The organism is Sorangium sp. So ce119 (assembly GCF_051524405.1).
Classification (GTDB): Bacteria; Myxococcota_A; Polyangia; order Polyangiales; family Polyangiaceae; genus Sorangium; species Sorangium cellulosum_G.
Genome location: NZ_CP150310.1, coordinates 1915687 through 1973357, shown reverse-complemented (window position 1 = coordinate 1973357; position 57671 = coordinate 1915687). Strand labels below are relative to the sequence as shown.

The following is a 57671-nucleotide window of genomic DNA, read 5'->3' as shown; positions in this document are numbered from 1 at the left end:
CGGTCTATCGCAGCAACGGCACGCCGGACGTCCTCTCCGGGCCGGAGCGCTTCGATGAATGGTTCCGTGACGTGCCGGGGGTCAACGTCCCGATCCCGTACGCCGCCCCCGTCCAGGTGACGGAGCGCGGGATCGGCGTCCTCAGCGACGAGACGTTCTTCCCCATCGACGGCGAAGGCTGGGACGCGGCGTCGCGCGACGACGCGCGCCACAACTACGGCTTCACGTACGAGCTCCACCTGACGTTCGAGTACCAGGCGGGAGATTTCCTCGTCTTCGCGAGCGACGACGATCTGTGGGTGTTCATCAACGACCGCCTGGTGGTCGACCTCGGCGGGGTCCACGAGCCCACCGGGACCACCCTCATGCTCGACGACCTGGCCAGGAAGCTGGAGCTCGAGATCGGGCAGCAGTACCCGCTCGACGTGTTTCACGCGGAGCGCCGCAGCCCCGTGTCGGCGCTGTCGTTCGCCACGCTGCTCTCGTTCACCAACTGCGATCCTATCGTGATTCCCGGCTGACGCCGCGCCGCCCGGGCTCGTCCCTCGCTCCGTGATGGGAAAGAAGTGAAACCCGATCGAGACCCAGAGGACACACGGCACCTTCGTTCTCTCCGCTGGTGACTCTGTGGTTCCCTCTCTCATGGAGCCGGGGACGAACCCGGGCGGCGCGGCGCGGCGCCGCGGGCGCGCGAGGCGCTTTCGCGCGATTCGCGCGCACGACGCCCCCAGCGCGCGAATCGCGCAAAACGTGCTGGCCGGCGCGCCGCGGGGCGAACCATGAATAGAAAAGTCCAGAGCGCTTGATTTGATCGCAAACCAGACTACCATCGCTGCTCGTGATCGCGCCCGGGGCGTCGCCGAAGAGAACGGCGCGCGGAGAGGCGCTCACCGGATCGTCCATGCCATGAATCGATGAGGCCACGCTGCCACGGCGGCGTGGCCAGCGGCGATGCACGCCCGGATCGGGCGCGCGCGCCTCCTCGCTCCTGGAGCAGGGGCGCGCTCGCGCGCTCGCCGCCATGGACGCCGCTCCTTCGTCGCGCGCGCCGCGCAGCGCGGCTGCGCTCTCATCGTGGTCATTCTCAGGAGGTCTCATGTTCTCCAGGTCGTCGCGTTCGAGCAGTTCAGTGCGCACTCACTCCGATGATGCCTCCGCCGGCGCGTGGCGGAGGTCGCGGCACGCCGCGCTGATCGCGCTCGCGCTCTTGCCCGTCGCGTGCTCGGACGCCGGGCCGGCGGACGGCGGGTCGGCGGATGTCCTGGAGGGCGACACCACCGAGGCCGCCCAGGCGCTCGCGCTGCAGTTCGACATCGATCCGCGGAAGTCGCTCCTCGTCACGGAGACCGACGTCGTGGGCGCGTTCACGCTGGAGGAGGTGCTCCAGCAGCTCATCGATCAGGCGGGCGCGAGCGTCACCACGACGCCGCTCACGCTGTTCCGGCAGCTCATGAACAACCAGCGGCCGGGATCGAGCGACCCGAACAACATCGGCCCGAACTGCGATGATGAGCCGCCGAACGCCGGCGATCTGGAGCCCGTGGACGATCCTCCTGTCGGCTTGCCCCCCCTCGCGCCCGAGGAGAAGACCCAGACCGGCTCGATCAACGGCTGGCCCGTGTTCTGCCCCCGGACCGCGGACGACATCGACAGCGATCCGTTCGCCGATCCGGGCAGCGACAGCGCCTACATGGCCACGACCCTGGCGAACCGCTTCGACCTCGCGCCGCCGGACGGCGCCCATTGCGGCGAGTATCGCATCGTGTTCGCGAAGCGGTCGGGCATCACCAACGGCCTGAACCGCAACTTCATCATCTTCGAGGCCCAGCTCCCCAACCCGAACCCGAGCCAGGGGCGGCTCGGGTGCCTCCCGGTCGTCCAGTTCTGGGCCGACCAGTCGGACCCGGCGAAGAGCCCGGCGGAGAGGGCGGCGGAGCTGCACGACTTCTACTTCGATGGCCTGAGCGGGTTCGAGCCCGTCGTTCACATCGATCACTACGGCCCCGAGGGGGGCCAGATACGCACCAACGAGTTCGTGAGGCCCAATGGCCTCCCGCTGAGCTCCTGGTCGCTCCGGCAGTTCGAGACGGCGCACGCCGGTCCGACCGGCGGCTGGCTGCTCATCGCGCCCTCGTTCGTGTCGGACAACCCGGCCGGGAAGCTCTTCACGAGCGCGTCGGGCGATCAGCGCGTCACCGCCTTCCAGGGCACGTTCTTCCCCGGCGTGGTGGAGCGGCTCGCGGCCGCGGACGACATCAACCGCTTCGCCTACGGGGCGGCCGTGCCCAGCCAGCACGAGGCGGGCGAGAGTCTGATGATCCCGCTCCACAACAACTACCTGAACAAGTTCACCACCGCGCCGGCGGCCTTCAGGAACGGCATCCAGGCGAAGCTCACCGCGATGGGGAGCGGCTTGACCCCGGAGCAGCTCGTGGGCCGCGCGCAGTCGCTCGCCTGCGCGGGGTGCCATGAGCCCGTGAACGTCGACAACGAGTTCTTCAAGACGACGCTGGACGAGAACGGCCAGCCCGTGCCCGACTTCAACGATCCCGAGAGCCCCCTCGATGTCGGCTTGCCCGAGAATCCTCTCCGGACGCTGGGGTTCACCCACACCTCCGAGCAGACCGAGCCGGTCGACGAGACGACGACCCGGGAGCGCTTCCGCATCTCGAAGATGCTCAGCGATGTGTTCCTGCCGTTCCGCAAGAAGGTGATGGAGGAGTTCCTGTTCAATCACCCGATCCTCGGGTTCGAGAAGCCGGGGGCGTGGACCTCGACGCAGGCCCAGCTCTCGGTCCACACGGGCCGGGTCGAGGAGGGCATCGCCTCGCTCCAGGTGAAGACGCCGACCTCGTTCAACGCGATCGTCAGCCCGAGCTTCAGCGCCGCGGGGCTCACGATCGGCAACAAGATCACGGTTGACCTCTTCGTGTCGCCTGCGCAGCCGAACCCGGGCTGGGGGAACCTCGAGGTGCTGATCTCGATCCCGTCGGCCGGGATCAACAACCAGTGGGCCGGCAATGTCGCGCTCGCGTCGATCACGCGGGGGTCGTTCCAGAGGATCCAGTTCGCCTCGCTGCCGACGGCCACCAAGAACGCGCTGATCGCGGGGGCCAGCGACGTGAAGCTGCAGTTCAACTTCAACGTGAGCAGCAATTCGGGGCCGTACTACCTGGACAACGTCCGGTTCGAGAACTGACCGCGGGCGGGCGCTCCTCGGAGCGCGCGCTCATGAAGAGGGCGCCGGCTCCCCCCGGCCGGCGTCCTCTTCTTTTTATTTTGTTCTGCAGGGGATCCCCCTCTCCGGCGTGTGTGCGCCTGGGCTCGGCCGCCCGAGCTGCCTCGGCGATGGCTGCTCCGCACGGTAGGGCCCGGGGAGGCTATACTCCCCCCATGCAACACGCCGCGCACGCGCGTCGTCTCCGTCACGTTCGCGCGCCCTCCCCCCTCCACTTCCCGGAAGAGGCCCTCGTGCCGGAGACCAAGCGCCACCTCGAGATCAGGACCCTGCTCTACGTCGTGCTCAAGACCTTCTCGGATCGAGCGGCGATCGGCTCCGACCAGTTCGTCTACTGGTCCGCCTCGGATCCGAGCCGGTGCCTTGCGCCGGACGCCTTCGTCCGGCTCGGCACCCCGGACACGTCGTTCGGTTCGTGGAAGACCTGGGAGCGCGGGGCCCCCGAGCTCGCCGTCGAGATCGTGAGCGAGCACGACGCGGATCCGCAGACCTGGGCGGAGAAGCTCGGCAAGTACCACGAGCTCGGTGTGCTGGAGCTCGTCGCGTTCGACCCTGAGGCCGTGCCCGGGGAGCGCTTGCGGGTCTGGGATCGCATCGACGGCGATCTGGTCGAGCGGGTCGTCGAGGGGGAGCGCAGCCCGTGCACCGTGCTCGATCTGCACTGGGTCGTCGTCCCGGCCGCAGGCCTGCCGGCCGCGCTCCGTCTCGCCCGCACCCCCGACGGGGCGGAGCTCGTCCTCACCCCCGAGGAGGCCGAGCGTCGGCGCGCAGAGGCCGAGCGCCGGCGCGCAGAGGCCGAGCAGGCCGCCCGCGCGTCGGCGGAGCGGCGCATCGCCGAGCTCGAAGCCGAGCTGCGCCGGCGGGGCGGCTGACATACGACGGCGATGACCTGCCCCACGCCGGGTGCCGTAGGTGGAAGAACGGGGATACAGACGTGAGAAGAAGTAGAACAAGAACGCATCGCTCCTACCAGTTCGCGTTCTATATGGATTCCTTGTTCTTTCCGGGACCGCCGCTCCTGGATCGCCGAAATTGATCCGGTGAGCGGTCGTCTCTCCGCGCGCGAGCTCGCCTCTCGCTGCGCGGCACGTCCGATGTTCGCGCGGTGAGGCGCGGGGGGAGCAGGACCTCTCGCGCGACCTCGGCGCCCGCCAGCCTCTTGAGGAGCAGCCGGACCGCTTCGCGTCCGATCGCGCCGACGTCCTGATCGACGGTCGCGACCGGATAGCGCAAGAGATCGGCCATCAGGATGTCATCGAAGCCGACGACGTCGATCTCGTCGGGCACGGAGAGGCCGGCGGCGCGGATGCCCCGCAGGGTCCCGACCGTGGTGCAGAAATTGGCTGCGTAGACGGCCAGAGGTCCACGCGCCCGCTGGAGAAGCTCGACCATGCGCGCCTCGGCCTCTTCCGGGGTGGCCTCCTTCAACTCCTCGATGGCCGCCGCCTTGGCGCCGCTCCGCGCCAGCTCCGCCCGGAACCCGTCGAGACGATGTCGGTAGGTGGGGATGTCGAGCGGGCCGCCGATGTAGACGAGCGACCGATCCTTGTTTCTGAGAAGGTGGCGGAGCGCCAGCGCCGAACCGGCGGCGTGATCGGTGCGCACGCACGCCACGTCGAGGTCCGGGACCGCCCGGTCGATCTGCACAAAGGGAAGCCCCTGCTCGTGCGCCGCGATGAGATCGCAATCCCCTCCGGAAACCGGGGACACGATGAGCCCATCCACCCGGGACTCGTGCACGAGCTGCAACGCGCGACGCTGGCGCCCCGCGTTGCCGGCCAGGTGGCTCACCACGAGGGTGTAGCCGTGGAGCTCCGCCTCGCGCTCGGCGCCGACGGCTATCCCGGCCCAGACAGGGTTCGACAGGTCCTCGACGGCGAGGGAGATCGCGTACGATTTTTGCTCCCGGAACGCCTGGGCCATGGCGTTGGTCCGATAGCCCAGCTCCTGGGCCAGCACCCGGACCCGCTCCACCGTGGCGGCGCTGATGCGAAATTTCGCATGCTTGCCCGTCAGGACGTGAGACACCGTGGTCTGGGACAACCCCAGGTGTTCGGCGATGTCCTTCATACGGACCGGACGCAGACCGGGCACGTGCGGGGGGGCGGGGTCGGGGGGATCGCTCAAGCTCGGGCTCCCTTCAGCTAATTCGGATTAGCTGTTGACGCTAGCACGGACATGCATAGTCTTGAAGCGGAATACGCGGCCGGTGTTTGCGGTCCCCCGCGCGCGAGGGATCCATGGCATCGATTTCCACGGATCCAGGGGGACCTTTGGCGAGGAGGCGCTCACAGCGTGAGTGAACGCCGATCCGACAACACCTTGACGTTCGCCGGCGGGCTGGAGCGGCAAGGTCATTCTGGCTCGAGCTCGCCTGCTCCAGGAGACAGCGATGGCACGGAGTGAACCGGTGATCTTGGGCTTCATGGGCAACCGAGGTTTCTTTCCGACGGAGTTTGCGGAGGAGGGGGCGAGAGCCACCCAGTCGGCTGTGGGCCATGTGCTCGGCGAGCGCGTGCGCTACGTCGATCTCGGCAACGTCGAGACCTACGCCGACGCGCGCGCGGCCGCGGGCGTCGCCCAGCAGTACCGCCGCGCTCCCGACGGCGGCGGGGCCATCGGCGTCATCTGCTCGATGTACAATTTCTCCGATGAAAATGGGATCCGGGACTTTCTGCGGCTGGCCGACCTCGATGTGCCGGTGCTGCTGCACACCGAGCCTGACGCGCGCGGTCTGGGACGCATGGGACAGAAGGGCCGGCGGGACGGGGCGTGCGGGCGCTTTTCGGCCGCCAACGCGCTCCGCCACATCGGCTACCCGTACACCCTCACGTCCAGGCATTGCGAAGCCGTGCGCTCGGCGGCCTTCGCGGACGATCTCCACGCCTTCTACGCGAGCTGCGTCCTGGCATCGAAGTTCCGCCGCCGGGGCCGCGGCGTGCGCCTCGGGCTGGTGGGCTCGGGGCCCGACGCGTTCCAGACGGTCACCAACGTCTCCACCGAGCTGCTGGGGCACATGGGCCTGAGCACGGTCGGCCTGGAGCTGATCGCGCTCGATCGACAGATGCGCAAGGTCTCGCCGCGCGAGCTATCCGCTCAGCTGGAAGCGGTCTCCGGCTACATGGCAGCGGCTGACGTTCCGCGCGCCTCCCTGGAGGCGATCGCCCGGATGGGCGTCGTCTTCGATCGCTTCGTGAAAGAGAACGACCTCGACGGCATCGCGGTGCGCTGCTGGACGGAGATGCAGAAGTACCAGATCGGCGGTGAGGTGGGCGTGATGCCCTGCACCTGCATGAGCATGCTTTCGGACAAGCTCATCCCCGCCGCCTGCGAGACCGACATCGCGGGCTGGATGGGGATGTACATGCTCCAGTGCGCTTCCGGGCTCGTGCCGCTGCTGGGCGACTGGAACAACATGTACGATGACGAGCGTGAGGAGGTGGATCTCTTCCACTGCGGCGTCTGGGCCAGGAGCGTGATGCGCCCCGGCGCCCGCATCACCCGCCAGGAGATCCTGGCCACCCAGGCCGACATCGGCGCGGAGAACACCTGGGGCGCGGTCGACGGCGAGCTCAAGGCGGGCACCTGCGCTTTTCTGAGACCTTGCACCAACGCGCGAGAAGGCAGCGTGTTCCTCTACGGCGGGGTGGGCCGGGTCAGCGAAGAAGGCATCGACACGTTCGGCACCCGCGGCCGCATCCAGATACCGCGCATTCAGGAGCTCTTTCGCTATTTGACGCAGCCCGAGCGCGCGGTGGAGCACCACACCGCCCTCGTGGTCGGGACGCACAAGAACATCGAGCTGACGATGAAGGCGATCCGAGACGCGGTGCCCTACATCAATGCCCAGGCGGGCCTCAGCCGCAGCGGCCGAGCGCTTGTCGATTTCTACGAGCACAGCCAGGTGGGCGAGCTCTGAGGCCGCGCCGCCCCGCGGCACCCTGCACGCGGCCAGGGCCCAGGAGATGGGCGGGCGCCGGCCCAGGTCAACGTCGATGAACTGCTTCGGCGGTGACGCCCATCCTAGACGCCATAGAACTCATAGAACACCTGAATCGGCGCCTCGACGGTCAGCACCTGGAAGGGAAAGCAGCCTCCGAGGTCAGCGATCGACTCACGCTTGGCGATGGCCTCCAGGAACGCTTGTGTCATCGTGGGCTTCACGTGGCCTGTGTGGTCCAAGAACTGGCCCCATAGCGGCATGGACCGATATAGACCGTGACGCGCCTGGGCCGACGCGGAGTAACTGGCGGGAAAGAGTCTTCGGTAGGCGTCGAGGTTGTACAACCAAGAGACGCCTGCGACGACCAGCCCCTGCGGGAAGTCCGACCTGATCCGAGAGAACAGCTTCGCCAGCTCTGCCCGTCGATGTTCAACGCGCGAGGCTGATAGCGGCGAGCACCCTTCGGGGTCGGTGTTATGAAAGTGCAAGCGGACCACGTCACTGTCCAGTACAGCATAGGAAAAGCAACCGAATGTAGCGCGGACAGCCGGCGCTGTGTTCGCCTCCCCGCCCTCCAGATAGAAGCGATACGTCCATTCACGGCCGTCTGTGGCAGTCTTCAAACCGGCCGAGTAGGCGCGCCACAGCTCGTGCTCACGGTCGAAGGCGCGCCCGAGGCCGAACCGAACATACAGGTTCGTGTACTCGAGCAGGGCCCGATCCATCGAGATTCCGGACAGCCCCGCGATCCGCTCCGCGAAGGTGAACTGGAGATCGAAGAACTCCTTCGCAAAGATCGTCCGACGGCGATGCGGTGTCATGTGGAAGTCCTTCGGGGGTCCCGCCCCGGCGCCGATCATGCGATGCGCTGAGGAGCCCTGGGATCCTCACCTCCCGCCGGGAGCGCCGATCAGGCCGGGGCGGCGCCGGCCCTGGTCAGGTCGCCGCTGCGGCGCCGGCCAGGCGGGGGAGCCCGGCGCACCAGTCGAGCACCTCGGCGAACCGGCGCGTGATGAGGGCGCCGAAGAGCGGATCGCGCGCGAGCTTGGCCTGGGTGGTCGCCGGGCTCGAGAGGCCGCAGAGGAAGCGCGCCGCCTGGCGGGGATGGCCCAGGGCGCCCGCGTGCGCCGCGCGCAGCGCCGTGAACGCGGCGACGTCGAGCCCCACCGGCATCGGCGGCGCGTGCGCCGGCTCCGGCAGCGTCACGGCGACGCCGGTGCGGCAGAAGGTGCAGCGCCCGCACGCGGCGTCGAGGCGCTCGCCGAAGTACGCGGCGAGCGCGGCGGGGTGGCAGCGCTCCGAGGTGAGCAGCTCGATCACCTGCCGCACGCGCCCGATCTCGGCGTCCTCGCGCTTCGCGAAGCGCGCGAGGAGCTCGCCGACGAGGGCGCCCGCGTCGTCCGCCGAGGCGACGCGCACGAAGCGGTGCCGGATGTCCGACGCCTTGAGCTCCGCGAGCCCCTGCCGCTCGAGGTACTCGAGCGCGCGCACCACCCGCTCGCGCGGCTGCTCCAGCGCGGCCGCGGCGGCGGCCGGGTCGACCGAATACAGCACTCGCCCCTTCTTCGCATGGCCGAAGAGCGCCTCGAGGAACCGCGCCGGCTCCCCCTTCGCCGACGCGATGACCTCCTCGAGCCTGCGGTGGAGCCGCACCTCGTAGCCGGCATAGTACGGCGTGAGCTGCCGGATCGCGCCCATCAGCTCGAGGTAGGTCAGCGCGGTGCGGAGCACGAGCGGCCGGACGTCGTGGCGCGTCCCCAGCGTGTGCAGGCCGAGCTCCACCTGGGGCGCGGCGAGCACGGCGCCGACAACCCCGTGGAGCGCGTCCTCGGTCGGCGTGTCGCCGTAGGCGAAGTTCTCGAGGACCGGCAGATCGTCGCCGCACACGAAGACCTCGACAACCGAGTGCGCCTGATCCCTGCCGGCGCGGCCGATCTCCTGACTGTAACTCTCGAGGCTCTTCGGGAGATTGTAATGGTCGACATAACGCACGTCGGGCTTGTCGATCCCCATCCCGAACGCAATGGTGGCGACCACGATGCCGCGGTCGCTCTGCATCCAGTCGTCCTGCACGCGCGCGCGCTCCGCCGCCTCCATCCCGGCGTGGTACGCGCGCGCCGGCAGCCCCGCAGAGGCGAGCTTCTCGGCCACGTGCTCGGCGGTCTTCTGGAGCGTGACATAGACGATGGTGGAGCCGGGCGGCCGGGATCGCAGGCGCTCGATCAGGACCCGGTCGCGCGCGGTCGCGCTCACCGCCGTCGCGCGGAGCTCGAGGTTCGGTCGGTAGAAGCTGGTGATGACCGTGTGCTCCTCGCGGATGCCGAATGTGGCGCAGACGTCGCGCACGACCCCGGGCGTCGCGGTGGCCGTCAACGCGAGCACGCGCGGCACGCCGAGCGCCCGGGCGGTGTCCGCGAGCCTCAGGTAGTCGGGGCGGAAGTTGTGTCCCCACTCGGAGATGCAGTGGGCCTCGTCGACCGCGAAGAGGGCGATCTTGAGCTCTTTCAGCAGCGCCATGAACCGCTCGCTCACGAACCGCTCGGGGGCGACATAGAGCAGCTTCGTCTTGCCCGAGCGCAGATCCCTGTGCGCCTCCGCCGCGTCGTCGGCTGACAGCGACGAGTCGAGCCGGACCGCGGCGATGCCGCGCGCGGTGAGGAAATCGATCTGATCCTTCATCAGCGCGATCAGCGGAGAGATGACGATCGTGACCCCGTCGAGCAGGAGCGCGGGGAGCTGATAGCAGAGCGATTTGCCGCCGCCCGTCGGGAAGACCGCGAGCGCGCTGTGGCCAGAGAGCAAGGCATCCATGACCGCGCGCTGGCCTGCGCGGAGCTCGCGGAAGCCGAACCGCGCCTCGAGGACGTCGAGCAGATCGGGGCCGGATTGTGTGGGCTGGTTCAAGGGGGCATCCTACACCTCGCTCGCGCCGAGGAACACCCCGCCGTCGCGCGCTGCGCGCGACGATCGAGGGGTCCTCGTCACTCCATGGCTTCGAGGAGCTGTCCACGCAGAAAGACCGCGGCGCCGAGTCGATCGGACCGCGTTCGAGGAGGCCGAGGCCGACGCGCGTCAGCCTTCCTGTAGCGACGCCAGCTGTCCCCGGAGGTAATCCTTCACCGCCTCGTCGGTGGTGAGGCCGATGGCGATGGTCAGCGCCTCGGCGGCCGGGGCGGCGTCGCCGGCGCGGGAGAGCAGGTGACCCTTCGCGGCCCAGTAGGGCTGGTAGGAGAGCATGCGTTTGTCGGCATCGAGCGGCGTCAGATCGGCGAGCGCCGCGCGCGGGCCGTCGACCTCGGCGCGCGCGACAGCGCGGTTGAGGATGACGACCGGCGAGCCCGTGCGCGCGAGCAGCTGGTCGTAGAGCGCGACCACCGCCCGCCAGTTGGCGATGCCGGTCAGGCGGCGGGCGACATGCGCGGACTGGATCGCCGCCTCGATCTGGTAGCGGCCGCTCGGGCCCGCCGCGTTCGCGCGACGCATGAGGCTCTCGGCGAGCGCGATCATCGCGTCATCCCAGAGACTCGTGTCCTGGTGTTCGAGCGGCACATAGGCGCGGGCCGCGTCGCGCCGGGCCGCGCGGCGGGCGGTGGTGTAGAGCATCAGCGCCAGCATGCCCTTGGCTTCGGGCTCGTCGGGGAGCAGGGAGACGACCAGCCGGCCCAGCCAGATCGCCTCGTCGGCGAGCTCGGGGACGGCGTCATCGCCCATCTCGTTCCAGCCCTTGGTGTAGGCGGCGTAGATCGCGTCGAGCACCGCGGCGACGCGCTCGGGCAGCTCCTCCGGGTCGGGTACGCGAAAGGGAATGCCCGCGTCGCGGATGCGGGTCTTGGCCCGGACCAGCCGCTGTCCCATCGTCCCGGCCGGGACAAGGAAGGCAGCGGCGATGTCCTCGGCGGTCAGGCCGAGGATGGTCTGGAGGATCAGCGGCGTGCGCATCCCTTGCTCGATCGCCGGGTGCGCGCAGGCGAACATCAGGGCGAGCCGGCGGTCGGGGATCGCGTCCCGCTCGTCTGCCATCGCTTCGAGCTCGTCGCCGATGAGCTGCACCTGCTCGTCCCCGGCCTTGCGGGTCTGCCTTCGGCGGGCGGCGTCGGTCTGCCGCCGGCGCGCCGCGGTCAGCAGCCAGGCATCCGGGTTGTCCGGTACGCCGTCCACCGGCCACATGCGCAGGGCTGCCGCGAAGGCTTCGCTGAGGGCGTCCTCGGCGCCCGCCACATCGCGGGTGCGAGCGGCGAGGAAGGCGACGAGGCGGCCGTAGCTCTCGCGCGCCGCGCGCTCGGCGGCTCGGCCGGCTTCGTCCGCGACCATCAGCGCGTCCAGCCCGCCTGGACGTCCATGATCGGCCGGATCTCGATGGAGCCGTATTCGGCCCCGAGCTCCTTCTGCGGGGCCGCGGCGAGGGCCGCCTCGTCGTGGTGGATCACCATCATGAAGCGCACGTCGTTCGTTCCTTCAAACCGAGCGTCTCCCTTCAGGCGGCGGTCGATGATGCGCCGGGGGCCAGGCTCCAGCGCGGAGCGATCGATGCATCGCGGCAGAGCTTCCGGCTCTCCGGTCGAAGCGCCCACGAGGCGACGGCAAGCGCCGCGAAGCCGAGTGTCACCGCGACGTGCCACGCGGCGCTGTGGCAAACCAGGTGGGACACGGCTGCGCCCGTCATGTTGAAGACGATGCCGGCGTAGGCCCACTCCTTGACCCTCGGCAGTCCAGGCGCCAGCAGCGCCAGCGACCCGAGCAGCTTCCATACGCCGAGGATCATCACGAAGTACACGGGGTAACCGAGCTGCTTCATGCCGTCGATCGTCTCCGGCCGTCGCGCGAGCTCCGAGAGGCCTCCGCTGGACATCGCGAACACGAGGATCCCCGTCGTCATCCAGTACGCGATCGACTTCGCTGTCGCCTTCATGGTTCACCTCTCGTTTGAACGTCGCCGCGCTCGCGCCTCGCGGGGCGCCGCGCGCGCGGCGGAGCTGCCTCGTCCGCGACCATCAGCGCTTCCAGCCCGCCTGGGCGTCCACGATCGGCCGGATCTCGATGGAGCCGTACTTGCTCGAGGGGCAGCGCTTGGCCCAGACGATCGCCTCGTCGAGGCTTGGAGCTTCGATGATGAAGTAGCCGGCGAACTGCTCCTTCGTGTCGGCATAGGGGCCGTCGAGCACCTCGGTCTTGCCGTCGTGCCGGCGCACGGTGGTCGCTGCGGAGCTCGGCTGCAGCCGCTCGCCTGCGGCGCACCCTTCGGCCTTGGCGAGCGCCTCCTTGAACGCACCGTACTCGGCCCCGAGCTCCTTCTGAGGGGCCGCGGCGAGGGCGGCTTCGTCGTGGTGGATCAGCATCATGAACCGCATGTCCTTCGCTCCTCCACGGGACTTCATGTCCCGATGCCCCCATGACGCGCGAGCCTCGACGATTTCTACCGGCCCCCGAAAAAAAATCGCCCGCCGCACCCGGGCCACGCGGGCCCCCCGTTCCGGGCGAGCTCGGGTGCCGTGGGGAGTCCGATGCCGCTGTTGGCTCCGTTACGATGCCATCCTGCCGGTGAGGTCGGGGATCGCGCGGTGACGGTGTGTTCAGAGCGCTCAGGACGTCGGCACGTCCCACGCGACGTTCAGCGCCGTCGGACCGCGGTGCACGAGGTTGGGCACGTACGAGGGCGGCGCGTCGCCGGCGAGGCGCGCGCCCCGCAGGCGTCGCGTCAGCTCGTCGAGCGCGATCGAGCCTTCCATGCGCGCGAGCTGCGCGCCGACGCAGAAGTGCGGGCCGCGCCCGAACGCGAGGTGCGGCCCGGCCGCGCGCTCGAGCTCGAACCGCTCGGGGTCCTTCACCCCGGGCAGGTCCCGGTTGGCCGATCCGAACAGCACGAACACCCGCGCGCCGCGCGGCAGGGCCACCCCGCGGATCCGGCAGTCCTCGCTCACGGTGCGCGTCATTCCCTGCACGGGCGCGTCGAAGCGCATCGCCTCCTCGAGCACGCCGGGGATCACCTCCGGCCGATCGCGCAGCGCCTGCCAGGCGCCGGGCGCGCGCAGGATCGACACGAGCGCGTTGCCGATCATGTTCGTCGTGGTCAGGTGCGCCGCGAAGATCAGCACGCACAGCGTGCCCACCAGCTCCTGCGTGTCGAGCGGGCTCTCGCCCTCCGCGCGCGCCTCGATGAGCTCGGTCACCAGATCGGGGCGAGGGTTCGCCCGGTGGTCCTCGACGAGCGCGCGCAGAAAGTCGCGGTATGCGACGATGCTGCGCGCCAGCTCCGCGCGCTGCTCCTCGGGCAGGAAGCCCATGAGGAACATGGTCTCGTCGTCGCACCACCGCTTGACCTGCTCCATCTCCGAGAGCGGGATCCCGAAGAGCTGGCTGGTCACGCGGATCGGCAGCGGCGTGGCGAGGCGCGCCATCAGCTCCGCGTGCCCGTCCTTCTCGAACCCGCCCACCAGCTCGCTCGTGATCGCGCGGATGAACGGCTCCATCCTCGCCGCGAGGCGCGGCCCCGCGAGCGCCTTGCTCACGAGGCCGCGCACCCGCGTGTGGACCGGCGGATCGCTCGACAGGAGCGGATAGACGCCGCTCCGGTCCTCGCCCAGGATCGCCAGCAGCTCGGGCGAGGGCTCCTGCATCGGCGCGAGGACCTGCGCCGAGCTGAAACGCACCGGATCCTTGACCACGGCCGCGACGTCCTCGTGACGCGAGACGAACCACATCCCGAAGCTCGGGTTGAACACCACCGGCGCCTCGCGCCGGAGCTCCTCGAAGAGGGGATAAGGGTCCTCCAGGTGCGGGGGAACGAGGTGGTTGAAGGCGCGGGTGGTCTCGTTCGACATGTCGCGGTGCTCCGGGCAGCGGCTGCCTCTGTCGGCCTGCGTCAAATTACGCTGTATCAGCAATCCAACACCGATACTACCCCGATGGGCGGGCTGCATACTCCGAACGATCGGGCGCGATGGCGACGGCGACTGGACCGCGCGCCGCGGCGGTGTATACCCCCCTCGACATGGTGCATCTGGACGAGAAAGTTGAGCCACTCTTCGCGCAAATCGTTCGCCGCAACCCCGGCGAGTCGGAGTTCCACCAGGCGGTCCGTGAGGTCCTCGAGTCCCTCGGCCCGGTGCTCTCCAAGCATCCCGAGCTGACGCGGCACAAGATCATCGAGCGCATCTGTGAGCCCGAGCGCCAGGTGATCTTCCGCGTGCCGTGGGTCGACGACCGCGGCGAGGTGCAGCTGAACCGCGGCTTCCGTGTGCAGGTGAACAGCGCGCTCGGTCCCTACAAGGGCGGCATCCGCTTCCACCCGACGGTCTACCTCGGGACCATCAAGTTCCTCGGCTTCGAGCAGGTCTTCAAGAACGCGCTCACCGGGATGCCGATCGGCGGCGCCAAGGGCGGCGCGGACTTCGACCCCAAGGGGAAGTCCGAAGGCGAGATCATGCGCTTCTGCCAGAGCTTCATGACCGAGCTCCACCGCCACCTCGGCGAGTACACCGACGTGCCGGCGGGCGACATCGGCGTGGGCGAGCGCGAGCTCGGGTACATGTTCGGGCAGTACAAGCGCCTCACGAACCGCTACGAGTCGGGCGTGCTCACCGGCAAGGGCCTCGCGTGGGGCGGCTCGCTGGTGCGCAAGGAGGCGACCGGCTTTGGCGCCGTCTACTTCGTCGCCGACATGCTGCGGGTGCGCGGCGAGAAGCTCGCGGACAAGACGTGCGTTGTGTCGGGCTCGGGCAACGTCGCGCTCTACGCGGGCCAGAAGCTGGAGCAGCTCGGGGCCCACGTCATTGCCTGCTCGGACTCGAGCGGCTACGTGCACGACCCCGACGGCATCGATCTCGCGCTGCTCAAGCAGGTGAAGGAGGTCGAGCGCGCTCGCATCAGCGAGTACGCGACGCGGCGCGGCCGGCGCTCGCGCTTCGTGCCGGGCGGCAACGTCTGGGAGGTGCCGTGTCAGATCGCCCTCCCCTGCGCGACGCAGAACGAGCTGAACGCGCGCGACGCGGCGACGCTGGTGAAGAACGGATGCCGCGCCGTCGCCGAGGGCGCGAACATGCCCACCACGCCCGAGGGCGTGCGCGTCTTCCTCGAGTCCGGGGTGGCGTTCGGCCCCGGCAAGGCGGCCAACGCCGGCGGCGTGGCGACCTCGGCGCTCGAGATGCAGCAGAACGCGAGCCGCGACTCGTGGTCGTTCGAGCACACCGAAAAGCGGCTCGCCGAGATCATGACGAACATCCATCGCACGTGTTACGACACGGCGGAGGAGCTCGGCGTGCCGGGCAACTACGTGGTGGGCGCGAACGTCGCGGGGTTCCTGCGGGTCGCGCGCGCCATGATCGCGCTCGGCGTGATCTGACGGCGGGCCGCGGAGGCGGCCAGTCGGGATTCCCCACCACCTGCCACTGACGTCCCGTCGACGGCACGCTCGACTGCTCGCCAGGGTCGGCGTGCTCGACCACCTGGCGCCGAGCGAGGACATCCGCTCCGCCGCGTGGCAGAGGGGCAGGCTCTCTGTGACTCCTGGTGCGCGCGGCGGCCGAGCGCTCTCCGGCGAGCGCGCGAGCGGGCGAGCGGCGGGACGGACCTGCGTCCGCCGTGGGCGCCGGAGGCCGGCTGGACCATACTGCGCTCCGAGAAGCAGGTGCGCATGGACTTCGACGTGGACTTCGCGATCGTGGGCTCCGGCTTCGGGGGCAGCGTCTCCGCGCTGCGCCTCACCGAGAAGGGCTACAAGGTCACGGTGCTCGAGTGCGGCAAGCGCTGGAGCAAGGAGGATTTCCCCAGGACCAACTGGAATGTACGGAAGTTCCTCTGGGCGCCCAGGCTGCTGTGTCACGGCATCCAGCGGCTGACCTTGCTCCGGGACACGCTCATCCTGTCGGGCGCGGGCGTGGGCGGCGGGTCGCTCGTCTACGCCAGCACCCTCCTCGTGCCTCCCCTCGAGGCCTTCTCGGGCCCGGGCTGGCCCGCCGGCACGGACTGGCGCGGCGAGCTGATGCCCTTCTACGAGACCGCGAAGCGCATGCTCGGCGTGACAGCGAACCCGAAGCTCTGGCCGGCGGACCGGCAGCTCCGGCAGATCGCCGACGAGATGGGCCGCGGGGACACGTTTCACGTCACGAACGTGGCCGTGCTCTTCGCGAAGGAGGGTGAGCAGGAGGGGCAGCGCGTCCCCGACCCGTTCTTCGGCGGCGAGGGGCCGGAGCGCGCCACGTGCGTCCACTGCGGCGGATGCATGGTGGGCTGCCGCTTCGGCGCCAAGAACACCCTCGATCTCAACTACCTGTATCTGGCCGAGAAGAAGGGCTGCACCATCCAGCCCGAGACCATGGTCACCGCCATCGACGCCCTCCCGGGCGGCGGCTACGAGCTCACCCTGGAGCGCTCCACCGCGCTGCTCCACAAGCGGCGCCGCCGGCTCCGGGCGCGGGGGGTGGTGCTCAGCGCCGGCGTGCTGGGCACGGTGAAGCTCCTGCTCAGGGCGCGCGCCGAGGGTCGTTTACCGCACCTCTCCGCGCAGCTCGGCAATTACGTGCGCACCAACAGCGAGGTCATCCTCGGCGTGACCGCGAGGGACGACCGGATCGACTACTCCCGCGGCATCGCGATCACGAGCGGCATCTACCCGGACGCGCGCACGCACATCGAGCCGGTGCGCTACCCGGCCGGCTCCGACGTGATGGGCGCGCTCGGCACGGTGCTCACCGACGACAGGCCGGGATTGCCGCGCTGGCTGCGCTGGCTGGGCCAACGGCTGCTTCACCCGATCGACCTGATCTTCGGGCTCCTGCCGTTCAAGTTCGCGAGGCGCTCCACGATCCTCCTCGTGATGCAGACGGTGGACAACTACATGCAGCTCGTCTGGAAGCGCGGCGGCATGACAACCCACAGGCCGCCGGGGCAGCCGAAGCCACCGGCGTACATCCCCATCGCCAACGAGGTGGGCAAGCGGCTCGGCGTGCTGATGAACGGCACCCCGCGCAACGCCATCAACGAGGCCGTGCTCAACGTCCCGACCACCGCGCACATCCTCGGCGGCTGCGCCATCGCCGACAGCCCGGAGCGCGGGGTGATCGACCAGCACAACCAGGTGTTCGGCCACGAGAACCTGTATGTGGTCGACGGCTCGATGGTGCCCTCGAACCTGGGCGTGAACCCGTCCCTCACGATCACCGCCATGGCCGAACGGGCGATGAGCAAGATGCCCCCGAGGAGCGACAACCCCGCCTTCACCGGGGCACCCCGGCTGCTCGAGGCGGCGGCGTCCTCGACGCACGTCCACCTCGGAGCGGGCGTCGGGTCTCCCGAGGACGAAGCTCGGGCGCCGGACGTGGTTTGATCGACGCATGAGACCCCGGTCAGGGGCGCCCCGCCGCGACGCGCCGAGCTAGCCGACAGGGGGCCCGGCGCCGGGCGCAGCGCCGGGCCATTTCGGTTGACGCCGGCCATGTGAACGTTCACAATCGGCTCTCTAACGATCCTTCCGCCTTGTCCAGGACAGGCCGCTCAGTGCCTCGACGTCGACCGCGGGCTGACGGCGGACAGCACCGCAATTCTGACCTGGGAGCGCAACGGTCAGCGGGACCAGCAGTGGACCAGGAGGTCATCCCGCGCTCCGGAGCACCACACGCCAGCGTCCGTCGGCGAAGCAACCACGCGCAAGATCGAGGAGCGATATGGCACGTCCGGGGAGCAGATCGAGAGCACGATTCCTTGTGGCGCTCTTGTGGACTTCCGGGTGCAGCGACCCGGGGACGACGACCGGCGGAGACGCAGGACCCGATGCCGAGCCCACCGCGTGCTCCGAGGGCGCCTGGGATCATGATGGCGATAGCGCGACGAGCTGCGTCGCATGGACAGGCTGCGCCGCAGGCACCTTCGCGAGCGCCGAGGGCTCGCCTACGGCGGACCGGCGGTGCACGGCGTGCCCGGAGGACACCTTCAGCGACACGATGAACGCGCCGAGCTGCAGGATGCACACGCCCTGCGCGCCGGGGACGAGGCAGACCGCGCCGGGGACGAGCGCCACGCCCGCGCAGTGTGACGCCTGCTCGCCGGGCGCGTACTGCGCAGGCGGGACCGCCGCGCTCGTCGATTGCGCGGACGGCACCTGGGACGACGACGCCGATCCCACGACGACATGCGTCGCGTGGACCGACTGCGTGCCAGGGGAGCACGTCGGCACGGAGGGGAGCAGCACCACGGACCGCAGCTGCCTCAGGTGTACGAACGGCGAGCACTCGGCCACGAGGAACGCAACCAGCTGCTCCCCGGGTGCCTGGGTGCTGAGCTACTTCGGGCCGCAACAGGACGTGCCGAGCGATTCGCTGCACCTCGCCTACAGCACCGACGGGCTTCGCTGGTCGGCCCTCGCCAATGGACGGCCTGCGTACCAGCTCACCGGGATGGGCACGAATCACATCCGAGATCCGTTCCTGTTCCGCAAGAACGATGGAACGTACGTCTATATCGCCACGGACTGGACGCTCTCGGAGAACGACGCGAACTACTGGAACCACCCGAGCTCCAAGATCTTCGTGGCGGACTCGACCGATCTCATCACCTTCACGAATCCCCGGTTGATCACGCTCACGAACCTCCCGGGCCCTGGGGCCACCCCGATGCACGCCTGGGCCCCGGAGGCTTACTACGACCCCGATCGCAAGCTCTATGCGATCATCTGGTCCGGAAACGACACCACGGGCGCGAACCGCATCTACGTCAGCTACACCGAGGACTTCGTCACCATCGTCAACCCGACGCCCGACGTGCTCTTCGATCCGGGCTACAGCGTCATCGACGCGACGATCACGCAATGGAACGACCGCAACTACCTCTTCTTCAAGGACGAGACGGACAGCAGCGGGAGCGCGCTCACCGGATCGGGCAAGGACATCCAGATCGCGCGCTCCCCGACGCTCGCGCTCGATCCGGCGACGTTCACGCGCTGGAGCCCGGACTACATCACGCGCGGGTCGACCCAGAGCAGGAGACGAGCGACGGAGGGACCGTTCGTCATCAAGGATCCGCGGCAGGATCGATGGTACCTGTTCGCCGACTACTACCTGAACGGCGGTGTGTTCGGGTGCTGGAGCACGACGGATCTCGACACGGATCCGGGCTCGTGGACGGAGCTCCCGAGCGCGCAGTACAGCTTTCCGTCCGGCGTGCGCCACGCGAACGCGGTCCGGGTCACGCAGGCGGAGCTCGACGCGATCATCGCCCACTACTGAACAGGGTCTCACCTTCCATGCGCGTACCGAGCTCTCCCCACCCAGAGTGCACTTCCCTCTCTGCGCGATGCGCTGTGCTCACGGCGGCAGGCTGCGCCTTCGCCGCGCTGCTCGTGGTGGTCGGGTGCTCGGATCCGCCCTCGACCGATGCGCCGGGCGCGTCGACCGGATCACCGAGCAATTCATCGCGGATCGTGACGGCGGCCACGGCGCTCAGCACCTCGGAGTCCGGCGGGCGGGTGACCGTGAGCGTGGCGCTCGACGCCGCGCCGAGCGGGCCTGTCACGGTGCCGGTCTCGAGCTCGGATGCGACCGAAGGATCGGTCTCACCGACGACCGTCTCCTTCACGGCAGAGGACTGGAGCGTCCCTCGAGAGATCACGGTCACGGGCGTGGACGATGCGGAGCGCGACGGGGATCAGATCTTCCGCGTCCGCCTCGGGCCCTCGGTCTCTGCAGACCCGGCGTGGGACGGCCTCGTCGCGGAGTCCGCTGACATCACGAACACGGACGACGACGGTGCAGGGACGGCGGCGATCGTCGTCAGCGACCCGTCGGGGCCCCTCGCCGAGCGCGGCGCGCCCGTGACGTTCACCGTGCGCCTCGCATCGCAGCCGAGCGCGCCCGTGACGATCGCCCTCAGCGTCAGCGACACGACCGAGGCGACGCTGAGCCACGCGGACCTGACGTTCACGGAGGCGAGCTGGAGCACGGCGCAGACCGTGACCTTGAGCAGCGTCGATGACTGGCAGGCCGACGGAGCTCAGCCCGTACGCGTCGTCTTCGGCTCACCGGCCAGCGAGGACCCCGAGTATGCGGCCCTCGCCGCCCCCGCTGATCTCGAGCTCGCCAATCTCGACGACGACGCCGGAGGGGGTTACCAGATTCGCACGACGCACATGGGGGACGCCCCGCTCTACGTCGCGCACTCCTATTATCATGGGATGATCACCGGTCTCGACGACAGGGCGAACAACCAGGTTCCTGCCGACTTCCAGTGGAGGGTGGTGCCCGGCCTCGCGAACCCGGATGATCCGACGCTCGTGTCGTTCGAATCTGTGGGTTTCGGCGGTCGCTACCTGCACGTCGACAGCGTGAATCCGACCCGGTACCCGCCGCAGAACGAGGCGTCCAACCGGGCCAGCGGGCTCTGGCAGACCCCAGCCGAAGAGAGGAGCCACCTTCTGTGGATCGACGTGTTCACGGATACCACCACGTTCCGGAGGGACGCCACGTTCCGGATCGTGCCCGCGCTGAACGGGGATCCGACGATGGTCTCGCTGCAGTGGTACTCGGACGCGACACGTCATCTCCGTCACCTGAACTACCAGATCTATGCGCACGTGCTCGACGGCACGGCGGTCGAGAGCTCGGAGGCGTCGTTCGCGCTCGAACCGCTGGGCTATCTGATCTCGCAGCGCGCCGATCCCCACATCAAGCGGCATACGGACGGTTACTACTACTTCACCGCGAGCGTGCCGACGTACGATCGCATCGAGATCAGGCGCGCGACCACGATACGAGGCCTGGCCAGCGCGACCCCGAAGGTCGTCTGGACGAAGCACGCGACCGGCCCGATGGCGGCGCACATCTGGGCGCCCGAGCTACATTTCATCGACGGCAAGTGGTACATCTACTTCGCCGCCGGAAGCTCGACCGACATCTGGGCCATTCGCATGTATGCGCTCGAGAGCTCATCGGCCAACCCGATGGATGGCACGTGGATCGAGCGAGGGCAGATCGTGACCGACTCGGACACCTTCGCGCTCGACGCGACGACGTTCGAGCACGACGGGAAGCGCTATCTCGTGTGGGCGCAGGAGGACCCCAGGGTCGGGGGCGACAACAGCAGCTTGTTCATCGCGGCCATGGGAAACCCGTGGACGCTGGCCAGCCCCAACGTGCGGATCGCCAGACCCGAGCACGCCTGGGAGACGGCGGGGTTCGCGGTCAACGAAGGCGCTGCCGTGCTCGAGCGGAACGGACGGGTCTTCATCAGCTACTCGGCGAGCGCGACGGACGACCGCTACTGCCTCGGCCTGCTCACGGCGAGCGCGACGGACGACCTGCTGAGCGCAAGCTCGTGGACGAAGAACGAGAGACCGGTGTTCGTCAGCGCAAACGGGCTGTATGGCCCGGGCCACAACTCGTTCACGACCTCGTCGGATGGATCGATCGACGTGCTCGTGTACCACGCGCGCAACTACGAGAAGATCACGGGAGACCCGCTCTACGACCCGAACCGCCACACGCGCGTCCAGCGGCTGGAATGGAACGCAGACGGAACGCCGAGCTTCGGCGTACCGCTCCTGAACGGCGCGAACACGATCGGCGACTGACCGCTTCGCGGAGGGATCGAGCACGCGCGGCGAGGTGAAGGTCGTGCTGGTCCGCTGGTTCATGTCGCCGAGCTGCCCGTTCTGCAGCGCCACCGCCCCGGCGCTCAAGGCGCTGGACGAGCGTCATCGACGAGCCCGCGGGCTGACGCTGACGATCGCGCGGCGCCGCGGGGGTCTACCGTGTGCCTCCGGTCCGGGTGTGGCGGAAGATCGTGCCATCACCACCACCGATGAACGAGCTGCCTGCGTGGCCCCAGACATCGAACAGATCCTCGCTCGTCGTGGAGTTCATCCGCAACCAGGAGACGCCGTCATAACGCACGATCGTGCCGGACCTACCGACGGCGAAGACGTCGTCGGGACCGCTTCCCCAGACACCATGCAGATCTTCCGATGTGCCCGAGGAGGGCACGACCTCCCAGCTCTCGCCGTCGTGATGCACGATCGTGCCGAGCGCACCGACGGCATAGACATCGTCAGGACCGCTTCCCCAGACATCGAACAAAGCTGGCGGTGCACCCGAGTAGGGTACGGGCTTCCAGCTCTCGCCGTCGTAATGCACGATCGTGCCAGACCAACCGACGGCATAGACATCGTCAGGACGGCTTCCCCAGACACCACGCAGATCTTCCGATGTGCCCGGGTCGACCACACGCTCCCAGGTCTCGCCGTCGTAATGCACGATCGTGCCAGACTTACCGACGGCAAAGACATCGCCAGGACCGCTTCCCCAGACACCTGACAGGTCTTTCGATGTACCCGAGTCGGTCATACGCTCCCAGGTCACGCCGTCGTGATGCACGATCGTGCCAGCCCCACCGACGGCGAAGACATCGCCAGGACCGATTCCCCAGACGCCGGACAGATGTTCCGATGTACCCGGGAAGGGCACGGGCTCGAAGCCTTGGCCGTCGTACTGCATGAGCGTGCCAGACAGCCCGACGGCGAAGACATCGCCAGGACCGCTCCCCCAGAAACCGACCAGACGTTGCGATATGCCCGAGGAGGACACTCGCTCGAGGCCCTGGCCGTCGTAATGCACGATCGTGCCAAACAGCCCGACGGCAAAGACATCATCAGGGCCGCTCCCCCAGACACCATTGAGTTCTTCTGATGTACCCGAAGAGCGCATGGGCTCCCAGCTCTTGCCGTCATAATGCAAGATCGTACCCTGTCCACCGACGGCAAAGACATCGTCAGGACCGCTTCCCCAGACATTGACGAAATATGTCGATGGATCCGAGGGGGGCGTAGGCTCCCAGCCATCGCCGTCGTAATGCAGGATCGTGCCAGACCAACCGACGACAAATACATCGTCAGGACCGCTTCCCCAGACACCACCCCAGTCGTCCGATGCGCCCGTGTCGGTCACGCCTTTCCATCTCTCGCCGTCGTAATGCAGGATCGTGCCAGACCAACCGACGGCAAAGACATCGTCAGGACCGCTTCCCCAGACACCATACAGATCTTCCGATGTGCCCGAGTCGTCCACACGCTCCCAGGTCTCGCCGTCGTAATGCACGATCGTGCCAGACTTACCGACGGCAAAGACGTCGTCAGGACCACTTCCCCAGACATCGTACAGATGTTCCGATGTGTCCGAGGAGGGCACGGGCTCCCACTTCTCGCCGTCGTGGTGCCATATCATGCCAGACATACCGACGGCAAAGACATCGTCGGATCCGCTTCCCCAGACACCGATCAAATTCTCCGATATGCCCACCAATGGCACACGCTCCCAGCCCTCACCGTCGTATCGCAACATCGTACCGGACCCACCGACGACGAAGACATTGTCAGGGCCGCTTCCCCAGACATCAAACAAATTCTCCCATGCGCCGGCCTCTTGCTCACGCCAGTTCCAATCGCCGCAGGAGCGCGCCAACAAGCTGTCGCACGAGGCGGAGCAGCCAGGGCGGCCGAAGTCGTAGCGCAGTCTGACGCACGACGGCAGATCAGCGGCTTTCTGCGGATCACACTTCTCCTCCGGGGCCACCACCCCGTCTCCGCAGTGCACCTCGCAATCCTCGCGGCAATAGCCGCCGTCCGCCGAGTTTTGACGTGCGGCGCACTGCCGTTCCTCGGGCTGCGCACCGTCGGCGCCGCAGTCGCAGGCCTCCCCTCTGGCCGCGTCGACGATGCCGTTGCCACAGGTCTCGTTGGACCGGCAATCTGCGCTGCATCCGTCGCCGTCCAGCGTGTTCCCGTCTTCGCATACCTCCTGCTTCGCCCTGTCGACGATACCGTTGCCACAGGACTCGTCGGACCGGCAATCTGCGCTGCATCCGTCGCCGTCCGACGTGTTCCCGTCGTCGCACACCTCCCGCTCCCCCTTCACCGTATCGACGACGTCGTTGCCGCAGGTCTCGCTGGACCGGCAGTCGGCGCTGCATCCGTCGCCGCCCCACGTGTTCCCGTCGTCGCACACCTCCCCGCCGGCGAGGTCGGTGAACCCGTCGCCGCAGGGGATCTCGCAGCGCCCGTCCGCGTTGCACACGTAGCCGCTCGCGCAGTAGCCATCTCCGCAGGGTGGCCCGGCCGGCGTCAGGCACGCTCCGGCGGCGACCACCACGGCGATCGCCAGGAGCATCGCCGCGAAACAACGAACCACGCCGCCCGGCGAGCGACGTCCCGCGCCGCGCCGCCTCGCATGCACAGGTGAACTCCGCTCCGCCATCATCGCCTCACCCTCGTCTCTCGTCGCCTGTCCCGCTCGCGCGCCGCGCGCGTCGCCCCGACCGCCTCAGAACCGGATCCGCGTCGACAGGCCCGCGGCGCTGCCCGACACGGCGGGCGCAACCTCGATCTTGATGTCGCCATGATCCGCGGTCCGGTACGACCGCGGCCGGTTCATGTAGACCAGGACGCCGCCCGTGATCAGGGCCACTCCCCCAGCAACGAACGAGCCTATGGCGATCCCGTTCTCCAGGCGGCCCTCGTCGTACACGCTGCCCTCTCGCGGCGTGCACTCCAGCTCCTGCCGGCAGGCGCGGCGGAAGGCGGCCTGAAATTTCCCGTCCGCCTTGTCGTTGTGCACGTTGGCCTGCCACGTGAGCCCGGCGCCGAGCAGCCCGAGCGCCCCGCCCGCGCCGATCACGGCCCAGGGCACCCACGCCGCCTGCCACCGGCGCTCGGTGATCGTGGCGTCTGCGCTCAGCCGCAGCGTCCCCGAGGCCCGCTTGCCCGCGAGCACGATGACGGGCTTGACCACGGCGTAGTGCCCCTCCTTCCTCGCCGTGACGACGTGCTCGCCGGGGAGGACCAGCCGCCGCTCGGCGCCGGGGCCGACGAACCACCGCCTGCCGTCGAGCAGCACCGCGGCCCCCGGCTCGTCGCAGCGGATCTCGATCACCGCGAGCTCCTGCCGCAGGAGCTCGCTCATCGACGCGCGCGCCTCCGCCTCGAGCTGCGGATCGAGCGCGCCCGGGCCCCACCGCAGCGCGCTCTGCAGGTTCTCGTAGGCCAGGAGCGGCAGCCCGGTGCGCATCAGCACCCTCCCGAGATAGACCCGCAGCTCGGGATGCTCCCAGTAGCGCAACGCCTCTTCGTATTTCGACCTCGCGTCCGCGAGGATCGCGCTCCGGTGCAGCTCCCGCCCCTCCTGGAACAGCTGCTCTGCCTTCTGCTTGCGCTCCTCCGGGACACCCTGGTGCCACGGCAGCATCGGCGGCCCATCGGCGCGCACGGGCGCCACGTGTACCCCGAGCAGCACGGCGCACAGCAGCAGCTTCATGCCGAGCCCGGCGCGTCCACCACGTCGTCTTCTGGTAGCGCTCATCAGCTCGCCTCCCCCGCCACGTTGGCCGGCCTGCCCTCTTCCCGGCCGCGCGCTCGACGAGCGTTTCCCGCGCCGCCCCGCCGCGGCGCTCCTGCTCGGCAGCCCGGCTGGCCCCTGCTCCACCTCACGCACATCCAGCTCGGTTGCAGATGAATCGTCTCGTGCAGGCGAACCAAGGTTGACTCGGCCGTGGAACAGCGGCTCTACCGTCGCCCGGCCACGTTCCGGTGGACTCCGGCGGCCTCAGCAAGAGCGGAGCCAGCGTGCTGGATGGGCCTCCGGGACAGCGCGCTTCGGAGCGCGTCCCTGCCGCCGCGGGCGTCCGCCGCCAGCCGCGCGCGGAGATCGAGGCGTCGCGCGGCGGCGAGGGGCCCCGGCCCGGCCTGTCGTCGGCCGCTGGGCGCGGCGGCCCCATGGCAATCCTTGCCGTCGCGCGGCGGCAAGGATTGCCAGACCGGCAACCCTTGCCAGCCGGTGGTGGAGATCAACAGGCCATCTGCTTCGACAGCGGCCGCAGCCGGCTCCGTGCTAGGCGACGTCGGGCCGTGTCATCAGCGGCGAGCGCAGGTGCAGCTCCAGGTCGGAGGTGGTCAGGGGCAGCGTGACCCAGGTGGCGGTCGCGGTCCCCGCGTCGACGTCGACCGCCACCCGGACCCGGTGCGGGCTGGTGATGACGTGGAGTTCGGCGACGAACGCCGTGCCCTGCCAGGCGCCAGACGCGACGACGGGCCGGCCGAGCGGCGAGCTCTCCCGCCAGGCGCCGTGGCCCACCTCTAGGTCGAGGAGCGACCCGAGTCGCAGGAGCCACCCGGCGTCGGTCGGATCGACGACCACCGTGATCCCGTCGGGCAGGGCCGAGTTCTCGGCGGAGGCGTCGAGCCTCGCCGTGGCCGAGTGCTGCGGGCCGGCCGAACCCCGTACCTGCGCGAGGGACAGCCCTCCCAGCCGGTCGGCGAGGAGCTCGTCGTCGTGCGAGCCGTCCGGATGGCCGACGCCGGGGAGCAGGCACTCCCATACGGCGTCGAGCACGTCTTGAGCGTGCTGGACCTCCTGTTGGGCGCCGGTCACGGCGACCACCAGGTCGTGCGACGGGACGACCACGCAGTGCTGGCCGAATGCGCCCTTGCCGTGATAGCCGTGGCGCGACATCCAGAACTGGTAGCCGTAGCCGCAGAGGAAGTCGGGGCCGTCGTCACCCTCCGCCTGGTGCCGGCCGTCGATCTGCCGGCTTGTCGCGAGCTCCACCCACGCGCGTGGGACGAGCTGCTGCCCGTTCCAGAGACCGCCGCGCAACAGCAGCTCGCCGAAGGCGGCGACGGCTTCGGTCCGCAGGTGCAGACCGTGGAACCCGAAGGCGGCACCGCTCGCGACGCGGTCCCACTCGGCGTCCTCGATTCCCATCGGCTTGAAGAGGCGCTCGTCGAGCAGCGCCGGGAGCCCGACGCCGGTGACCCGCTCCACCATCCGGGCCAGGACGTAGGTGGTGGAGTTGTCGTAGGTATGCCGCGTTCCCTCGGGTGCGTCGAACGGCACGCGCAAGAAGCCCTTCACGAGGTCTTGGGGTTCCAGCCCCCAGGCCTCGGCGAGGCTGTCCGTGTCGTGCCCGGCCGTCATCGACAGCAGGTGGTGAACGGTGATGCGGCGCCCCTGCTCGGAGACATCGGAGGGGACGTGATCGGGCAGGACGTCCACCACCCGGTCGCTCAAGGCGAGCAGCCCGTCGGCGATCGCGAGCCCCACGGCGATCGACGTGAACGACTTGGTCAGCGAGTAGAGAAGGTGCGGGCGCTCGGCCGAGTACGGCGCCCACCACCCTTCGGCGACGATGTGCCCGCGGTGCACGACCATGACGGAGTGGCACTCGACGGAACGGTCCCCGAGGCGGTCCAGCATCGCGGCGATCGAACGGGACGACACCCCCGAGGCGGCCGGGGTCGAACGCGGCAGCAGCGCACGCTGAGACGACATCCCGACACCGTAGCCGCAGGTGGGCGCCATGCTCGAGGATTTGTCGAACGCCTTCACCATCGGGCCTGTCTACCCCGGCGCGGTGACGTTCCTTCGGAGATGCGACTCAGGCGCCGCCTCGCCGTGTCGAACGCTGCCGGAGCCGACGCGTGCTTCGCTCGGTCGCGCGCCGGACGATATCCTGACTGGCCTTCTCGATATCTTGACTCACGCGCTGCAGCATGCCGGCGCGGCCGATCTCCTGACTGTACCTCTCGAGTCTCTTCGGGAGATTGTAATGGTCGTGCAGACCTATGCCTGGCAGCAGAACGTCGACGGCTCGGCCGGCAGCATCTCGCCGACCGGCTCACCGCCGCTCGGGGCGCAGCCGCCGGGGTCGACGGCGACGACCTCGGCCGACTTGCTGCCGAGGGCGACGCCGGGCGGCGTGACCCCGCAGAACGGCGTCGTCGAGCTCACGACGCTGGACGCGAGCAGGTCCGCGCACGCGCCGTCGCTGTAGACCGAGGCCATGATCGTGCACGACGCGCCCTCGGGCTCCCCGCAGCCGCACGCCGAGCAGCCGCGGGTGTCGTCGGCGCCGCCGTAGAAGACGTGCCTGTCCAGGTACGGCTCCTCGCACGTGACATCGCCCTCGTGGAAGATGCACGTCAGGAAGCCGCCGGGCGCCGGGCCCCCGGGCTGGTCCGGCGACGGCATGCAGGTGCTGCGGTCGCCCGGGCACTCGGTGTAGGCGCCGGGCACGCAGGCGAGCGCCCGGGTCTGCCACGGGTCGAGGCGCTGCGGCGGCGGCGGCGGCTCGTCCCCCCGGGGTGTGCACGCGGCGGTCACCAGCACGGCGGGCGCATCGATCGAGAGAGCCTGCACGCAAGGCTGCCCGCCGCAGTCCTGGCCGGCGGGGATGGCGTTCTCGGCGGTGCAGGCGCCGTCCCAGGCCTCGGGCGCCGCGAAGGCGGTCTCGACGGTGCCTGGATCCGTGGCGGGACACGCCGCCGAAGCGTGCGCTGACCATCCCAGCGGGAGCTGGCACGAGGCCGCTGCCGCATCGGGCGGGTCGCACAGGCAGGCGGCGCAGGCGAGCGGCGCGGGCGCGAGGTCGGCGAACCCCTCGTAGCCGACGTTCGGCGCGGCGGCGGGGCAGTCCGGCGCCTGGTCCGGCGGGCCGTACCAGAGGAGCACCGGGCCGAACCAGCCGAGCGGCGCCGGCGGGACGCAGTCGCCGGCGCAGGCCTGCTCTTCGCCGCCGCTGCCGCCGGTCCCCCCTGCCCCGCCGTCACCCCCGTCGCCCCCGTCCCCGGCGTCCCCCGTGCCCGCTTCGGGATAGGGGCAGCCCGGCAAGCCATATTCGCTGGGCTGGCAGGGACCGTAGACGGCCGGAGTGTCGCCGCAGCCGAGGACGAGCAGAAGGCAAACGGGCAGCGAAGAGGGGATGCGCATGCCGAGCAGCCTATAGGGTGTCTCCGCATCCGCACAATCGGCAGTTTCCTTCAAACGGTCAGTTGTACTTGCCATTCCCAAGCCCCTTCAAAGATTCTCTCCAGATGCTCGTTACAGACTCATTGCTCTCAGGTCCGTTCAGTAGCTGGTCGTGACGCCTAATCCCAAGGCAGCGCCGAGCGGCGATGACGCCCAGCGGAGCGGCGCCGGCGTCGCGCTGTCGTGCGTCACGCGCGTGAACGCCGCCTCGTTCACCATCCAGGTCGCCTCGGCGTAGCCCTGCACGGACCACCTGCGGGAGAGGGGCCACTCGGTACCGAGGCGTGCCCCGAGACCGAACACGGAATCGCTGCGCGCAGTCATGGTCCACGGGTCCCGAGCGGAGAACCGGACGGCGCCGAGGGTGGCGAGCCCGCATCCGACGAGCGGGCCGCCGCGATAGCAAGCCAACGTGGCCGCCGTGAAGCCCGTGGTGCCCATGAGGATGCCTTCCACCTCCTGCGCCAGGGAAACGAGCCCTCGCCCTTCGACAGCGATCGACCAGTCGGACCGGCGAACGCCGAAGGACAGCGTCATTCCGGTCGCCACGCCCGGCGTGATCCCGAGGCCCAGGCTCGCTCCGAGCCCGGCTTCCAGGCGCAGCCGCTCCGGCCCGGCCGGCGGTGGCTCTGGCCGCGGCGGCGCCCCGGCCGGCCCGGTCGGCCGGGGCGGCTCCGGCGCGGCGCGCCGCGCCTGCGGGGGCGGCGCCGAGGGCTCGGACGGCGGCGCGGCCCCGGACGGCGCCGAGGGCTCGGGCGGCGAATTCGCCTGCTCCGGCGCGCCGAGGAGCTGCGCCACGATGGCGAGGGCCACGCCGGACAGCAGCTCCTCGCAGCCGCTCCGCGTGCTGAACCCGTCGGCCCATTGGGTTTTCCCTTCGCGGTCACGCAGCGCCAGCGAGGCCGTGAGCTCGGGTCCCTCCCGCGCGATGTGGATCGTGAGCGCCCGCGGCGCGTCGTCCTCGAACGGGTCGGCCCCGAGCCGGCGGGCCACCTCCGAGCCCAGGAACGTCTCGTCGGGGCAGCCTTCGGCGCCGGGCCCTCGCTGGACCTCGATCCGCACCGCAGGCGGCTCCGGCGCGGCATGCGCCTCCGCGGCGCAGAGCAGGACCATGGCGGCCGCGACGGCGGCGCGCGGCGGGCGTCGAGCGCCCGGGAGCGCCCCGGCGGCGCAGCGGAGAGGCCGCGGACCCAGCTCCCGTCGAGCCCTGGGCCTGCTCATCGCGACGGCACCCTTTCTGGCACGCCCTGCTCCGGTGGGGCGGCGAGACGTGTCCGGACGAGCGCGCGGAGCCGCTCCCGTACGGACGTCAGCCGGCCGAGCGGGAACCGCTCCTCGTGCGCGGCGAGCTGCCGGAGCGCCCCGGCAGGGTCGCCGGCGGAGAGGCGCTCCTGCGCTGCGTCCAGCAGCCGGCGTTCCTCCACGAACGCGTCCTTCCGCTCGCCGGCCGGCGGCGACGCCCGCGGAGCGGCACGGCAGGGCCGGTCGAGCGCCTCTGCCGCCGGAGCGACGGTCCGCGGCTCCGGCGCGCGCTGCGGCGCGGCCGCTGCGAGGGAGGCGCCGCGCGCAGGCAGCTCGCGCAGCGCCGCCCCGAAGCGGTGAGCCCAGAGCGGCGGCGGCGGCGTCAGGGCGAGCAGCGCGGCCGCCGTCACGGCCGCGCCCGCCGCGGCCCACCCGAGCGCGCGGGCGATCCGGACCGAGCTGCGTCGCAGGCTCGAGGGAGCAGCCAGCGGCGGTGCTGGCGCAGGGGGTGTCGATGCCGGCGGTCGCGACGCGGGCAGCACGGCGGACGGCGCGGCGGACGGCGGCGCCTGCGCTGGCGATGTCGGTGCCTCCGCGTCGTGGTCCTGCGCCAGGAAGCCCGACGCCAGAGGAAACGGGAGCCAGAAGGCGCGCAGCGCCCGGCGCTGCTCCGGGCGCAGCCGCTTGACGGCGGCGCGGTAGTCCTCGCGGGCGAGGCGAAGCCGGTTGCTGGCGGTGTTGTATTTGAGGCCGAGCTCGCGGGCGATGTCGACGAGCGGCACCTCGTAGGCCTCGTACATGACGAGGAGGACCCGCCGTTCGGGATCGAGCGTGTCGAGCACCTCGGTCGCGAGCTCCAGCCGCTCTCGCCTCGCGAGGCGCTCCTCGCCGCTCGGCGCGGGGTCGACCGCCTGGCGCTGCGACACCAGGTGCAAGCCGGCCGGCACCTCGCGGCGGCGGTGGGCGCGGTGCAGGTGATGGCTGACCTTGTGCAATGCGATCCCGACCACCCATCGGGCTTCAGGGCTGCGCCGCCGGCGCTGGCCCTGCAGGCCTGGCGGCTCGGCGGCGGAGGGAGCCTCGCGATGCGTCGGGGTCCAGTCGGGGTGGAAGCGGTCGAGGCTCTTGTACGCCGCGAGCAGGATCTCCTGCAGCAGGTCATCGACGTCGGCCTCGGCGACACCCAGGAGTCGCAGCAACCCGGGGAGAACCTCCGCCGCGGCAGCGTGAATGGAATTCCAGATGTCGTCGCGGGATCTGCTCATACCTAGAATTGCGTGGAGCTTTCCCGGTCCGTTTGTGGAAACGCACCGCCGACGCACGGGTCGGGGACGCCCCTGCTCGCGCCGCGGTCTGCGCGGGGCGTTCGCCGAGGTGCGGGGGTGGGGCCGCGCCCGCAGCGCCGAGGTGGTCGGCGGCGGCCTGGGTAGGTCGCTCTCCGGTGCGGAGGCGGAGATCCTGCGCTACGACCGGCGCGGCGGCGGCCGCGGGAAGCTGGCGCGCAACCACGCCGCTCCCGGCGCGGCAGCTACGGTCCAGGGGACGCGTGTCAGAAATCCCGCCAGGATTCCGCCACGGGGGCGAACCGTCGCGATCCGTCGCATCTCCAGGGATTTGGGCAGGGCGTGACGACGGATCGCACCCCCTCAGGAGGTATGGACCCAACCCAAGCCCAACCGCCGAGCCCTGGGCCCGGAGAACTCGCGACGGTCGATCCATCGCCCTGAGCCGCCGTGGTTGCGTCGCTCGCCGGCACCCTGAGCCGAGCCGTCGCCGCCGGGGACGCGGAGGCAGCCTGGGTCGTGCACGAGGCGATCGGTCAGCTGCTCGGGCTGCCGGTGGCACCGGAGCGGTGAGCAAGCTTAAGCCGAACGTCGAGCCCGCCGCTCGCGTCGACTCGCCGCCGGAGCCTTGCCGCTCGCCAGTGCCCGCAGGCTCTACTGGGATCGCCCGCGCGCGGCGGTTGCGTGCCGAAGCGCCCCGGAGGCATCCGGAAAGTGATGCCGGCAAGCACCAGGCCTGTGCCGGCAGGCAAGCGCGGCGGCGTGCGCAGGCGACGACCCCCTCGCCGCGATGCTGCATGGCGACGCCATGGCGGAACTGCGGACGCCGCGGGGAGCGGTGGGAAAACGAGCGGCGAACAGGCTCCTGCATGCTGGCACGGAGGCGGCACGCGCACCATGCGCCTCGGCTCCGAGAGCGCAGATTCAAGCACGTGCCTGGCACGCAGCTCATCCATGGTCCCGATGAGAGGCATGACCATCACCTGCTCGGTGATCGGGATCATCGGTGTGGACAGCTCCGCTAGCCGGCTCTGCTGCACCCGGATGATCTCCTCCTGCAACGCTGCGCGCTCGCGCGCTGCGTTCTCGCGCGACGACATATCGAGCGCGAGCCGTGTGCTCGGCGAGCGCCTCCGCCGCCGCGGCAGCGAGCGTCGCGGCCCGCCGGCCCCCGGCCCGCCACTCCGCCATGGCGCCACCATGGGCGATAGCCCGGCGGGTTGTCGAAATTCGCGGCGAAAACGCGCCCTCACCGCGTAGCGTGCGGCGTGCGGTGTCGGCGCCGTGTGGCGAGCGCGGCTCGCACCACGGGCGTCGTCTACGAGCGCCGTCGCCCCGAGAAGACGACGCTCTACGAGATCGTGCGCAACAACGTGGAGACGCTGTACGGGGCCATCGACGACGGCGCCATCGCCCTCCGGATACCCAAGCACGCGAAGAAGGAGCTCGAAGCCTACCTCGACTGCGGGCTGCTCTGCCGCGGGTTCGCGCGGCTCCGGTGCGAGCGCTGCGAAGAGAGTCGGCTGGTGGCCTTCCGCTGTAAAGGACGCGGTTTCTGCCCGTCGTGTCTGGGCCGACGCATGTGCGCCACGGCGAACCTGATCGAGGACGTCCTGCCCGAGGTGGCGCTGTGCTGACCCGCATCTTCGTCGAGAGCGTGGAGCGGTTCTACGAAGAGCGCGAAAAGCGTCGCGGCGTACGCGCGGCAGCCAAGAGCGGCGCGGTGACCGTCGTGCAACGCACCGGCGAGATGCGGCTCAATCCGCACCTGCACGTCGTCTTTCTCGACGGGGCCTATCACGAAGACAGCACAGAGCTGGTATGGAACGAGCTCGACCATCTGCAGACGCGCCAGGTCGGTCAGGTGCTCGAGCACGCCGTCGGGCGGATGATGCGTTACCTCCGCCGGCACGGGCTCTTCGAGCTCGAGCGCGACGTCGACGAGGACGACCAGCCCGAGGCAGCGCTCTATGCCTCCGCCGTCTCCGAGCGAGAGCCGCCCGCTGGACCGCAATGGCTCCGCGGGCTGTTGCCGCCTTCGCCGAGCGCGCTCGCCTACGACAAGCCGCTGTGCGTCTCGCTCGATGGCTTCACCTTGCACGCGGCGCGGCGCGCCGGTGCACACCATACCGCGGCGAGGGAGGCGCTCTTGCGCTACGTGCTGCGGCCCCCGGTCGCCCAGGAGCGCGTCGCGCTGCAGCAGGACGGCCTGGTACGGCTGTCGCTCAAGCGCGCCTTCGCCGACGGGACGGTCGCGGTCGACATGGATCCGCTCTCGCTCTTGTGCCGCCTCGCGGCCAGCGTTCCGCCGCCGCGCTTTCACACCGTCAAGTACGCGGGCGTGCTTGCATCGGCAAGTCGCCCACGTTGGCGCGGAAGCGCATCGGACCTCGCCTTGAGAAGCCACAAGAGCCTGCGAAAGCCGACGATGACGCCGCTCCGAAGCGCAAGCGCGGTGGCTATCGGCCGTGGGCCGAGCTTCCGCGCCGCACATTTGCGCTCGATGTCCTCGAGTGCCCCAGCTGCAAAGGCAGGATGAAGCTCGTCGCCATGGTCACCGAGCCAAGCAACATCGTCCGCTTCCTCTGCTCGCTCGGCGAACCGACCGACGTTCCAGCACGGTCACCCAACCGGGGACCGCCGTACTGGAAGAGCACCGTCCTGCGCCGCAAGGCGCGCGGCGACGCCGCGTAGCCTACCGCAACAACACCAAGGGCCAGACCAACGCCCCGAGGGCGACGTGTACACGCGGCACGCCGATGCGCCACTTTCCGCGCTCTGCGCCGCTCTGCGCCCGCTCTTTCAACCCAGGAACGAGGCTCCGCGACGCTCGCGGGTCCGCCACTTCGGTCGGCCGCGCCACACCTCCTCGCGCTGCGATCCCGCTTCTTCTTCCTACGCGCTGACGCGGACCTCGGCGTATCCTCGCCGCATGGCATCGCCCGTCAGTGTTGTCATCCTGTACGCGGCCGCTGACACCGAGCACCACGACGCCCTCCGGAAACACCTCGCGGGGCTCGAGAGGCGGGGCGTCCTCGCGACGTGGAGCAGCCAGAAGATTGCCCCGGGCGACGACTGGCAGAAGGTCACCCGCGAGCACCTCGCCGCCGCGCACGTCGTCCTGCTCCTCCTGAGCGCCGATTTCATCGCCGGCGACCTCGACGAGATGGTCGCACCGGTCCAGTCGGACCGGCTCCTGCCGATCCGCGTCCGCGACTTCGACTGGGACGCAGCCCCGTTCCGCTATCTCCGTTCGCTCCCTGCCAACGGCAAGCCTGTGACTCAATGGCCGGACAGGGACAAAGCCTGGGCCGAGATCGCGGAGGAGGTCCGCCTCCTCATCGACCCCAGCGCCCCTCGCTTGCCTTCGAGCGCCGCGCCTTTCCACGTCCCCTTCGCGCAGGACAAGATCTTCTTCGGCCGCGAGGACGAGCTGACGAGGCTGCACGCGCTGCTGCAAAAGGGCGGGACCGTCGGCGTGCGGCCCGCCGCGCTCACGGGCATGGGCGGCATCGGCAAGACGCAGCTCGCCGCCATGTACGCTCACCGCTACAGGGACTCATATGCGGGCGGCGTCTACTGGGTGAACGCGGCCGGCGACGACTGGCGGCCCGCGCTCGCCGATCTCGCCGTGAAGCTGGACCTGGAGGCGCGCGACGCGCCGGAGGCGGAGCGCCAGATCCGGCTGATTGCCGCGCTCGACGCGTATCTACGAGCGCGGCCCGACGCCCTTGTGATCTTCGACAACGTCGATCGACCCGCGGACCTCGCCAGTGATCGGAGGGCCGGGCTCGTCCCGATGAGCCTCGGGGTCCACCTGCTCTTCACCTCGCGACGGCGCGACGAAGAGGGGCGCTTCGGGTGCGTCGAGGTCTCGGTGCTGCCGGAGGATGCGGCGCTGGAGCTGCTGCTGTCGTCGACAGCGCGACGGCCGCTCTGGGAGGCGCGCGCGACGCCGGAGGCCGCGGCCGAGATCGCCGCCGCTCGCGCGATCTGCGAGGCGCTCGGTGCGCTCCCATTGGCGGTGGCGCTCGCCGCCGCGTTCCTCGGCAAGAACCCCAAGGTGACGCTCGCCGGCTACAGCGCGCGGATCGCGAAGCACGGGGCGCTGCCCGCGACAGACACAAACAAGGTCGTGCGTGACGAACTCGCGACGCTGCACGAGGCCGGCGTGGAGGCGACGCTCGCCTCGCAATGGGAAGCGCTCCAGAGCGAGGACGCGCGGCTCGCATTGCGGGCGGCGGCGCTGCTCGGCGAGGCGGCGGAGATCCCGAGGGCGCGGCTGTCCTTGCTCACGGGGCTCGAGGCGCGCGCCGACGAGGGGTTCGCAGCAGCACTGGACGGCGCGCTGCAAGAGCTCGCCGAGCTGTCTCTCGCGGAGATGCTGGTCGAGAAAGGGGCGGTGCGGCTTCACCCGCTGGTGCGGGCGTTTGCAATGAAGCGGACGGAGGCGCGAGCGGTGTTTGCCGCGTGGTGCGCGGACCGGCTCGGGAAGTCGCTCCGAGACATGGGGCGGCTGCACGCCGAGGTCGCGGAGCGAGGCATCGACGCGGTGCTCGGGGATCTGCGGGCGGGCGTGTTGCTAGCGGACGCGTCCGGGCGAGAGCGGCTCGACGAGCTGATCCGGCCCCTGGATCGAGAGGCGCACGCGCTGCGCGAATGGGATGCGAAGAAGGAGCCAGTGTTCTTGCTCCAGCAGCTCCGCAATCGATGCTTCGCTACGGGGGTCGAGGAGGTGCAGAAGCGGGCCGAGGCCCGGCTCGCGGAGCAGGGGTGGCCCTGGCTTCGCGAGCGTGTCCGCACTAACAGGGAATCCGATGCCCTTGTCCGCACGCTCGAAGGGCGTCTCGTGGTGATGGGCGTGGCGGTGACCCCGGATGGTCGCGCTGTCATCTCTGCGTCCGCTGATGGCACCTTAAAGATGTGGGACCTGGGCACCGGGCTGCTGGTCCGCACGCTCGAAGGGCATACCGGCCGTGTGGACGGCGTCACGGTGACGGCGGATGGCCGGTTCGCTGTCTCGGCATCCTCAGATAAAACCCTGAAGATATGGGATCTGAGCATTGGACAGGTGGTCCGCACCCTCGCAGGGCATACCGATAATGTGACCGGCGTGGCGGTGACTCCGGATGGCCGGTTCGCTGTCTCGGCATCCGCAGACAAAACCCTGAAGATATGGGATCTGAGCATTGGGCAGGTGGTCCGCACCCTCGAAGGGCATACCGATCAGGTGACCGGTGTGGCGGTGACTCCGGATGGCCTCTTCGCTGTCTCGGTATCCTCAGATGAAACCCTGAAGGTGTGGGATCTGAGCACCGGGCAAGTGGTCCGCACTCTCGGAGGGAATATCGGCTTGGTAGAGGACGTGGCGGTGACCCCGGATGGCTGCTTCGCTGTCTCGGCCTCGTCGCTTGACCTGACGGTGTGGGATCTGCGCACGGGGCGCAAGGTCCGCACCCTCATGGGGCATATCATCAAGGTGACTGCCGTGGCGGTGACCCCGGATGGCGGCTTCGCAGTCTCGGCATCTCGGGATAAAACCCTGAAGGTGTGGGATCTGCGTACCGGGCAGTTCATCCGAACGCTAGAGGGGCATTCCGACTGGGTGCACGACGTGGCGGTGACCCCGGATGGCAGATTCGCTGTCTCGGCTGCCTTAGATGGGATACTGCTGGTGTGGGATCTGCGCACGGCGCAGGCCGTCCGCGTCCGTGAAGGGCATACGAAACCGACGCCCTACACTCTCCGGGACCCATATGAGATAATATGCGATGTAGCTGTAACGCCGGATGGCCACTTTGCTGTCTCGGCATCCTTCGATGAAACACTGAAGGTGTGGGATCTCTCTACGGGGCAGGTAGTTCGCACCCTCGAAGGGCATACTCGCCGCGTGACGGACGTGACGGTGACGGAAAACGGCCTCGCTGTCTCGGCATCCGAAGATAAGACGCTGAAGGTGTGGGACCTCAGCACGGGGAAGCTGGTTTGCACTCTCGAAGGGCACACGGACTCGGTGGAAGGTGTGGCGGTGACGGCGGATGGCTGCCTCGCTGTCTCGGCCTCCCGGGATAAAACGATGAGAGTGTGGGATCTGCGCACGGGGAATCTGTTCCGCACTCTCGAGGAGCACACCGAACCAATGGAAGACGTGGCAGTGACGCTGGATGGCCGCTTCGCTGTCTCCACTCTAAACCCGCGGACTGGTCACAGCGACTGCACATTGAAGGTGTGGGACCTTGGTACCGGGAAGAGGGTCCGCAACCTCGAAGGGCATACCTGGTGGGTGAATAAAGTGCAGGTGACGGCGGATGGCGGCCTCGCTGTCTCGACGTCCGATGATTGTACGCTGAAGGTATGGGAAGTGGACACATGGAAGCTGGTTCGCACCCTGGATAATCCCGGTGGTAATCGCGATGTGGCTGTGACGCCAGATGGCCGCCTCGCCGTCTCCTTTTCCCGCGACAGGATGATCCTCTGGAGCTTTGTCACGGGCGAGATCCTCGGAACGATGGCAATCCTGGTATGCTGCTGCGCTATCGCGCCCGACGGCCGCACTATCATCGCCGGAGATGAGCTGGGAGCGCTGCGCATCCTCGACTGGGTGAACCCTTCACGTCACTGCCGCGCTGAGCACCGCTGAGCGCGCCGCCTATCAATGTACCCGTCGAGCGGTTCTATAGCGAGCGCGAAAAGCGTCGGGGCGTACGCGCGGCCGCCAAGAGCGGCGCGGTGACCGTCGTGCAACGCACGTCCGGCGACATGCGGCTCAATCCGCACCTGCACGTGGTCTTTCTCGACGGGGCCTATCACGAAGACGGCACAGAGCTGGTATGGAACGAGCTCGACCATCTGCAGACGCGCCAGGTCGGTCAGGTGCTCGAGCACGCCGTCGGGCGGATGATGCGTTACCTCCGCCGGCACGGGCTCTTCGAGCTCGAGCGCGACGTCGACGAGGACGACCAGCCCGAGGCAGCGCTCTATGCCTCCGCCGTCTCCGAGCGAGAGCCGCCCGCTGGACCGCAATGGCTCCGCGGGCTGTTGCCGCCTTCGCCGAGCGCGCTCGCCTACGACAAGCCGCTGTGCGTCTCGCTCGATGGCTTCACCTTGCACGCGGCGCGGCGCGCCGGTGCACACCACACCGCGGCGAGGGAGGCGCTCTTGCGCTACGTGCTGCGGCCCCCGGTCGCCCAAGAGCGCGTCGCGCTGCAGCAGGACGGCCTGGTACGGCTGTCGCTCAAGCGCGCCTTCGCCGACGGGACGGTCGCGGTCGACATGGATCCGCTCTCGCTTTTGTGTCGGCTCGCGGCCAGCGTCCCGCCGCCTCGTCCTCCGCCGCTTCCGTCGACACCCCCGACGGCACCAGGAGGCAGGGATGGGACGGAGAAAGAGGAGGGCGTTCACGCCCGAGTTCAAGGCGGAGGCGGTACGGCTGGCGAAGGCGAGCGACCGGAGCATCGGCCAGGTGGCGAAGGACCTCGACCTGACCGAGACGGCGCTGCGCGACTGGATCAAGCGCGCGGACACCGACGCGGTCCACGGCCCGCCGGGGGCGCTGACGACGCCAGAGCGTGAGGAACTGCAGCGGCTGCGCTGCGACGTGAAGCGGCTGGAGATGGAGCGCGAAATCGTACAAAAAGCGGCGGCCTTCTTCGCGAAGGAAAACGAGTGAGGTTCGAGTTCATCGACGCGGAGAAGGCGCACTACCCGGTGCTGGTGCTGTCCGCGGTACTGCTGGTCTCGCGCAGCGGCTACTACGCGTGGGCCAAGCGCTCGGAGTCCGCGCGGGCCAAGTTCGACGCTCAACTGAGCGCCCAGATCAGGGCCGTGCACCACAAGAGCCGTGGCCGCTACGGCAGTCCGCGCATCCACGCGGAGCTGCGTGCTCGCGGCATGCGTGTCGGCAAGTAACGGGTCGAGCGGCTGATGCGCGCTCAGAGGCCCGCGGCCCGGAGGAAGCGGCGCTTCCGCCGCACCACCGACTCGCGGCACAACGGCCCGATCGCTCCGAATGTGATCGAGCGGCAATTCGATGCTCGAGCGCCCAACCAGGTCTGGGTGACCGACGTGACGTACATTCCCACCGGCGAGGGCTGGCTGTACCTGGCCGTGGTCCTGGACCTGTTCTCGCGCCGCGTGGTCGGCTGGGCCGCGAGCGCGTTCAACGATCGCGCCCTGGCGCTCACCGCGCTCGCGTTCGTCTTGGGACCGCGGCGGCCGGCGCCTGGGCTGGTGCACCACTCGGATCGCGGCAGCCCCTACGCCAGCGACGACTACCGGCTCGTGCTCGGGGCCCACGGGCTCATCCCGAGCATGAGCCGCGCTGGCGACTGCTGGGACAACGCTGTGGCCGAGAGCTTCTTCGCGACGCTGAAGGCGGAGCTGGTCGAGCACGAGCGCTACCCGACGCGATCGGCCGCCACCGCCTCGGTCAGAGACTACATCGACAGCTTCTACAAGCTGAAACGCCGGCACTCACGGCTCGCGTACATGAGCCCGATCGAGTTCGAATTGAAGACCTACGTGGCCGCGCGCGCGGCATAGTGAGACTGTCCGCGGAAGCGGGGGAGGACCAAGAACTCGCCCCGGTCGATCCATCGCCCCGAGCCGCCGTGGTTGCGTCGCTCGCCGGCACCCTGAGCCGAGCCGTCGCCCTCGGGGACGCGGAGGCAGCCTGGGTCGTGCACGAGGTAAGACGCCGCTTGACTCGTCGATCCCAAGAGTCAGCGGGCGGCTCGGGCGTACGCCCCCGGCGTCACCCCGGCGATGCGCTTGAAATGCCGGTGGAGCTGGCTCTGGTCGTAGAGCCCCACGCGCGCAGCGACCTCCGCCTGAGGGACTCCCCGGGCGAGCAGCGCCCCTGCGAGGCCGACGCGCCGGTAGGTCACGTACGCGTGCGGGGGAAGCCCGACCTCCTCGCGGAAGGCACGACAGAGGCGGAACTTGTCGAGTCGCGCGTGGGCGGCGAGCTCGTCGAGCGCGATCGATTCGGTGAACCGCGCATCGAGGAGCTCGCGCGCGCGCGTCACCGCGCGAGCCCACGCGCTGCGCGGACGGGGCGGATCTCGGCGCATGGTGGTGAGCTCGCACAGGGCGGCGAGCGCCTCCGACGACACACCCGCGAGCTCGAGAGGCGTCGCGTCGCCGCGAAGCAGCGAGCGATGCAACGCCGCCAGCGGTGCAGCGCGCGGGTCGTGCGCGCAGAGCGCGTTCTCCGTCGGGGGCACCGCGGGAGAGTCCAGCGTCGCGCGCGCCTCGTCGACCATGCGCGCGTCGAAGATCACGACTTGAAACCGCCGCTGGCCTTGGCGGGCGTGCTCTGCGAAGACCTCTCCGGGGACCTTCACGTCGATCGTGCCCGGGCCGCTCGACCAGCGCGAGCCTCGAAGCGACCACTCGGAGCGGCCACTGAGGTGGAGCGCGGTGGCGTAGCGGTCCGTCACGCAGGTGAACAGGGGCCCGTCGCTCCGGAACTGCCCGACGGTGAGGCCGGGGAGCGCAGCCGGGCGTGAGAATGCGATCCGGCTCCGCCCGCGCTGCGCCGCCGAGAGATCCACGCCGAGGACGATACAGCGCGGCCCTCCTCGCCGCCAGGGCGTTCTCGGGCTGCTCCCCAACGACGCGCGTCGAGCCAAGATCGCCCAATCTCCTCTGGAGGCTCGGTCGTAGATGGAGGGCATGAACGTCCAGCGAACAGCGCTCGTCACGGGCGCGAACAAGGGGATCGGCCTCGAGACCGCCCGGCAGCTCGGCCGCGCGAGCATGACGGTGCTCGTCGGAGCACGCGACGAGGAGCGCGGCGCGCGAGCCGCTGCGGCGCTGCGCCGAGAAGGCATCGACGCGCGCTTCATCGCGCTCGACGTGACGGACGCCGCGAGCGTCGCCGAAGCGCCTCGCACGATCGAGCGCGAGGTCGGGCGGCTGGATGTCCTCGTGAACAACGCGGGCATCCTCCTCGGCCGCTCCACGCCGAGCGCGACGCGACTCGACGAGGTGCGCCGCGTGTTCGAGGTCAACGTCTTCGCTGCCGTCGCCGTGACGAATGCGATGCTCCCGCTGCTCCGACGAGCGTCGCCCGCGGCGCGCATCGTCATGGTGTCGAGCGGGCTCGGCGGGCTCGCGAACCACGGCGACCCAGCGTGGGAGTACGCGTCGTTCAACGCCATCGCGTACCCCGCCTCCAAGGCGGCGCTCAACATGGTGACGGTGCAGTATGCGAAGGAGCTCGCCCCGACGGGCATCAAGGTCAACGCCGCGGACCCCGGTTACACCGCGACCGACCTGAATGGCCACCGCGGCACGCAGACCGTCGAGGAAGGCGCCCGCGCGTCCGTGAGGCTCGCGCTCCTCGACGACGCCGGCCCGACCGGCGGGTTCTTCGACGCGCGCGGCCCCGTGCCCTGGTGAAGAGAAGTGAGTGACGAAAGGAGCAGGACAGCATGACGACGATGGTGACGTTTTCGTTGGAGAACGCGGGGCAGATGAAGGGCGCCCTCTCCGAGCCGCCTGGCTCGGGCAAGGTCGGGGGGCTCGTCGTGGTCCACGAGTGGCACGGCCTCAACGAGGTGATGCGAGCGCACTGCCAGCAGTTCGCGCAGGCGGGCTTCCTCGCGCTCGCCCCCGACCTCTATCACGGCAAGCTCGCCGAGAACGACGAGGAGGCGGCGAAGCTGATCGGCGCCTTCGACTTCCAGAAGGCCGTACGTGAGCTCGGCCACGCGGTCGGCTACCTGCGCTCGCATCCCCGGTGCAACGGGAGGGTCGCGGTCGCGGGCTTCTGCTTGGGTGGCGCGCTCACCCTCGCTGCGGCACGTTACGTGCGGCCGGCCCTGGAGGCAGCGGTCCCGTTCTACGGTCTTCCGCGGATCGCACCGGAGGAGTTCGCCGAGGTGAAGACGCCCATCTGCGGGCACTACGCCAAGGTGGACGACTGGGCGAACCCTTCCGTAGCCGAAGAGATCCAGAAGGCGGCGCGCTCCGGTGGAGGCGAGATGGATCTCTATGTCTACGACGCCGGCCACGCGTTCATGCGCTCGACCGATTCGTCCAGGTTCGAGCCAAAGAGCGCCGCGCTCGCGTGGCAGCGCACGGTCGAGTTCCTCCACACGCACATTGGCTGACGCGTCGGGCGGTGCCGGGCCAGGGCTGCGCCGGGTCGGAGCGGCCGGCATCGGGAAGAGCACGCTCATCATCCCGCGCTCCGGGCCGACGCGTCGCACAGGTCGCACATCACTTGCCGGCCGGCGCAGCGCCGGGAGGCCGCCGGACGTCGCGAGCCTGCGCCCGGGCAATTCGGCTGCCCTGCCCGGACCATTTCCGGTGCCCCGAGGGCTGCGCCCTTTGCAGCAAGCGGCAGGCCTGGTTGGCGAGGCTACCTCACAGAGATCGCGGTCCCGTTCTCGCGGAAGGTCGCAGGGGAGATTGGTGAGGACGCCTCCAGGATCCGAAGAGAGTGATCCGATCGCTGACGATTGCATGAAGGAACCGCACGCTCAGGACATCCACTGGACAGGTGGCATGACCGACCCGTACGGAGCAGCGCGAACCAGCGACAGAAACGCTCCCCACGACCGGTCCGCACCATGGAGGGGCATGTGGGCGTAGGCAGCAGGCGCGGCGACGCTCGCTCACGGGACAGCCGCACCGCAAGCGGCCCGGCGCCGGTCCGCTCGGCCTCGTCTCCTATAACGGACGATTCATCCGTTATAATGGACAAAGCGCGCTGGCCCTGTTATGTCGCGCCCATGTCCAACATCGTCATCATCACAGGAAGCGTCTCCCCGCGATCGAAGACGGCGGCGCTCGCGGCCCGCGTCGCGGCGCGGCTCGGGCGTGAAGGGTTTCGCGTCACCACCGTCCATGTTCGTGACCTTCCCGCCGAGGATCTCCTCTTCGGGAGGGTCGATTCGCCCGCCATCGCGGAGGCGACGCGGGTGATCGCCGAGGCGGCCGGGGTCGTCATCGCGACGCCCATCTACAAGGCCGCGTACACGGGCGTGCTCAAGGCGCTGCTCGACCTCTTGCCGCAGTTCGGGCTCGCAGGGAAGGCCGTGCTGCCGCTCGCGACGGGCGGGACGATCGCGCACGTGCTCTCCATCGACTACGGGCTGCGGCCGGTGCTCCAGTCGCTCGGCGCGCGGCACGTGCTCGCAGGGCTGTTCCTCCTCGACAAGGCGCTGCGCCTCGGCGAGGACGGGCTGCTCGAGATCGATGACGAGCTCGGAAACAAGCTGGAAGAGGTCGTGAGGCCCTTCATCGACAGCGTGCTCCGCGAAGGCCTCGCGCTCCCGGCGCGCGAGGTCGCCGCCTGAGGTCCGGCCGGGGAGGAGGGCGACGCCCTTCGCTTCTTTGCACGTGCATTGCAGTACTTGCGCCAGGAAGCTCGCTGGCGCGCCGAGGTGAAACCCATGCGCTTGCTCACCCTCCCCGCCCCGGAATTGACGATGCCCCCGACCGAGCGCGCCAGGGCGCTCGTCTTCGAGGACCCCAGGTCGCACCAGCTCCTCCAGCGCGTGAAGCAGGCCGCGGCGAGCGACGCGGCCGCGCTCCTCAGCGGCGAGACAGGGACCGGCAAGGAGATCCTCGCGCGGCACCTGCACGAGCTCGGCGGGCGCCGCGGCCGGCCGTTCATCGCCGTGAGCTGCGGCGTGCTGTCGCCCTCGCTCGCGGAGAGCGAGCTCTTCGGCCAAGAGCAGGGCGTCGGCGCGCGGAAGCGCGGCCTGATCGACGCGGCCCAGGGCGGCACGCTCTACCTCGACGAGGTCGGAGACCTCCCGCCCGGCGCGCAGGCCCGGCTGCTGCGCGCGCTCCAGGAGCGCGACGTGATCCGGGCCGGCGCGCGGAGGGCGGCGGTCGACGCGCGGGTCATCGCCGCGACGAGCGTGCCGCTCGAGAGCGTGGTCGCCGCCGGCGGGTTCCGCGAGGACCTGCTCGCCAGGCTGAACGGCGCGCACATCGCCGTGCCGCCCCTGCGCGAGAGGCCAGGCGATATCCTGCCGCTCGCGCGCTATTTCGCCGGGCTGTACGGGCGGCGGCTCGGGGCCGCGCCGTGCGCGCTCGCGTCGTCCGCGGTGGAGCTGCTGCTCGCGCACCCGTGGCCAGGCAACATCCGCGAGCTCGAGCAGGTCATTCACCAGGCGTCGCTCGTCTGCCGCGCTGGCCGCGTGACGAGGGATGACCTGCGGTTCACGAGCCTCCAGCCGAAGGCCCCCGCGCTGCCGGGCGCCCCGAGCACCGTCGACGGGCTCATGGCCACGCTCGAGGCCACCATCGCCGCCCTCTTCGAGAGCGGCTGCCCCAACGCGCACGAGCGCGTCGAGGAGATCGTGATCCGCGCGACGTACCGCCGCTGCGAGCGCAACCTGGGGCACACGGCGATCCGGCTCGGCGTCAGCCGCGAGCTCGTGCGCACGCGCCTCTTGCAGTTCGGCGAGATCGGGACGCCGCCCAGCTCGGAGCCCCCAGCCTCGCTCTCGAGGGTCGGAGAGGCGCGCGCGGCGGTGAAAGGGCCCCAGGCGTTCCAGTCCTGAGGCATCCACTCGAATTATCGAGAAAAAATAACAGGGAGGCGGGGAGGCGGGGAGGAAAACATTCAAATCCTCCCCGCCTCCCCGCCTCCCTGTTCAATTTTCTCTTCTGAAAAAGGCCGGCGCGTCGCTGCTGCGGCTCAGCTCTGCGACCGCTGCGGCAGGATGTCGTTGGCGATCACCTCGCCGAACGGGCCGGTGAGGTTCGGGCGGACGTCGGGCCCCTTCTGCCCGATGGAGAGCCGCGGGAACAGCAGCTCGGCGACGCGATAGGCCTCCTCGAGGTGCGGGTAGCCGGACAGGATGAACGTCTCGATCCCGAGCTCCGTGTACTCTCGCATGCGGCGCGCGACCGTCTCCGGATCCCCGACGAGCGCGGTGCCGGCGCCGCCGCGCACGAGCCCGACGCCGGCCCAGAGGTTGGGGCTGATCTCGAGCGCGTCGCGCCGCCCGTTGTGCAGCGCCGCCATGCGCCGCTGCCCCTCGGAGTCGAAGCGCGAGAAGGCCTGCTGCGCCGCGGCGATGGCGCGGTCGTCGAGGTGGCGAATCAGGTCGTTCGCCGCCGCCCACGCCGCCTCGGCGGTCTCGCGGACGATGACGTGCAGCCGGATCCCGAAGCGCACCTCGCGCCCCTCGGCCGCCGCGCGGCGGCGCACGTCCGCGATCTTCTCGGCCACGGCGGCCGGCGGCTCGCCCCAGGTCAGGTACACGTCGTGGTGGCGCGCCGCCAGCGCGTGCGCCGCGGGCGACGAGCCGCCGATGTAGAGCGGCGGGTGCGGCGCCTGGATCGGCGGATAGAGGAGCTTCGCCCCCTTCACGCGCAGGTGCTTGCCCTCGAAGTCGACCGTCTCGCCGGCCATGACACGGCGCCAGATCGTGAGGAACTCGTCGGTCACCGCATACCGCTCGTCGTGCCCGAGGAATACGCCGTCGCCCTCGGACTCCGCGGGGTCGCCGCCGGTCACCACGTTGAGGAGCAGCCGGCCGCCCGACAGGCGGTCGACCGTCGACGCCATGCGGGCGGCCCACGTGGGCGAGACGATGCCCGGCCGCAGCGCGACGAGGAACCGGAGCCGCTGCGTGAGCGGGATCATGGCCGACGCGACCGCCCAGGCGTCCTCGCACGACCTCCCCGTGGGGAGCAGCACGCCGTGATAGCCGAGGTCGTCGGCGGCCTGCGCGATCTGGCGAAGGTACGAGAGCGAGACGGGGCGCGCCCCCTCGGCCGTGCCGAGATAACGGCCGTCGCCATGCGTCGGGAGAAACCAGAGGACGTTCATTGAAAGATGGGCTCCTCGCCCGTGCATCGCCGGGCCGGAGGCCCGTAAGCACGCCCCGCGCCGAGGCCGTGAATCGAGGGATCCGCGCGCGAGCGCAGGCCGCCGCGACAAGGATCCCCCCGCGCGCCGGGTTGCCGTTGCTGCTCCAGCAGCACCTCGCGCGCAGCCGCTGCTGCTGGAGCAGCAGCCGCCAGACGACCCCCCTCGCTCCGCTCAGCGAATGTGCGCGGACAACGCGATGGGACGGCCATGGCACGAGTCGTGCCCAACCGCGCGGTCCAACGACACGTGCTGACGACACGTGCCAAGGACGTGCCACGGACGCGCGGCGTCGCGACGTGGCCTGTCGATCGAGGCCGAGGCATGCAGGGCGAAGCCGCTCACGTTAGCAATGGACAGGCGCACCCGGCGCCGAGCAGCGCGCTGGAGATCGCCGACGAGCTCTCACGCGCCTTCGCCGCGACGGCCGTGGAGCGGGACAGGCGGGGCGGCACCCCCAGGGAGGAGCGCGATCGGCTGCGGCGGAGCGGGCTCCTTTCGCTCTCCGCGCCGGCGGACCTGGGCGGCTGGGGAGCGCCCTGGCCGGTCGTGCTCGAGGTGGTACGGCGCATCGCGCGCGCCGACAGCGCCATCGCCCACGTGTTCGGCTTTCACCACCTGATGCTCGCGACGCTGCGGCTGTTCGGGAGCGCGGGCCAGGCGAGCCGGCTTCAGGCGGACACCGTCGCGAAGCGCTGGTTCTGGGGGAACGCGCTGAACCCGCTCGACACGCGCGCGCGCCTCGTGCGCCGCGGCGACGCCCTCGTCGTGCGCGGCGCGAAGAGCTTCTGCTCCGGGGCGAGCGACTCCGACATGCTCATCGTGTCGGCGATCGACGACGCGACGTCCAGGCTCGTCGTCGCCGCCGTCCCGACCGGGCGGCCAGGGATCCGGGTGCTCGGCGACTGGGACAACATGGGGCAGCGGCAGACCGACAGCGGCACCGTCGAGCTCGACGACGTCGAGGTGCGGGCCGACGAGCTCCTCACGACGCCGGGGCCGCTCGGCTCGACGTTCGCCTCGCTGCGCCCGTGCCTCGCCCAGCTCGTGCTCGTGAACGTGTACCTCGGCATCGCCGAAGGGGCCCTCGAGGAGGCGCGACGGTACACGCGCGCGCGGCGGCGGCCCTGGATCGCGGCCCGGGGGACGCCCGCGACCGAGGATCCCTATGTCCTCCTCCGGTACGGCGACATGTGGCTCGGCCTCGAGGCCGCGCGGCTGCTCGCCGACCGCGCCGGGGCGGCGTTCCAGGCGGCCTGGGAGGAGGGCGACCGGCTGAGCCCCGCGCAGCGCGGCGCGTGCGCGATCGCGATCGCCGCGGCGAAGGTGGCGACGTCGCGCGCGGGGCTGGAGATCACGAATGGCATGTTCGAGGTCATGGGGGCGAGCGCGACGACCGCAGACGCCGGGATGGACCGGTTCTGGCGGAACCTGCGCACGCACACGCTCCACGACCCTGTCGACTACAAATCGCGCGAGCTCGGCGCCTACGCGCTGAACGGCGCGATCCCGGAGCCGAGCTTCTACTCCTGAGGGGGGCGGGACCGCGCCCCGGGCAGGGCGGCGCGCGGGACCTTCCGGAGAGCGACGCGGGCAGGCGGCGCACGTGCGCCGCGGGGGCCCGGCCAGGCCGCGAGATCGCCTGACCGGAGCGAGGCAAGAGCGACCGGCGCGCGTGCGCCGACACGAGGAGATGGAGATGGCCAGACGAGATGAAGCTGCGATCCGCGAGAGCGTGAAGGCGATCGTCGCCGCCGCGATCGCGCCGAACGCCGACCGGGTCGATCGCGAGGGGGTCTTCCCGCGCGAGAACCTCGAAGCGCTCGCGCGCGAGGGGTGGAATGGAGTGCTCCTGCCCGAGGAGCTCGGCGGGCTCGGGCTGGGCCACGGGGCGTTCGCCATAGCGGCCGAGGAGATCGGGCGCGCCTGCGCGTCGACGGCGCTCGTCTATGTCATGCACACAGGGGCGGCGCAGACGATCGCGCTGTACGGCAACGACGACCAGAAGGAGCGGTGGCTCAGGCCCGCGCGGCGCGGGCTCGTCGGCACCTACTCGACGAGCGAGAAGGCCTCGGGCGGCCACTGGTGGTTCAACTTCAGCGAGGCGAAGCGCGACGGGGACGATTACCTGATCTCCGCCGACAAATCGTTCACGACCAGCGCCGGGAAGGCCGACTACTACGTCCTCCAGACGCGCACGCCGGGCGCGAAGGGGCCGACCGACATCACCTTCTTCATCGTCGACGGGACGCGGCCCGGCATCGAGGCGGGCCGCTGGGACGCCCTCGGGGTGCACGGCAACCACAGCGGGCCGATCCGCTACACGAACGTGCCCGTGCCTCGCCGCGACCGGCTCGGCGCGGAGGGCCAGGGCAAGGACATCATCTATCACGGCGTCTCGCCGGTGTACCTCATCGGGCTCGGCGCCGCGTGGCACGGGGTCGCGCGGGGCGCGCTCGCGTCCGTGACCGAGTACGCGCTCGGCACGGTGCACCGCGACTTCGATCGCCGCCTCGCCGACTACCAGGTCCTGCGCCAGCAGCTCGGGGAGGCCAAGGTCCTCGTCGAGAGCCTCCGCCCCTGGCAGGCGGCGCTCGCCGAGCAGCTCGACGCGCTCCAGGCCGCGGGCAAGCCCCAGGGCGAGCTGCTCATGCCGCTCACCGAGTTCAAGGTCCACGCCGCGGAGGTGGCCAACAAGGTGGCGCGCGTCGCGCTCGACGTGAGCGGCGGCTACGGCTACCGCCGCGGTCCGCTCGAGCGCGCCTTCCGCGACGCGCGCGCGGCGATCGGCATGGGGCCGTCCAACAACATCGCGCGCGAGTGGATCGGTAAATCGCTCGTCGGATTGCCGCTCGAGCTCTTCGAGGCCGGCGGAGAGTGAGCCCGCGCGGGCACGGATGGAGGAACCAGATCATGAGCAACAACGAAAGCATCACGCCGCCCACGTCGATCGCGCCCGCCGGGCGCGCCCCGGTGAAGTTCGCGTACTGGGTGCCGAACGTCAGCGGCGGCCTCGTGGTGAGCAAGATCGAGCAGCGGACGCACTGGGGTATCGACTACAACCGGAAGCTCGCGCGGATCGCGGAGGACAGCGGCTTCGAGTACGCGCTCAGCCAGGTCCGCTACATGGCGAGCTACGGCGCCGAGTACCAGCACGAGTCGACGTCGTTCAGCCTCGCGCTGCTGCTCGCGACCGAGCGGCTCCGGGTGATCGCGGCCGTCCACCCGGGGCTGTGGCACCCCGGGGTGCTCGCGAAGCTCGGCGCGACGGCCGACGACCTGTCGGGCGGGCGGTTCGCGGTCAACGTCGTGAGCGGCTGGTTCAAGGGGGAGTTCACGGCGCTCGGCGAGCCGTGGCTCGAGCACGACGAGCGATACCGTCGCTCCGAGGAGTTCATCCGGGCGCTCCGGGGCATCTGGACCGAGGACCACTTCTCGCTGCGGGGCGACTTCTACCGGATCAACGACTTCACGCTGAAGCCGAAGCCGGCGCAGAAGCCGCACCCCGAGATCTTCCAGGGAGGCAACTCCAGGGCGGCGCGGGAGATGGCCGCGCGCGTGTCGGACTGGTACTTCATGAACGGCAACTCCATCGAGGGCGTGCGCGCCCAGGTGACCGAGATCAGCGAGCTCGCCGCGCGCGCGGGGCGCCGCGTGAAGTTCGGCCTGAACGCGTTCGTCATCGCCCGCGACACGGAGGAGGAGGCGCGGCAGGTCCTGCGCGACATCATCGCTCACGCGGACGTGGAGGCGGTGAACGGCTTCGGCGACGCCGTGCGGCAGGCCGGCCGGGCGTCGCCCGAGCGCGAGGGCATGTGGGCCAACTCCAACTTCGAGGACCTCGTGCAGTACAACGACGGGTTCCGCACGGGCCTCATCGGCACGCCCGAGCAGATCGCGCGGCGGATCGTCGCCTATCAGGCGGCCGGGGTCGATCTCGTGCTGACCGGGTTCCTGCATTACCACGAGGAGGTGGAGCAGTTCGGGAAGAAGGTCCTCCCGATCGTCCGCGAGCTCGAGGCCGACGAGGCCCGCAAGGCGGCCTGAGGACATCCGGCGCCCGCGCGTGCGCCGGAGCCACGCGCGGCGCTCGACCACCATCGACCCTTCACACCAACCTCACCATCGAAATCGCGCGCGCGAAGCCGCCCGGCGGCGCCGTTCCGCGCGCGTTCGGCCTACGATGAGCGTATGTCCAGCAATCAACCCGAGCTCCCCTCGCCCGCGCCCGGAGCGCGGCGTGGCCGGGCTGCCCGCGCCCTCGACGCGCTCGAGCGGGCCGGCAACAGGCTCCCCGATCCGGCCGTGCTCTTCGTCCTGCTCGCCGCCGCGGTCATGGTCGTGTCCGCGGCCCTCGCGCCGCTCCAGTTCGGCGAGATCGACCCGCGGACGAAGCAGCCGCTCCAGGTCCAGAGCCAGCTCTCGGGCAAGGCCATCACCGAGTTCCTCTCGAGCATGGTCCCGACCTTCACGGGCTTCCACCCGCTCGGCGTGGTGCTCGTGGCCTTGCTCGGGGTCGGGATCGCCGAGCACTCCGGGTTCATCAACGCCGTCCTGAAGAAGCTCCTCACGATCACGCCGAGAGCGCTGCTCACGCCGATGCTGCTGCTCGTGGCCATCATCAGCCACACGGCGGCCGACGCGGGCTACGTGCTCGTCATCCCGCTCGGCGCGGTCATCTTCCAGGCCGCGGGCCGGCACCCGCTCGCCGGCATCTCCGCCGCGTTCGCGGGGGTCGCGGGGGGCTTCAGCGCCAACTTCGTCCCCTCGAGCCTCGACCCGCTGCTGCAGGGCCTGACGCAGGCCGGCGCCAACATCCTCGACCCGAAGCGCACCGTCAACCCGCTGTGCAACTGGTTCTTCTGCAGCGCCTCGTCGGTCCTGATCATCGGGCTCGGCTGGTACATCACCGACAGGGTGATCGAGCCGCGCCTCGCGCACGTGCCCGTCGACGCCGCGCCCGAGCAGGAGCAGCGCATGGCGGACCTCACGCCGCGCGAGACGCGCGCGCTCTGGACAGGCCTCGGGGCGATGGCGCTCAGCGTCGCCGCGCTCGTCGCCGCGAGCGCGCCGGCGTCGTCGCCGCTGCGCGCGCCGGGCGGCCAGCTCACGGTCAGCGCCGCGCCGCTCATGAGCGCGATCGTGCCGCTCATCTTCCTCTTCTTCCTCATCCCGGGGCTCGTCTACGGCTATGCGTCCGGCACGTTCACGAGCCACCGCGACGTGATCGGCGGCATGAGCAAGACGATGAGCGCGATGGGCTATTACCTGGTCATGGCCTTCTGCGCCGCGCAGTTCATTTACCTGTTCAACAAATCGAACCTCGGCGCGCTCCTGGCGCTCAAGGGCGCCGCGGCGCTGCAGACCCTGGCGCTCCCGAGCAAGGTGACCATCCTGGGCGTCATCCTCCTCAGCGCGGTGGTGGACATCCTCATCGGCTCCGCGTCGGCGAAATGGGCGCTGCTCGCCCCGATCCTGGTGCCCATGCTCATGTCGATCGGCATCTCGCCGGAGCTCACCCAGGCGGCTTACCGCGTCGGCGACTCGACAACGAACATCATCACACCGCTCATGGTGTACTTCCCCCTCGTGGTGGTCTTCTGCCAGAAGTACGTGAAGAGCACCGGTATCGGCACGCTCATGGCGCTGATGATCCCCTACTCCATCACATTCCTCGTCGCGTGGAGCCTCTTTCTGCTCGCCTACTGGCAGCTCGGCCTCCCGCTCGGGCTCGACGCCCCCTACGTCTATCCGTGACAGGCTCGCGGCGCGCGATTTGCCTGGCGCGCCCCGTCTTCGCGGCCCGCGCCGGTCACGCGCCCGCGCACCGGTCACGCGCCCGCGCGCCGGTCACGCGCCCGCGCACGGCCCGGCGAGCGCTGCCCCTCTCCGCGCAGCGCCGCCCGGTGAGCAGGATCGGCGCACGGTTTGCGCGCCAGTCGCAGACCATGCGCCCGTCGCGATGGGCTCAATCAGGTGGCCCGCCCCACGGGTCCACGGCACCGGAGATGCTACAGGCGGTCATGACCTGTGCGCAGGACCACCGGGACCGCGAGCGCAATCGCCGCGTTCGCCGCTGTGACACGGAGTTTTCATCGGGGCGCACCGATTGCGTGTCCGGCGCGAGGGCTGCGCGAGGGATTCTGCCGCGGTCTTCGGAATGACGTCCAGGCGCCGGATCGAGCGATGGCGCGAGGCGTGCAAGCCAGCTGGAGTGTGGGGTCGGACGGCGAACCCAGAAAGGGGCTTGTATGAGCTCAGCACATCTCGGCGTGTCAGGGAGCTGTAGCGGCGCGTCGTCGGGGCCGCTCATGGCACGCGGCGGCGCGCCGGTCGTTGGTGGCACAGCGGCACCCGTGCCTTCCGAGAAGGCGGCCGAGCCGCCACCCGCCGTGGCCAGCGCGCTGGCCCGCGCCGCAGAGGACGTGCGCGGCGAGCGCGGCGAGTCGTGGGGGCTCTGCAGCGCGCTGCTCGCGGTGGCCATCGGGTGGCTCGCCTGGTCGCAGCCGGCGCCGAGCGCCCGCACCGTGCTGTTCGTCGCGCTCTGCCTGATCCTCGTATCGCTCGAGTACCGCCGCGCCGGCGCGCGCTTCCGGAGCGCGATCGCCGCGGCCGGGGTGGCGCACGGCCTGAGCGCCGGCGAGGCCGCGCGGGAGGCGTGGCGCCACGACGCGGCCTTCCGCGAGGCCCGCGCCGCAGGGGAGAGCACGGCGGACGTCGACGCCAAGCGCGGCTGAGCGATCCCCCGGCCGACGGGGGCCCGCGGCCGCCCCTCGCGCGAGCGCAGGAGTTGCGCGCGGGCAAGAGCTCAATCGGTTGCCGGCCCGCACGTGCGCTCTGCCCGGCAATGCGACGAGGACCTACCTTGTGAGCGCCGGCTCAGCTCGTCGCTGACGGACGCGCGCGCATTCCGTGAGATACTCGACCCCATGACGCCGGGGGAGAGGCTGGGGGCGCGTTATCTTATCGAGCGGCAGGCGGGGAAGGGCGGTCTCGGCACCGTCTATCGGGCGCGCGACGTCGAGAGCGGCGCGCCGGTGGCCATCAAGGTCCTGCGGGAGCCGACCGACGACAAGCGCAGCCGGTTCGCCCGCGAGGCGCGCGCGCTGGCCGCCCTCGCGCACCCGTGCATCGTCCGCTACATCGCGCACGGGCAGACGCCGGACGGCGAGCTCTACCTCGCCATGGAGTGGCTCGAGGGCGAGGACCTCGCGGCGCGGCTCGCCCGCGGCCGGCTGGAGCCGGCGGCCGCGATCAAGGTGCTGATCCGGGTCGCCGAGGGGCTCGTGTTCGCGCACGCGCAGGGCATCGTCCACCGCGACATCAAGCCCCAGAACATCTTCCTGCCGGGCGGCGAGCTCGAGCGGGCGACGATCGTCGACCTCGGCCTGGCGCGGCTCGCCGACGCGACGACGGCGCTGACGCGCACCGGGGCGACGGTGGGCACGCCGTCGTTCATGGCGCCGGAGCAGGTGATCGGCGAGGGCGAGGTCGACGCCCGCGCGGACGTCTACGCGCTCGGGTGCGTCCTGTTCGCCTGCCTGGCGGGCCGGCCGCCCTTCGCCGCGGCGCACCCGCTGGCCATGCTGGCCAGGGTGGTCTTCGAGGAGCCCCCGCGGCTCGGCGCGCTCGCGCCCGGGTTGCCCGCGGAGCTCGACGCCTTCGTGGCGCGGCTGCTCGTCAAGCAGCCGGACAGGCGCCCCGACGCGCGGGAGGCGCTCGATGAGCTGCGCGCGCTCGCGACGTTCATCGCGGAGTCGTCCTCGCGCGCGCCCGCCTCGGTGCCCGGCCTGACGCGCCGCGAGCGGCGCCTCGTCAGCGTCATCCTCGCGCACGCGCCCGACGCGGACGCCGGCGCGCCCGCCAGCGCCGACTCGCACGCCGCGACCGCCTCGCTCAGCGACGCCCCGCGGCTCAGCGCGCTCTACAGGACGTCGCAGGCGCTCCGGCAGGTCGCCGCCCGGCACGGCGCGCAGCTCGAGCTGCTGCGGGACGGCTCCCTCGCGGCCGTGATCACCGGCGCAGGCTCGCCGACCGACCTCGCCGTGAACGCGGCCCGCTGCGCCATGGCCCTGCGCGACCTCCTGCCCGGCACGCACGTCGCGCTCTCGACCGGGTGGGACGAGCTCGAGAAGACGCAGCCGATGGGGCAGGTCATCGATCGCGCGAGCGCGCTGCTCGCGGGGAGCACGATCGCGCCCACGGCCGATCGCACGCTGGCCGCCCGCAAGGCCGCCGCCACGATGGCCGCTCGCGCGCCGTCCGATCCCAGGGCCGCCGCCACGCTGGCCGATCGCAAGGCCGCCCGCACCCTGTCCCCGCGCACGCTCTCCGAGCGCGCGGCCGCCGGCGCGCCCGGCTGCGCGGAGCCCACGTCCCCCGTCCTCGTCGACCGGATGACCGCGGACCTCCTGGGCGATCGCTTCGAGGTGTCGCTCGACCGCTCGACGCTCGCGCTCATCGGCGAGCTCGAGCCCGCGGACGAGGCCCGCAAGCTGCTCGGCAAGCCGACGCGGTGCGCCGGGCGGGAGCGCGAGCTGCTCCTCTTGCAGTCGACGTTCGACGAGTGCGTCGCCGAGTCCGAGGCCCGCGCGGTGCTTGTCACGGCGGAGGCGGGCGTCGGCAAATCGCGCCTGCGCCACGAGCTCGCGCGGCGCCTGGCCGCGCGCGGCGGGCCGCTCGATCTCTGGATCGCGCGCGGCGACCCGATGCGGATGGGCGCGCCGTTCGGCATGCTCGGCCAGGTCGTCCGGCGCGCGGCGCGGCTGCTCGACGGCGAGCCGCTCGAGGAGCGGCGGCGGAAGCTCGCGGCGCGCGTGGCGGAGCACGTGGCGGAGCCGCTGCGGCAGGCCGTCACGGAGTTCCTGGGCGAGATGGTGGGCACGCCCTTCCCCGCGGAGGCGAGCGTGCTGCTCCGGGCGGCGCGGCAGGACGCGAAGGTCATGGGCGACCAGATGCAGGCCGCGTGGGTGGAGCTCGCGCGCGCCGAGTGCCGGGCGCGGCCGGTCCTGCTCGTGCTGGAGGATCTGCACTGGGGCGACCGGCCGACGGTCGAGTACGTGGACGCGGCGCTGCGGCTCCTCGAGGGCGAGCGGCTGATGGTGCTCGCGCTCGCCCGCCCCGAGGTGCGCGAGTCGTTCCCGGACCTCTGGAGCAAGCGCGCGCTGACGGATCTGCGGCTCGTCGGGCTGTCGCGCCGCACGTGCGAGAAGCTCGTCGGCGAGGCGCTCGGCGCGGTCGACGCCGGGGTCGTCGCGCAGATCGTCGACCGCGCCGGGGGCAACGCGTTCTTCCTGGAGGAGCTCGTGCGCGCCGCGGCCGAGGGCCACGACGGCGGCGTCCCCGAGACGGTGCTCGCGATGATGCAGGCGCGCCTGGAGGGGCTCGCGCCCGACGCGCGGCGGGTGCTGCGCGCGGGCAGCGTGTTCGGCAGCGTGTTCTGGCGCGGCGCGGCGGGCGCGCTGCTCGGGGCCGAGGCGGACGGGGCGCACCTCGACGCCTGCCTGGCGGAGCTCGCGCGGAGCGAGCTCATCACGCGCCTGCACGAGTCGACGTTCCAGGGCGAGGTGGCGTACGCCTTCCGGCACGCGCTCGTGCGCGACGCGGCCTACGAGATGCTGACCGAGGGGGACCGGCTGCTCGGCCACCGGCTCGCGGGCGCGTGGCTCGCCGACGCCGGCGAGACCGACGCCATGGTCCTCGCCACGCACTTCGAGCGCGGCGGCGACCTCGAGCGCGCGGTCGGCGGCTACCGGCGGGCGGCCGAGCAGGCGCTCGGCGGCAACGACTACGTCGCGGCGATCGAGCGCGCCGAGCGCGCGGTCGCGTGCGGCGCGGCCGGCGAGGCGCTCGGGGAGATCGAGACCGTCGAGGCGGAGGCGTACCGCTTCCGGGGCGAGAGCGCGGCGGCCGAGCTGCACGCGACGAGGGCGATGCTGGCGCTGCCCGAGGGGAGCGCGTCGTGGTTCCGCGCGGCGGGCGTCGCGCTCTGGGCCTCCCACCTCGTGGGGCGCGGGGACGCCGTCGTCGCGCTCTCCAGGACGCTGTGCGCGCGGTGGTCGGCCGAGGCGGTGACCGGGCCCGAGCTCATCGCCATGGCGCAGGCGGCGCTGATCCTGCTCTACATGCAGGGCCAGTGCGACGAGACGGACGCGCTGACGTCGCGCATCGACGCGTCGTTCGGGCGCTTCCAGCACGACCCGACCGTCAGCGCGCCCGTCCTGCGGCTGCGCACGCACCGCGCGATCCTGGCCGGGGACGTCGGCGCCGCCTGGGAGCTCTGCGAGGCGGCGGTGCGCTGCTTCGAGGCGGCGGGCGACGTGCGCGCCGCCTGCGGGGCGCGCATCAACGCCGGTCATTTCTGCAACGAGCTCGGCGCCTACGCCGACGCCGCGCGCCAGCTCCGCGCCGCGCTGGCGGACACGGAGCGGCTCGGCCTGCTGTTCATGGTGGCGGTCGCGAAGGAGAACCTCGGCCGCACGCTCCTCCAGCTCGGCGATCTCGACGAGGCGCGGGCCCTGCTCGACGACGCGCTCCGGTCGTTCGTGGCGTCGGGCGACCGGCGGATGGAGGGCGGCACCTACGTCTACCTCGCGGAGGTGTTCCGGGTCGCGGGGGACCTCGAGCGGGCCGAGGACGTGGCGCGCCGCGGCTGCGAGCTGCTCGCCGACGTCCCGCCGCTCATCCCGTGCGCGCTGGGCATCCTGGCGGGGGTGCTGCTCGCCGCGGGGCGCGCCGCCGAGGCGCTCGAGGTCGCGAACCGGGCCGCGGAGCTCGCCGCCCCGATCATCGCCGCGCAGGGCCACCTCGAGGAGGGCGAGTCGCAGATCTACCTGGTGCGGGCGGAGGCCCTCGAGGCGTGCGGCGCGCACGGGGAGGCCCGCGTCGCGATCGCGACCGCCCGCGAGCGGCTGCTGGAGCGCACGGCGCGGATCGCGAACCCCGCGTGGCGGTCGGGCTTCCTGGAGAACGTGCCCGAGCACGCGCGCACGCTCGCGCTCGCCCGCGCGTGGCTGGGCGAGCGCGACGGCGCGGCGGTCGCGCCCGCAGAGGACGCGCCGTGAGCGCCTGCGCCACGATCGACCTCGCCGGGGGCCGCGCGTCCTACGAGGCCGGCGAGGAGATCGCCGGGGTCGTGCGCCTCACCACGCTCCCGGGCCGCCCGGCGCCCCGGGTCGAGCTGTCGGTCCTCTGGCAGACCGAGGGCAAGGGCAGCACCGACACGGGCATCGCCCACGCCGAGGTGCTCACCGAGGGCCAGCCGGAGGCGCCCGCGGAGGGCTTCCCGTTCCGGGCGCGCCTGCCGCTCCTGCCGCGCAGCTACCGCGGCGACCTGATCGAGATTCGC

At 70.6% G+C, this 57671-nt stretch carries 40 protein-coding genes and 2 pseudogenes (2 of these 42 only partly in view); 25 read left to right on the top strand and 17 right to left on the bottom strand.

What is annotated here, in order from left to right; genetic code table 11:
- The 3 genes from WME76_RS07820 to WME76_RS07810 all read left to right on the top strand — a co-directional run.
- Positions 1-521: the 3' portion of a fibro-slime domain-containing protein gene (locus tag WME76_RS07820; protein WP_437959556.1), read on the top strand. 493 nt of this gene lie to the left of the window's left edge; 521 of the gene's 1014 nt are visible here — the last part of the coding sequence; its start codon lies off the left edge, out of view; its stop codon occupies positions 519-521.
- 608 nt (positions 522-1129) lie between these two features.
- Positions 1130-3199, top strand: a complete 2070-nt coding sequence (locus tag WME76_RS07815) for a hypothetical protein (protein WP_437959555.1) — start codon at positions 1130-1132, stop codon at positions 3197-3199.
- A gap of 272 nt (positions 3200-3471) precedes the next feature.
- Positions 3472-4110 carry a Uma2 family endonuclease gene (locus WME76_RS07810; RefSeq protein WP_437959554.1) on the top strand — a complete coding sequence of 213 codons (639 nt, stop codon included), beginning with the start codon at positions 3472-3474 and terminating at the stop codon, positions 4108-4110.
- A 109-nt stretch (positions 4111-4219) separates the two neighbouring features.
- On the opposite strand, the gene WME76_RS07805 is transcribed toward WME76_RS07810, so the two are convergent.
- Positions 4220-5308, bottom strand: coding sequence for a LacI family DNA-binding transcriptional regulator (locus tag WME76_RS07805; RefSeq protein WP_437959553.1), 1089 nt, complete (start codon positions 5306-5308; stop codon positions 4220-4222).
- Between the two features lie 322 nt (positions 5309-5630).
- Between WME76_RS07805 and WME76_RS07800 the strand changes: the two genes are divergently transcribed.
- The gene (locus tag WME76_RS07800; RefSeq protein WP_437959552.1) at positions 5631-7157 is read left to right on the top strand and encodes an L-fucose/L-arabinose isomerase family protein; all 1527 of its coding nucleotides are present in this window, start codon (positions 5631-5633) and stop codon (positions 7155-7157) included.
- Between the two features lie 104 nt (positions 7158-7261).
- Here WME76_RS07800 and WME76_RS07795 read toward each other — a convergent pair whose 3' ends face one another.
- From WME76_RS07795 to WME76_RS07765, 7 genes are all read right to left on the bottom strand, one after another.
- The gene (locus WME76_RS07795; RefSeq protein WP_437959551.1) at positions 7262-8002 is read right to left on the bottom strand and encodes a hypothetical protein; all 741 of its coding nucleotides are present in this window, start codon (positions 8000-8002) and stop codon (positions 7262-7264) included.
- A gap of 115 nt (positions 8003-8117) precedes the next feature.
- Positions 8118-10085, bottom strand: a complete 1968-nt coding sequence (locus WME76_RS07790; protein WP_437959550.1) for a RecQ family ATP-dependent DNA helicase — start codon at positions 10083-10085, stop codon at positions 8118-8120.
- A gap of 168 nt (positions 10086-10253) precedes the next feature.
- Entirely contained in the window at positions 10254-11492 is a 1239-nt protein-coding gene (locus tag WME76_RS07785) for an RNA polymerase sigma factor (RefSeq protein WP_437959549.1), read from the bottom strand.
- Positions 11492-11623, bottom strand: a complete 132-nt coding sequence (locus WME76_RS07780) for a hypothetical protein (RefSeq protein ID WP_437959548.1) — start codon at positions 11621-11623, stop codon at positions 11492-11494. Before WME76_RS07780 ends, WME76_RS07785 begins: the two co-directional genes overlap by 1 nt.
- Positions 11624-11655: 32 nt before the next feature.
- On the bottom strand, positions 11656-12090 hold the full coding sequence (locus tag WME76_RS07775; protein ID WP_437959547.1) for a DoxX family protein: 435 nt from the start codon (positions 12088-12090) through the stop codon (positions 11656-11658).
- Between the two features lie 82 nt (positions 12091-12172).
- The gene (locus WME76_RS07770; protein ID WP_437959546.1) at positions 12173-12556 is read right to left on the bottom strand and encodes a YciI family protein; all 384 of its coding nucleotides are present in this window, start codon (positions 12554-12556) and stop codon (positions 12173-12175) included.
- 204 nt (positions 12557-12760) lie between these two features.
- Positions 12761-13999: a cytochrome P450 gene (locus WME76_RS07765; RefSeq protein ID WP_437959545.1), complete on the bottom strand. Its 1239-nt coding sequence runs from the start codon at positions 13997-13999 to the stop codon at positions 12761-12763.
- 170 nt (positions 14000-14169) lie between these two features.
- Between WME76_RS07765 and gdhA the strand changes: the two genes are divergently transcribed.
- Positions 14170-15519, top strand: coding sequence for an NADP-specific glutamate dehydrogenase (gene gdhA / locus WME76_RS07760; RefSeq protein ID WP_437962087.1), 1350 nt, complete (start codon positions 14170-14172; stop codon positions 15517-15519).
- 291 nt (positions 15520-15810) lie between these two features.
- Positions 15811-17502, top strand: coding sequence for a GMC oxidoreductase (locus WME76_RS07755; RefSeq protein WP_437959544.1), 1692 nt, complete (start codon positions 15811-15813; stop codon positions 17500-17502).
- A 480-nt stretch (positions 17503-17982) separates the two neighbouring features.
- Here WME76_RS07755 and WME76_RS07750 read toward each other — a convergent pair whose 3' ends face one another.
- Positions 17983-18366, bottom strand: a complete 384-nt coding sequence (locus WME76_RS07750; RefSeq protein WP_437959543.1) for a hypothetical protein — start codon at positions 18364-18366, stop codon at positions 17983-17985.
- Between the two features lie 79 nt (positions 18367-18445).
- Between WME76_RS07750 and WME76_RS07745 the strand changes: the two genes are divergently transcribed.
- Both WME76_RS07745 and WME76_RS07740 read left to right on the top strand, forming a co-directional pair.
- Positions 18446-19396, top strand: a complete 951-nt coding sequence (locus tag WME76_RS07745; RefSeq protein ID WP_437959542.1) for a glycoside hydrolase family 43 protein — start codon at positions 18446-18448, stop codon at positions 19394-19396.
- A 74-nt stretch (positions 19397-19470) separates the two neighbouring features.
- Positions 19471-21735: a family 43 glycosylhydrolase gene (locus WME76_RS07740; protein WP_437959541.1), complete on the top strand. Its 2265-nt coding sequence runs from the start codon at positions 19471-19473 to the stop codon at positions 21733-21735.
- Positions 21736-21910: 175 nt separating this feature from the next.
- On the opposite strand, the gene WME76_RS07735 is transcribed toward WME76_RS07740, so the two are convergent.
- The 6 genes from WME76_RS07735 to WME76_RS07710 form a co-directional block, all read right to left on the bottom strand.
- Positions 21911-24415 (bottom strand): DUF4215 domain-containing protein, encoded by a 2505-nt coding sequence (locus WME76_RS07735; protein WP_437959540.1) that lies wholly within the window; start codon positions 24413-24415, stop codon positions 21911-21913.
- 63 nt (positions 24416-24478) lie between these two features.
- Positions 24479-25468 carry a hypothetical protein gene (locus tag WME76_RS07730; RefSeq protein WP_437959539.1) on the bottom strand — a complete coding sequence of 330 codons (990 nt, stop codon included), beginning with the start codon at positions 25466-25468 and terminating at the stop codon, positions 24479-24481.
- Between the two features lie 573 nt (positions 25469-26041).
- The gene (locus WME76_RS07725; RefSeq protein WP_437959538.1) at positions 26042-27481 is read right to left on the bottom strand and encodes a serine hydrolase domain-containing protein; all 1440 of its coding nucleotides are present in this window, start codon (positions 27479-27481) and stop codon (positions 26042-26044) included.
- A gap of 291 nt (positions 27482-27772) precedes the next feature.
- On the bottom strand, positions 27773-28918 hold the full coding sequence (locus WME76_RS07720) for a hypothetical protein (protein ID WP_437959537.1): 1146 nt from the start codon (positions 28916-28918) through the stop codon (positions 27773-27775).
- Positions 28919-29056: 138 nt separating this feature from the next.
- The gene (locus WME76_RS07715) at positions 29057-30070 is read right to left on the bottom strand and encodes a hypothetical protein (RefSeq protein ID WP_437959536.1); all 1014 of its coding nucleotides are present in this window, start codon (positions 30068-30070) and stop codon (positions 29057-29059) included.
- Positions 30071-30174: 104 nt separating this feature from the next.
- Positions 30175-31398 (bottom strand): RNA polymerase sigma factor, encoded by a 1224-nt coding sequence (locus WME76_RS07710; protein ID WP_437959535.1) that lies wholly within the window; start codon positions 31396-31398, stop codon positions 30175-30177.
- Positions 31399-32768: 1370 nt separating this feature from the next.
- Here WME76_RS07710 and WME76_RS07705 point away from each other — a divergent pair.
- The 6 genes and pseudogenes from WME76_RS07705 (at position 32769) to WME76_RS07680 (ending at position 40023) form a co-directional block, all read left to right on the top strand.
- Positions 32769-33119: a transposase zinc-binding domain-containing protein gene (locus WME76_RS07705; RefSeq protein ID WP_437959534.1), complete on the top strand. Its 351-nt coding sequence runs from the start codon at positions 32769-32771 to the stop codon at positions 33117-33119.
- Complete coding sequence (locus tag WME76_RS07700; RefSeq protein WP_437959533.1) at positions 33113-34021, top strand: transposase; 909 nt, start codon at positions 33113-33115, stop codon at positions 34019-34021. Before WME76_RS07705 ends, WME76_RS07700 begins: the two co-directional genes overlap by 7 nt.
- Entirely contained in the window at positions 34018-34176 is a 159-nt protein-coding gene (locus WME76_RS07695; RefSeq protein WP_437959532.1) for a hypothetical protein, read from the top strand. Before WME76_RS07700 ends, WME76_RS07695 begins: the two co-directional genes overlap by 4 nt.
- A gap of 238 nt (positions 34177-34414) precedes the next feature.
- A complete protein-coding gene (locus WME76_RS07690; RefSeq protein ID WP_437959531.1) occupies positions 34415-38122 on the top strand; it encodes an NB-ARC domain-containing protein in 3708 nt (1235 codons plus the stop codon).
- A gap of 119 nt (positions 38123-38241) precedes the next feature.
- Positions 38242-38748 (top strand): annotated as a pseudogene (locus WME76_RS07685) (transposase); the annotation flags it as partial.
- 106 nt (positions 38749-38854) lie between these two features.
- Positions 38855-40023, top strand: a pseudogene (locus WME76_RS07680) (IS3 family transposase).
- A gap of 179 nt (positions 40024-40202) precedes the next feature.
- Here WME76_RS07680 and WME76_RS07675 read toward each other — a convergent pair.
- Entirely contained in the window at positions 40203-41036 is an 834-nt protein-coding gene (locus WME76_RS07675) for a helix-turn-helix domain-containing protein (protein WP_437959530.1), read from the bottom strand.
- Between the two features lie 121 nt (positions 41037-41157).
- Between WME76_RS07675 and WME76_RS07670 the strand changes: the two genes are divergently transcribed.
- The 4 genes from WME76_RS07670 (at position 41158) to WME76_RS07655 (ending at position 45008) form a co-directional block, all read left to right on the top strand.
- Positions 41158-41886, top strand: coding sequence for an SDR family oxidoreductase (locus tag WME76_RS07670; RefSeq protein ID WP_437959529.1), 729 nt, complete (start codon positions 41158-41160; stop codon positions 41884-41886).
- Between the two features lie 32 nt (positions 41887-41918).
- Entirely contained in the window at positions 41919-42599 is a 681-nt protein-coding gene (locus WME76_RS07665; protein WP_437959528.1) for a dienelactone hydrolase family protein, read from the top strand.
- A gap of 624 nt (positions 42600-43223) precedes the next feature.
- Positions 43224-43790, top strand: a complete 567-nt coding sequence (gene ssuE, locus WME76_RS07660) for an NADPH-dependent FMN reductase (RefSeq protein ID WP_437959527.1) — start codon at positions 43224-43226, stop codon at positions 43788-43790.
- 96 nt (positions 43791-43886) lie between these two features.
- Complete coding sequence (locus tag WME76_RS07655) at positions 43887-45008, top strand: sigma 54-interacting transcriptional regulator (RefSeq protein ID WP_437959526.1); 1122 nt, start codon at positions 43887-43889, stop codon at positions 45006-45008.
- A gap of 137 nt (positions 45009-45145) precedes the next feature.
- Here WME76_RS07655 and ssuD read toward each other — a convergent pair whose 3' ends face one another.
- Positions 45146-46285, bottom strand: a complete 1140-nt coding sequence (gene ssuD / locus WME76_RS07650; RefSeq protein WP_437959525.1) for an FMNH2-dependent alkanesulfonate monooxygenase — start codon at positions 46283-46285, stop codon at positions 45146-45148.
- A gap of 363 nt (positions 46286-46648) precedes the next feature.
- Here ssuD and WME76_RS07645 point away from each other — a divergent pair, with 363 nt between their 5' ends.
- From WME76_RS07645 to WME76_RS07615, 7 genes are all read left to right on the top strand, one after another.
- Positions 46649-47857, top strand: a complete 1209-nt coding sequence (locus WME76_RS07645; protein ID WP_437959524.1) for an acyl-CoA dehydrogenase family protein — start codon at positions 46649-46651, stop codon at positions 47855-47857.
- Between the two features lie 166 nt (positions 47858-48023).
- Complete coding sequence (locus WME76_RS07640; RefSeq protein ID WP_437959523.1) at positions 48024-49205, top strand: acyl-CoA dehydrogenase family protein; 1182 nt, start codon at positions 48024-48026, stop codon at positions 49203-49205.
- Positions 49206-49237: 32 nt separating this feature from the next.
- The gene (gene sfnG, locus WME76_RS07635) at positions 49238-50371 is read left to right on the top strand and encodes a dimethylsulfone monooxygenase SfnG (protein ID WP_437959522.1); all 1134 of its coding nucleotides are present in this window, start codon (positions 49238-49240) and stop codon (positions 50369-50371) included.
- 144 nt (positions 50372-50515) lie between these two features.
- Positions 50516-52081 carry an AbgT family transporter gene (locus tag WME76_RS07630; protein ID WP_437959521.1) on the top strand — a complete coding sequence of 522 codons (1566 nt, stop codon included), beginning with the start codon at positions 50516-50518 and terminating at the stop codon, positions 52079-52081.
- 599 nt (positions 52082-52680) lie between these two features.
- A complete protein-coding gene (locus WME76_RS07625; protein ID WP_437959520.1) occupies positions 52681-53061 on the top strand; it encodes a hypothetical protein in 381 nt (126 codons plus the stop codon).
- Positions 53062-53253: 192 nt separating this feature from the next.
- Entirely contained in the window at positions 53254-57387 is a 4134-nt protein-coding gene (locus WME76_RS07620) for a serine/threonine-protein kinase (RefSeq protein WP_437959519.1), read from the top strand.
- A protein-coding gene (locus WME76_RS07615; protein ID WP_437959518.1) for a hypothetical protein crosses the window boundary here: on the top strand, positions 57384-57671 show its 5' portion. The gene runs 78 nt beyond the window's last position; the window shows 288 of its 366 coding nt (coding positions 1-288); it begins with the start codon at positions 57384-57386; the stop codon falls past the right edge of the window. The genes WME76_RS07620 and WME76_RS07615 overlap by 4 nt, the downstream gene beginning before the upstream one ends.

Excerpts from the sequence above, each read along its gene's own strand:
- WME76_RS07725 (WP_437959538.1), bottom strand. The coding sequence starts at position 27,481 with ATGTCGTCTCAGCGTGCGCTGCTGCCGCGTTCGACCCCGGCCGCCTCG.
- WME76_RS07670 (WP_437959529.1), top strand. The coding sequence starts at position 41,158 with ATGAACGTCCAGCGAACAGCGCTCGTCACGGGCGCGAACAAGGGGATC.
- WME76_RS07755 (WP_437959544.1), top strand. The coding sequence starts at position 15,811 with ATGGACTTCGACGTGGACTTCGCGATCGTGGGCTCCGGCTTCGGGGGC.
- WME76_RS07630 (WP_437959521.1), top strand. The coding sequence starts at position 50,516 with ATGTCCAGCAATCAACCCGAGCTCCCCTCGCCCGCGCCCGGAGCGCGG.
- WME76_RS07730 (WP_437959539.1), bottom strand. The coding sequence starts at position 25,468 with ATGAAGCTGCTGCTGTGCGCCGTGCTGCTCGGGGTACACGTGGCGCCC.
- WME76_RS07695 (WP_437959532.1), top strand. The coding sequence starts at position 34,018 with ATGAAGCTCGTCGCCATGGTCACCGAGCCAAGCAACATCGTCCGCTTC.
- WME76_RS07715 (WP_437959536.1), bottom strand. The coding sequence starts at position 30,070 with ATGGTCCTGCTCTGCGCCGCGGAGGCGCATGCCGCGCCGGAGCCGCCT.
- WME76_RS07765 (WP_437959545.1), bottom strand. The coding sequence starts at position 13,999 with ATGTCGAACGAGACCACCCGCGCCTTCAACCACCTCGTTCCCCCGCAC.
- WME76_RS07665 (WP_437959528.1), top strand. The coding sequence starts at position 41,919 with ATGACGACGATGGTGACGTTTTCGTTGGAGAACGCGGGGCAGATGAAG.
- WME76_RS07800 (WP_437959552.1), top strand. The coding sequence starts at position 5,631 with ATGGCACGGAGTGAACCGGTGATCTTGGGCTTCATGGGCAACCGAGGT.
- WME76_RS07655 (WP_437959526.1), top strand. The coding sequence starts at position 43,887 with ATGCGCTTGCTCACCCTCCCCGCCCCGGAATTGACGATGCCCCCGACC.
- WME76_RS07690 (WP_437959531.1), top strand. The coding sequence starts at position 34,415 with ATGGCATCGCCCGTCAGTGTTGTCATCCTGTACGCGGCCGCTGACACC.
- WME76_RS07775 (WP_437959547.1), bottom strand. The coding sequence starts at position 12,090 with ATGAAGGCGACAGCGAAGTCGATCGCGTACTGGATGACGACGGGGATC.
- sfnG (WP_437959522.1), top strand. The coding sequence starts at position 49,238 with ATGAGCAACAACGAAAGCATCACGCCGCCCACGTCGATCGCGCCCGCC.
- WME76_RS07795 (WP_437959551.1), bottom strand. The coding sequence starts at position 8,002 with ATGACACCGCATCGCCGTCGGACGATCTTTGCGAAGGAGTTCTTCGAT.
- ssuD (WP_437959525.1), bottom strand. The coding sequence starts at position 46,285 with ATGAACGTCCTCTGGTTTCTCCCGACGCATGGCGACGGCCGTTATCTC.
- WME76_RS07735 (WP_437959540.1), bottom strand. The coding sequence starts at position 24,415 with ATGATGGCGGAGCGGAGTTCACCTGTGCATGCGAGGCGGCGCGGCGCG.
- ssuE (WP_437959527.1), top strand. The coding sequence starts at position 43,224 with ATGTCCAACATCGTCATCATCACAGGAAGCGTCTCCCCGCGATCGAAG.
- WME76_RS07645 (WP_437959524.1), top strand. The coding sequence starts at position 46,649 with ATGCAGGGCGAAGCCGCTCACGTTAGCAATGGACAGGCGCACCCGGCG.
- WME76_RS07770 (WP_437959546.1), bottom strand. The coding sequence starts at position 12,556 with ATGAAGTCCCGTGGAGGAGCGAAGGACATGCGGTTCATGATGCTGATC.
- WME76_RS07805 (WP_437959553.1), bottom strand. The coding sequence starts at position 5,308 with ATGAAGGACATCGCCGAACACCTGGGGTTGTCCCAGACCACGGTGTCT.
- WME76_RS07640 (WP_437959523.1), top strand. The coding sequence starts at position 48,024 with ATGGCCAGACGAGATGAAGCTGCGATCCGCGAGAGCGTGAAGGCGATC.
- WME76_RS07720 (WP_437959537.1), bottom strand. The coding sequence starts at position 28,918 with ATGCGCATCCCCTCTTCGCTGCCCGTTTGCCTTCTGCTCGTCCTCGGC.
- gdhA (WP_437962087.1), top strand. The coding sequence starts at position 14,170 with ATGGTGCATCTGGACGAGAAAGTTGAGCCACTCTTCGCGCAAATCGTT.
- WME76_RS07785 (WP_437959549.1), bottom strand. The coding sequence starts at position 11,492 with ATGGTCGCGGACGAAGCCGGCCGAGCCGCCGAGCGCGCGGCGCGCGAG.
- WME76_RS07620 (WP_437959519.1), top strand. The coding sequence starts at position 53,254 with ATGACGCCGGGGGAGAGGCTGGGGGCGCGTTATCTTATCGAGCGGCAG.